The sequence below is a fragment of the Clostridium sp. CTA-7 genome (assembly GCF_054768095.1).
On sequence record NZ_BAAAAV010000002.1, the window covers coordinates 461,372 to 519,042 of the forward strand.

The following is a 57,671-nucleotide window of genomic DNA, read 5'->3' on the forward strand; positions in this document are numbered from 1 at the left end:
TGTAAATAATGCACAAACTACAGCGAATAACGCTAATAGTTTAGCAGATAGTAAAGCTAAAGCATTTACTTCTACTCCAACAACTCCATATAAAGTAGGGGATATTTGGACAAGTGGACCATCCGGAGATATTATGAAATGTAAAGTTGCAAGGGTTAGTGGATCTTATGTTACTAGCGACTGGGAAAAAGCATCTAAATATACAGATGATACTAAAGCTAATACGGTGGAAGGAAATTTAAATACTCTTAGTGGAAAAGTAACAACTGTAGAAAGTAAACAAGCTTCTTTATCACAGGATTTAAGTGGATTTAAAACTACTGTAAATTCAACTTATAGTACTAAATCAGAATTAAATACAGTAGATGGAAAAGTAACCAATTTAACTACTAGAGTTGCTAATGCAGAACAGAAGATAACAGATAGTGCGATTATAGCAACTGTAAGTTCTACAATAAACACTGCAAAAGAACAAGCCATAAATAGTGCTAATAGTGCTACAGATACAAAATTACAAAGTTATTCTACGAAAGCAAGTATGGAACTTACAGCAAGTCAATTAAGACTAGAATTTAAAAGTACTGGTGGGAATAACATTATTAAGAACTCTCAATTTAAAAATAGGATAGCTTTTTGGAATATACACAGTGGTACAGGTGGAGCGTTTGTTGTGGCAGAAGATTATATTACTAGGGGTTATCAGTACGGATTTAGAAGTAGTGATACAAAGGAAATACTTTTCTATCAAGATGTAGCTGTTAAAGGTAATGTTACTTATTCTATTTCTGCTGAGGTTATGGCACAACAGAATACTTTAGGAGCTACATTAATAGTTCAGTTCCTAGCTTCAAACGGGTCAATAATATCTACGACAAATTTAGAAACAGTCGTACAAAATACAAATAAAAAAGTTGTGTCTACAGTAGTTACTCCAGCTAATTGTACAAGTATAAGACTACACATAAGACACAATGGATATACAAATTTAGCATATTCTTTCATATTTATCTCTAACATAATGATAAATCAAGGGTATCCTGTGCCATGGCAGCCTAATTCCGATGAGATAATTGATGGTAATACTGTTGTAGATGGGAATGGCATTGAAGTAACTTTCGATAATGGACAAGGCAAAGCTAGAATGGGCAGAGAAGGGTTCTATTGGAAAAAGGATGGATTGTCTAAAGCATATCATTGCTTGTTCTACAAAGGGGAAGTGTTTACAGACGCTAATGTCCAAAATGGAGTGTTAATACAATTACCGGCTGAGTTCAGAGGTAAAGATTTTGAAGTAATTGTTGCACCAAAGAATATTAAAAAAGAAGGTGGATTTTTAATGTATTGGTTAAACTGTTACTACTCGGAAAGAAATATATCAAATGGTACTTTTAAAGTCCATGGAGTAGTAGATTGGAGAGCGGTAGATAACCATAACATGATATCATCAACTGGTATTAATGTAACTTATGTGGTGTTAGCATAAAAGGAGGAAATATGTTAAATATAGATGTTATTAATAATTATACATTAGAACAGCATGAAGCCAGTATGACTTTGTTTTATATGAAGCGTACAGGAGAAATACAAAGATATTCAACAGGAATACAGGGCATGAAGTATTTTGGAGGCCATGAAGAGGACTATAAACTTATTATAGACTTTATTGTATTAGAGAAAGATCAATATGTATTAGATAATATAGAGAAATTTAAAATTGTAGATAAGAAGCTGATTCTTAAAGGAGAATACAGAGTTAATTTAGATAAGTATCAATAGAATTTATATATTACAGGTTCCTTTTTTATTAAAAACTAGGTGGAATAAGAAATATGTATGTGTTAATGCAATCCATCTAGCAAGATAATTAACTACTTGATATAGATAATAAATTAAAGATAAGTTCAACGTCAATTAGAGGTTTATAAATTATAAAAGAGCTTATATTTTAAGCTCTTTTTAATTTGAAAATAAAGTACAAATACTAGTTGAATTATGGTTATAAAAAGTAAGTTTTTATAGTATTAGATAGTATAAATATATTTATAAGGACTTAGCAAAAGATAAAATATTTAAAATAAGAGTATTAGTAAATAATCGTTTATTTATTAATAAAGAAAGTAGGTGTAAGATGGATGAATTAATGCAAGCAGCAGTAGGGCAAGGATTAGGATATGCATTATTTGTTTTTCTATTACTTTATGTACTTAAAACAACAGGAGAAAGAGAAAAGAGATATCAGGATTTATTAGATACACTTGCAGATAAGTTTAATGTTGTAGAAGACATTAAGGAAGATGTTAAAGAAATAAAGAATAAGATTGAGGGGTAGAGATGTAAAATGGAAAATTTAATTATGTTAATCTTGATTTCTTTGCTAGCAGAAAGTGTTTGGGAAACTTTAAAAATGGTATGGCAAAATGGAAAATTATCTATAGACAGAATAGGGGCATTAGCGATTGCTTTATTAATAGCTATTGGTACAAAATTAGATTTACTATCATTATTAGGTATAGAAACTAGTATTCCATATTTAGGGGTTATATTAACAGGTATATTAATAAGTAGAGGATCAAATTTTATACACGACTTATTAGCTAAAGTAGAAGTAATAAAGCTTAATAAGTAGAGAATAAGTTTTATTATAAAATTATTATTTAAGGTGGAAATTATATGTTGAAACAAATGTTAATAGATAAACATAAATATAAGGAAAAATGTCCATATTATATGGAACCAAAAGGAATATGTATTCATAATACAGCTAACGATTCTAGTGCTGAAAATGAAAGAAATAATATAAATAGAGTAGATAATAATTCAGAGGTATCATTTCATATAGTTATAGATGATAAAGAAGCTATTCAATTAATACCATTTAACCGCAATGCTTGGCATGCTGGAGATGGATCAGCTGGTGATGGTAATAGAAATTATATAGCAGTTGAAATTTGTTATTCTAAATCTGGCGGAGACAGGTTTATAAAAGCAGAGCAAAGAGCAGCTAAAGAAGTTGCATCATTATTAAAACAATATGGATGGGGAATTTCTAAAATTAGAAAACATCAGGACTTTAGTGGCAAATATTGTCCTCATAGAACATTAGATATGGGATGGCAAAGGTTTTTAAATATGGTACAAGCTGAACTAGGTGGATTAAGTAGCAACAATATACCGCCTATTCAACCTGAATCAAAACCACAACCATCTGAAATAGAACAATATTTATTTTTAAAACCACACATGAATAAATGGAATGTATATGCTACAAATGTTGAGCCTACAATAGGAAATGAGTGTGGGACTCTAGCACCTTCAAATTACGGAGGATTAGAATATAAAATATTTGGAAATCCTCAAAAAGATGTTTATACAATTAAAACTAAATCTTTTGGTATAGTAAATATATACGTACCTAAAGATGGTGACAGTGAATTTTATAGTAAGGGAGCATCTAATCTGCAACAGGAGAAACCACAGCAAAGTAATAAGCAATATATAAATCTTAATCATAAAGTAAACAGTTGGAGAGTATATCCTACAAATGTTGCTCCTATAACAGGAAATGAAGTAGGATTTTTAGCACCCTCAAGATATGGTGGCTTATCATATGAAATATTAGGTAATCCACAAAATGATGTTTATACTATAAAAACTGAAACTTTTGGAATTATTAATATTTACGCTTCAGATGATGAGGATAACTTAATAACTTCATATTCAATGTATTAATTTTAAAGGTAGCATTTAGAAGTAATATTCTAGATGCTACCTTTTTTAATTTTTTTATTAATGACTTAAAAAATGAAATTATTTTAAATTGAAAATTTGTAATTATTTATATATCAATGAAAAATAATTACAAATTAAATCTTACATAAATAACACCAGGTAGAAAAGCAGTATGTATTAAAATTCTACCTGGCAAAATAATTAACTACTTATACAGATAATAAATCAAAGACAAGTTTTATGTCAATTAAAAAATTAAGTTAAAACAGAATATATTAATATTTTATTTTTAAAAAATTTTGTTTATTTTTTAAATATTTTTTGGATTTAAGAGAATACTATATGTAACCAATGAAATGTTACAAAGGAGGAATTCTTATGGGACAAAATGACAATGTAAAAGAAAATAAAAATGGTAGTATTTTAGGCTGGATAGGAAGATTAATAATTGTAGCAATTGTTTTAGGATTAACCTCTTTCTTCACTCCAGGATTTAGTATTAATGGATTATGGTCATATCTATTAGCAGCAGTAGTAATAACTGTATTAGATTATTTGGTAGAATCATTTATGGGAGTTGATGCTTCTCCTTTTGGAAAAGGATTAAAAGGATTTGTTATTGCTGCTATAATATTATATGTAGCACAATTCCTTGTACCTAATATGAGGGTATCTATATTCGGAGCAATAATAGCAGCTTTAGTTATAGGAGTACTAGATGCAATATTCCCAAAGAGAGTTATGTAATACAATTTAGTAAAACATAAACGATGCTAATAGATAACTATAAAAAAGCATTAAAGGGTTAAGATAGCTTTATCTTAACCCTTTAATATTCTAATAAGGGTTTTTGGAGATTTCATAGAATAGCTTAAAATATAAAAATCAATTATATATACTAACTTAAAAGTGCCTACTTGTTTTATTAGTTTATTTTTTCTATACTAAAGATAAATTAGCTATTAATGAAAGGAGACATTTAGATGAAAGATTTATTTACACCATATAAATTAAAGGGACTTGAATTAAAAAATAGAATAGTTTTTCCACCTATGTGCCAATATTCAGTAGAAAAAAAGGATGGAGTAGCTACTGAATGGCATTATATGCATTATGTAAGTAGGGCTATAGGAGGCACAGGGTTAATAATTATTGAAATGACAGATGTTGAGCCAGATGGACGTATTAGTGATTATGACTTAGGATTGTGGTGTGATGAGCAAATAGAACCATTAAAAAGAATAGTGGATGAATGTCATAAATATGGAGCAAAAGTGGCAATTCAAATTGCTCATGCAGGTAGAAAGGCAACTGATGCCGAAGTTCCAGTTGCACCATCACCAATTCCTTTTGATGATAAATGTAAAACTCCAAGAGAATTATCTACAAATGAGGTTAAGGAAATTATTGAAAAGTTTAGATTAGCAGTTAAACGTGCTGTTAAGGCTGGATTTGATGCCATAGAAATTCACGGAGCTCATGGATACTTAATACATCAATTCCATTCACCATTGACTAATAAAAGAAATGATGAATATGGAAAAGATTTAACTAAGTTTGGAGTAGATGTAATTAAAGCAGCAAAAAGTGAAATGCCAGAGAATATGCCATTAATTATGCGTGTTTCAGGAAAAGAATACGTTGAAGGTGGATATGAAATTGAAACAGGTATAGAGATTTCTAAAGAATATCAAAAATCAGGAGCAGATATTTTTCATATTAGCGCAGGTGGTGAAGGGCCAATAGCTTCTGCTGGAAAGCCTGGTACTCATGCCGCATATCAAGTTCCTTTAGCAAGAGCTATTAAGGAAGCATTAAATACAGAAGTTATTGCAGTTGGAAAGTTAGATGAACCTGAAATTGCTAATGCTGTAATTGGAAATGAAGAAGCAGATCTTGTAGCTATAGGAAGAGCAATGTTTAGAAATCCTTATTGGACACTACAAGCTGCAGTTAAATTAAATAAGGAAAGTAACATACCTAAACAATATTTATTAGGATTTCCAAGAAGTATACAAAATAAATAAGGAGAATAAAATGAGAGAGTTGCAATGTCCAGCAATTTATAAGCATTTTAAAAGTAACTATTATGCCGTTATTGGAGTTAGTAAGCTAATAGAAAATGAAGATCATATTAAAGAAGCAATAAAGCTGCAGGCTTTTCATACAGAACTAAACTCAATAATAACTATATATAAGATGGATGACTTATATTTTCACTTAACTGATGATTCTAAAGAGTTAGTGTTATATAAAGCTCTTTATGATGACAAGGGGATATATGCAAGACCTATTGATATGTTTTTAAGTGAAGTTGATAAAGAAAAATATCCTGAGGTTAGTCAAAAATATAGATTTGAATTATTTAAATATTAATAAAAATAAACTAGAAAATATAAAATAAACAAATAGAAAACCAATAATATATAATTAGATTATTGGTTTTCTATTTGTTTATTAAACTTTTAAATATTTATGTATATTCTTATCTGTTTCTAATATATGAAATTTTATCCAATTAGAAACAATATCTAAAAGGTCATTAATAGACTTTTTTTGATCGCTATCTATAGAATATAAATCAAATCCATTAATCTGTTCTATAAATGCATCATGAGCAAATTTGTGAGATAGAAACTTAGAGTATCCATTTTTCTTCATAAATTCTTCTTCTGTCTTAAAATGATAAATTGTATAATTTTTCAACTCTTCAAGTATAGTAATGATTTTATCATACTTATCATCATCTTTATTTTTTAATAATAGTTCATAGCAATTATCAAGGATATTAAATAATTCTTTATGTTGCTCATCAATAATTTCTATGTTTACAGAGTATTTATCAGACCAAGATCCCATTTTATAGCTCCCCCTTCTACAATAATGAAATATAAAACTATTATAACTTTGGTACAGGAAATAAACAATAATAAACTAGGAAATAGTGGAATAATTAATCTTTAATTAACTATAAGAATAATAAAAATTTAATTATTTAATATACATGATATTGAAATAGTCATTAATAAGAATATATAGATTTTGTGTATAAATTGTGTCAGAGAAAGAAATGGTAAATTTAAAGTAAAAAATAAGAAAAAATTAGTAAAAATTTAATTGATTACATTGACTATTGAGTTTTATGAGTATATATTATGAATATAAGTAATAAAATGGTTCGAATACATAAGGGCTTTTATCAGGTTTAATTTATATATTAAACCTTGATAGTAACAAATTTAATACATTTTGATAATATATTTAAAATAAATATAAGTTTTAGGAGTGAAACTATGGAGATTTTAAGGGTGCTAGTTGGTAGGTTTAGCGACAAAGATGTAATAAGCTACAATTTAAGAAATTCAAGTGGTTTTGGAATAAATGTTTTAAATTACGGTGGAATAGTAACAGATATATTAGTACCAGATAAAGATGAAAAAGTTGAAAATGTAGTTATGAAATACAAAGATATTAATTTATATGAAGAGAACCTATCATATTATGGAGCCTTAATAGGAAGAACTTCGGGTAGAATAGCTGAAGGTCATATTGATTTAAATGATAAGGTTTTAATGTTTAATAAAAATTATGGAGTAAACCAAGGTCATGGAGGAAAAGAAGGGTTTAATAAAAAAATTTTAGACGCTAGAATTAATAAGAATGAAAAAGAAGCTTATGTTGAATTTTCCTATTTAAGTCCTTCGGGGGAAGAAGGTTATCCAGGTAATTTAAATGTTATAGTAAGATATACAATTACAGAAAACAATGAGTTAAAAATATCTTATAATGCAATAAGTGATGAAGATACATTAGTTAATTTAACTAATCATAGCTATTTTAATTTAAGTGGAAATTGTAAGGAAGATATTTTAAGCCATTATTTATATATAGATAGTGATTTTTTAATTGAACTTAATGAAAATCAAGTTCCAACTGGAGAACTTATCAATATAGAAGGCACTCCATTTGATTTTACAAGTCCTAAAACAATAGGTAGAGATATAGAAGAAGAAGATTATCAACTTAAAATAGGACAAGGATATGATCACCCATGGATATTAAATGGTGGAGATGATGTAAAACTTAGACTATATCATAAAGGATCAGGAAGAATTATGGATGTTTATACAAATCAAAATAGTGTTGTATTATATTCTCTTAATTTTCCAGATAATGAGTTTTTAGAATGTGGAAAAAAGGTAGGAAAAAGAGATGCTTTAGCTATAGAAACTCAAAGTCCACCTATTGGAAAAGATAATATTTTTGCGAAATATTCAATATTAAAAAAAGGTGAGGAATACAATAAAGAAACAGTTTATAAGTTTTCAGTAATATAAAAATATTTTAGATAATAGAAGGAGATGTAATGAAATAATTTTTGATACATCTCCTTTTAAGTTATATTTTTAATAAATATCATTTTTTCTAAAGTTACTATATAAAATATAAGTAGATAACTATAGGAGAGGTTTTTATATGCATAAAAGATTATTTTATGATGTTTTTATTGGCTTACTATCACTAATGTCTGCAATAATGATAATATTAGAGCTTATGTATAAACTACCTACTATTGTGATAGAAACCTTTTATTATATAAACTTAGTTGTTTGTTGTATATTTTTTATTGATTATATAGTAAGATTAACATTAACTAAAAGGAAAATTATATTTGTTATTAATAACATTGTAGATTTAATATCTATAATTCCTATTATAGGAATAGGAAAATTAATTTATATATTAAATCTAGGTGAAGGAATAGACTTAAAAATATTATTTAAAATAATTAAAGTCATTATTCTTATAATATTAATAGTAAAATTTAAAAATAGAATAAGGGAATCAGTAAGATTAAATAAGTTTAACTATATGTTAATTTTGACTACTATTATAATTGTATTAGGAGCTGTATTTATTGCATTACTAGAAGACATTAGTTTTGGAGATGCTATATGGTGGAGTTTTGTTACATTTACTACAGTTGGATATGGTGATGTTTTGCTTACTACAAATTTAGGAAGAATAGTAGCTATTTTATTAATGATTTTTGGAATAGGATTTATAGGTGTAACAACTAGTACAATTGCAGCCTATATAATAAATAATGATGGAAAAAAGAAAAGAAAAAAAGATTTTAAGGATGAAACAATAGATTTCATTAAATATAAAATAGATAATTTAGATTCACTATCTGATTCAGAATTAGATAAAATTTATGAAACCTTAAAAATATTGAAATCAAACAAGAAAAATTAAAGGGAAAGGAAAGAAGAAACTATATGAAAAAGAAGTATAAAATAGGAATTATAATATTAGTATTCCTAATTCTTATTTTTTATTTAAGCTACATATATTTATTTAAATATATAAAGAAAATAGAAATAAACTCTGTTATATCTAATGAAGAAATAACTAATGAAGAGGAAATATTAAAAGACTTTATAAATGAAAAGCTAATGAATGATTTAAGTGGTATATATACTAATTACGTTAATATTTCAACAGAAGGAGATTTAACGAAAGGGCATGATATTTTATCAGAATCTCAAGGAATGATTTTAAATTATTATTTATATAGAAATGAAAAAGATAACTTTGATAGGTCCTTCAATTATTTAAAAGAAAATATGATTTTAGATAATGGATTAGTTAGTTGGAGAATAGAAAATGGAAAAAGTTCAGAAGTATCTGCTACTATAGATGATTTAAGAATATCTGAATCTTTAATAGTTGCAGCAGAAGAATTTGACAAATTAAAGTATAGATATTATGGATTAAAAATATCAAATGGAATATATAAAAACTTAACACAAGAAAATAGGTTAATAGATTTTCATGATGGATATGGTAAAAGTAATGTAACAACTTTATGCTATTTAGATCTGTCTGCAATTAAGACTTTATCTCTTTTAGACGATAAGTGGAATGATGTTTATAGTAAATCAATGGAAGTTATAAATAATGGATTTATAAGTAGTGAATTGCCTTTATATAGAAAGTATTATGATGGTAATATTAGTGAATATGATAATGAAGAGAATATAGATACTTTGCTGTCTGTTTTAGTTATTTTGAATAAAGCTGAAGCAAAGGAAGATGTAAATGAAAGCATAAAATGGATAAAGGATAGGCTTAAAACCTTCGGATATATATCTACTTCTTATAACACTAATAAAATAGATGAAAGCAAAATTGAATCAACATCAATTTATGCTAACATAGCTCAAATTGCAAAAGTTATAAATGATGAGGAGCTATATACAATGGCTATAAATAAAATGAAGAATTTTCAAGTGAAAAATGAAAATAGTAATATATATGGATCATTTGGAAATGAAAAAACAGAGGAAGTTTATTCTTATGATAATTTAAATGCCTTATTAGCTTTTAGAAGAAAATTTAATAAATAAGTTTAATTAAGAAAAAAATGTACCAAAATCATTATTTGATTTTGGTACATTTTTTTATAATCTTTTAGCATATGTAGAAAATGTAAATTTATCAGGTCTATGTCTAGATTCTGTGTATTCAAATAAAGATCCATCATCTAAGTAAACATAATTTTTTATTATTGCAACTAAATTATAGTTCTTTAAATTTAAAAATGTACTATCTAATTTAGAAACAGGCTCTATAGAAACTATTTTTTGAGCACCTGCAATTTTTAATGAAAGTATATTTTCTATGTAATCATAAATTGAATTGCTTGCAATATCCTCGTTTAAATCTTTAACTATGTCTTTTAAAAAATAATTAATATCTAGTATAGTTTCTTCTCCATCTATTTTTCTAGATCTAGCTATGTAAATTACCTTTGAACCTAGTGAAAAACCAGTCTTTTTCGAAAGTTTTTCATCTACTATTAATTCTTGAAAAGTATGTACATTAGTTGAATAAAGCATTTTATTTGTTACTGAGGCTTCTTTAAAACTCTGAAGTCCTCCAACTAAAAATTTAAGTTGTTGTTTTTCTAAAACAAAAACTCCTTTTCCATGAACACTTGTAACAAGACCTTCAAAGGATAGTTGATTAATAGCACGTCTAACTGTATTTCTACTTACATTAAATAATGTCGTTAATTCACTTTCAGATGGAAGTTTTTCACCAGCCTTAAATTCATCATTTAAAATTTTATTTTTTAAATATTCATATATTTCCGTGTACTTCACTTGTTTCATATAGCTTAAAATCTCCTTTAGAGCATATTATATAATATATTATAGCATCATGAATTAAAAATAAAATACAAAAAGGAAATAATCTTGTTTAAACAAGTGTTGACATACTTGTTTAAACAAGATATAATGTAATCGTAATCAAAATAAATTGTAAGGAGAGTGTGCTATGGGAAAGTTTAAACAAGAAGCATTAGACTTGTTAGAACTTATTGGAGGGAAAAATAACATTGCAAGTGCAAGTCATTGTGTAACTAGATTAAGATTTGTATTAAAAGATGAAAAGGTTGCAAAGGAAAAGGCAAAGGAAATCGAAAAGTTACCATCAGTTAAAGGTACATTTATAAATGCAGGTCAATTCCAAGTAATAATAGGAAATAGTGTACAAGCTTTTTATGATGATTTAATTGAAGTATCAGGATTAAAAGTGCAATCAAAAGAAGAAGTTAAAAAAGCAGCTCAAAATAATATGTCATTGATTCAAAGAGTTATAGCAGGTCTAGCTGAAATATTCATTCCAATTTTGCCAGCTATAATCACAGGTGGTTTAATTTTAGGATTTAGGAATGTAATTGGTGATTTAGCTATTTTTGGAGATGGAACTCAAACTCTTACACAATTACACCCGATATTAGCAGAAATCCATAGTTTTTTATGGATTTTAGGAGAAGCTATATTCCATTTCTTACCTGTAGCAGTAACTTGGTCAACAGTTAAAAAGTTTGGCGGTTCAGAGATATTGGGAATTGTATTAGGTATTACTTTAGTATCACCTCAACTTCTAAATGCTTATGGATATGCAGAAGCAGTACAAAATGGAACAGTTCCTTTTTGGAATTTTGGATGGTTCACTATAGATAAGGTTGGATATCAAGCACAGGTAATACCGGCAATTTTATCAGGTATAGTTTTATCTAAGATTGAACTTACATTACGTAAATATATACCAGATGTATTAAAGCTTATAGTAATACCATTTGTAACACTTTTAATTACAGTTTTATTATCATATATACTAATTGGACCAATTTCAAGAGAACTTGGTAATTATATAGCAATTATATTTAATTATTTATTAACAGGACCATTTAAAATAGTAGGTGCAATAATATTTGGATTAACTTATGCACCATTAGTTATAACAGGTTTACATCATACATTTATAGCAGTAGATCTACAATTGATTGCTAATGGTGGAACAATGATTTGGCCACTTATAGCCTTAAGCAATATAGCTCAAGGAGCATCAGCTGTGGCAATGTTAATTATATATAAGAAGAATGCAAGGATTAAATCAATTGCAGCATCAGCAGGAATATCTGCATGGCTTGGAGTTACAGAGCCAGCTATGTTTGGAATTAACCTTAAATATAAGTATCCATTTGTAGCAGCATTAATTGGTTCAGCTTTAGCAGCTGTTGTATCTATAATGTCAGGAGTATTAGCTAACTCAATAGGAATTGGAGGATTACCAGGATTCCTAGCAATTCAACCTCAATATTGGGTACCATTTATAATAGCAATGGGTGTAGCAGTAGTAGTTCCTATAATACTAACTTTTATATTTAATAAAAAATTTGGAACAGATATTGAAAATTTAGAATAATTAATTGTGGTTGTAGTAATATTGCTACAACCATAGTTGTTAAGAGGTGGAGTAAATGAAAGAGCAAAATTGGTGGAAATCTTCAGTAGTATATCAAATTTATCCTAAAAGCTTTAGGGATAGTAATGGAGATGGAATTGGAGATATAGTTGGAATAATAGAAGAATTAGATTACTTAAAGGATTTAGGGGTGGAGGTACTATGGCTTACACCTATATATGTGTCACCTCAAAATGACAATGGCTATGATATAGCAGATTATTATAATATAGATAAGATGTTTGGAACACTTGAAGATTTTAAAAGATTATTAGAAGAAACTCATAAAAGAGGAATGAAGTTAATTTTAGATATGGTAGTAAACCATACTTCAACAGAGCATATTTGGTTTAAGGAAGCTCTTAAGGGAAAAGATAATCCATATCATGATTTTTATATATGGAGAGAAAAGGCAAATAATTGGAACTCTAAATTTGGAGGATCAGCATGGCAATATGTAGAAAGTTTAAATGAATACTACCTTCATCTCTTTGACATAACTCAAGCTGATTTAAATTGGGAAAATCCAAAGCTTAGAGAAGAAATATTCAAGATGATGAGATACTGGCTTGATATGGGAGTAGATGGATTTAGATTAGACGTTATAAATCTAATATCAAAGGATACAAGATTCTTAGATGATGATTTTACATCAGCTACTAGAGATGGTAGAAGATTTTATACAGATGGTCCTAAAATTCATGAGTATCTAAAATTAATGAACAAAGAAGTTTTTTCAAAATATGATAAGATAATGACAGTTGGAGAAATGTCTTCAACAACTATAGATAACTGTATAAAATATACTAATCCTAATAATGAAGAATTAAGTATGACATTTAATTTTCATCATTTAAAAGTAGACTATCCTAATGGTGAAAAATGGAGATTAGCTCCATTCAATTTTGCAATGTTAAAGGATATTTTCTTTAGATGGCAAGTTGAGATGGAAGAAGGAAATGGTTGGAATGCTTTGTTTTGGTGCAATCATGATCAACCTAGAATAGTATCTAGATTTGGAAATGATAGAATATATAGAGAGAAATCAGCAAAGATGCTTGCTACAGTAATACATTTAATGAGAGGAACTCCATATATATATCAAGGTGAAGAAATAGGTATGACAGATCCAAACTTCAATAATATTAAGGATTATAGAGATATAGAATCATTAAATGCATATAATACATTATTAAATGAGAGAATTGATGAAGAAGAGGTTTTAAATATATTAAAAAATAGATCAAGAGATAATTCAAGAACACCAATGCAGTGGAATGCTGAAATAAGTTCTGGATTTACTACAGGCTTACCTTGGATAAAGGTTTGTGATAATTATAAGAACGTAAATGTAGAGCTAGAAAAAGATAACTCTAATTCTATATTAAATTACTATAAGAAATTAATAGAATTAAGAAAGAATAATGAAATAATTTGTGAAGGAAGTTTTATACCTGTTTTAGAAGAGCATCCAAAAATATTAGCTTATATTAGAGAGTACAAAGGTAAAAAAATATTAGTAGCATGTAATTTTTATGGTGAAAAAACTATGGCTTCTCTGAAGGAGTTAATTAATATAGATACTAGTATTATTTTAAATAATTCAGATGAAAATAAAATTGAAGAAGCAAATATATTTTTAGGACCATATGGAAGTATAGTAATTTCTTTTTAATAATAAAAATTGCTTTTGATAAAATACATTTGTAATGATTTATTAATAAAAACCATGTATAGAAAAGAGTTTAGGATCTAGCTATGCATGGTTTTTTAGAGTTATATAGTACTTTTGTTCATCTTACAATAGGTTAATTTATATAATACTTTTAATAAATATTGAAAAGTTATAGTATATAAATTAAAATAGAATTATAAAAACATATTATGCAGATGTGGCGGAATGGCAGACGCATCATCTTGAGGGGGTGACGAGGAATCCTCGTGTGGGTTCAAGTCCCGCCATCTGCACCAAAAGAGAGTATATAAATGATATTTTTATCATTTATATACTCTCTTTTATATTAATAAATATTTATCAACAATAATTATGGCAATAATTAACATAACTTACTATTTAATCTTAATTCTGATAAACTAAAATAGGGTGATTATATGAAGATTAATAGATTATTTGAAATACTATATATTTTATTAGATAAAAAGAATATCACAGCAAAAGAGCTTTCAGAACATTTTGAGGTATCTCAAAGAACTATTTATAGAGATATAGAAAAATTATCACAATCAGGAATTCCTATTTACATGAGTAAAGGAAAAGGGGGCGGAATAAGTCTTCTATCAAATTTTGTATTAAATAAAGCTATATTATCGGAAGAAGAAAAGCGAGAGATAATAGCAGCTATGCAGGGGCTTAGTGCTATTAATGAAAATGAGTTTAATGGAGCATTATCTAAATTAAGTACTTTCTTAGGTGGAAATAATGAAAATTGGATTGAAGTTGATTTTTCAAATTGGGATAAAAATAATGATTTAGGAGAAAAGTTTGCAACTATAAAGAGTTCAATAATAAATAAGAATTTATTAAGTTTTAAGTACTTTGGTGCAAATGGAGAATCACTGAATCGTATTGTTGAGCCATTAAAATTAGTATTTAAAGGGCAAGGATGGTATTTATATGGTTATTGTAGGGAAAGAAAGGATAATAGATTTTTTAAACTTACGAGAATAAATAATTTAAATATTCTTTCAGAAAATTTTATAAGAGCTACACCAAATAAAGTTTTAATAGGGGAGGATAAAGAGTATGTTAGTGCATTAATAAATTTAAAGTTAAAGATAAATAAAAAAGTAGCATTTAGAGTTTATGATGAATTCACAAATTACTCTTTTGATGAAAATGGTGATTTTATAGTTAATTTAAAGCTTTCTAAAGGAGAATTATCATTTGGATATATTATGTCTTTTGGAGAAAATGTAGAAGTAATTGAACCAGAATATGTAAGAGCAGAATTAAAAAATCGATTAAAATGTGCATTAGGCCAATATTAATATGACAGTATGTTGTCATATTAATTATCGTAATATTTATCTATAAATATTAATAAGGAGAGATATTATGGATAAGTTAGATTATAAAAAGGAATTTAAAGAGTTATATTTACCTAAGGAAAGACCAGTGGAAATATTTGTGCCTAATATGAAATTTATAATGATTGATGGATGTGGTAATCCAAATGATGAGGATGGAGAGTATAAAAAGGCAGTTGAGATATTATATGCTTTGTCTTATACAATTAAAATGAATAAGGAAATAAAAAATAAAAATGAATACTTTGAATATGTTATGCCGCCTCTTGAAGGCTTATGGTGGCTAAAAGAAGATGGAGATATGAATTTTACTGAAAAAGAAAAATTTTTTTGGACTTCTATGATACGTCAGCCTGACTTCGTTACAAAAGAGATATTTGAATTTGCTTGCAATGAAGTTAAAAAGAAAAGACCTTATATTGATACATCTATAGCAAGTTTAGAAGAATTTAAGGAAGGGTTATGCGTACAATCCATGCATATTGGAGCATTTGAAAGTGAAGATATAACTATTAAAAAAATTGATGAATATATTAAAGAAAATAACTTGATTATAGATATTAATGGAATTAATGAAGATGGGAAAATTAGAAGGCATCATGAAATATATCTATCAGATCCAAGAAAAATAGATAAAGAAAGGATGAGAACAGTACTTAGACATCCTGTCAGGAGGAATCTATAGTGGATATAATTACATTAAACCATAGTAATATTGATAACGAACATATATGTTGTTCATTATCTGATAAAAAAGGTGAGTGTGGAGTTTATTTAAAAAAGGAATGGCTAAAAGAAAGATTTAATGATGGATTAATATTTAATAAAATAAATGTAAGGGGTAAAGTGTTTATTGAATATATACCAGTAGAAAATGCATGGGTACCTATTGAAGGTAATAATTATATGTTTATAAATTGTTTTTGGGTATCTGGAAAGTTTAAGGGGAAAGGATATGCTAATAGATTATTAAATGAATGTATTGATAATTGCAAGAGAAAAGGAAAGAATGGTATTATAGCTCTTTCATCAAAAAAGAAAATGCCTTTTTTATCAGATCCAGATTATTTAAAATATAAAGGCTTTGAAGTATGTGATAGTGCAAACCCATATTATGAATTGTTATATTTTCCTTTTTCTAAGGAGTATGATATACCTAAATTCAATGAATGTTCAAAGAATGGTGCTATTAATGAAAAAGGATTAGTTTTGTATTATTCTGCTCAATGTCCTCATACAGATAAATATGTTAATTTGATAAAGAAAATTTCGGAAGAAAATGGAGTTGAGTTAAAGTTGATTAAGTTTGAGACTAAGGAGCAAGCACAAAATGCACCTTGTCCTTTCACAACGTACAGTTTATTTTATGATGGAAACTTTATAACTAATGAAATTTTATCTGAAAGTAAAATTAATAAGCTTTTTAGAGAAAAAGGTCTAGTTTAGAATTAGGAGAGTTGAGTATGGATTATATACCTGCAAAAAGTATAATTTCAGGATATAGAGAAAATAATAACTGGTTTGGATTTAATTATAATATGAATATTTATAAAGGATGTAGTCATGGTTGCATTTACTGTGACAGTAGAAGTGAATGTTATGGTATTGATAACTTCGACATTGTTAGAATAAAAGAAAATGCACTTGATACTATACGAAAAGAATTAAAATCAAAAAGAAAAAAAGGAGTAGTTGCAACTGGGGCAATGAGCGATCCATATAATCCATTTGAAAATAAATTTCTTTTAACACGCAATGCCTTAGAAATTATAAATGGCAATGGGTTTGGAGTAGCTATTGCAACAAAGAGTGATTTAATTACAAGAGATATTGATATTTTACAAAGCATTAAAAAGCATTCACCTATACTTTGTAAGATAACTATTACTACAGCTGATGATGAATTGTGTAAAAGAATTGAACCTAATGTTGTTGTTACGTCTAAGAGATTTGAAGCCATTAGAAAGTTATCTAATGCTGGGATTTATACAGGAATATTATTAATGCCTATTTTACCATTTATTAATGATACAGAAGAAAATATAATTAATATCGTAAGAATGGCAAAAGAAAATGGAGCAAAATTTATTTATCCTGCTTTTGGAGTTACACTAAGAGCAAATCAAAGAAATTATTTTTTTGATAGGCTAGATGAGTCTTTTCCAAACATTAAAGAAAAGTATATAAAAAATTTTGGAAATGAATATATGTGTGCAAGTTTAAAAGCTAAGAAGTTGTATAAAATTTTTGTAAATGAGTGTAATAAGTTAGGATTACTTTATAAAATGAGTGATATAATCTATAGTTATAAAAAGGAATATAATAATGAGCAGTTAAGTTTATTTTAAATTAGTCACAAATATATTTAATATTTTTATGGATGCCTTAATTAATTTTAGGTATCTTTTTATTTTTAAATAAACAACATAAAGCTAATTTTTTGTACAAGCATATTTTATATGTTATTATAATTATAAATAATCATAATATTAGGAGGATAAGATGATAAAAGCAGTATTATTTGATTTAGATGGAACATTAATAGATACAAATGAGCTTATTTATGATTCTTTTTATAAAACTTTTAAAAATAAGTTAGGAATAGAATTAAAGAGAGAAGAAATCGTAGACTTCTTTGGAAGACCTCTAGGAGAACCTTTTAAAAAACATGCTAAAGAAGAAGATGTAGCAGATTTAGTTGCTTATTATAGAGAATACAATGAAAGTATTCACGACAACATGTGTTTTGCTTTTGAAGGAGTTAAAGAGCTTTTAACTACTCTTAAAGAAAAGGGAATTAAAATAGGAATAGTAACATCAAAAAGAGCTGAGCTTGCAATAAGAGGTATGAAGATAGCTGGAATATATGATTTTATGGATATAATTATAACACCAGAATCAACAGATCTTCATAAACCAAATCCAGATCCAGCACTTAAAGCATGTAGTGATTTAGGAATTGAACCCAAAGAAGCGATTATGGTTGGAGATAGTCACTATGATATATTCTGTGGTAAATCAGCAGGATGTAAGACTTGTGCAGTGAATTATACATTTATAGAAATAGATAAATTAAAGAAATCAGAACCAGATTATTTTATAGATAGACCAGAAGAGATTTTAAATTTAATATAACTATAAATTAGGAGGATAAAATGAAGGATATAGTAATTTTAGATGGAAAGACTTTAGGGAATTTAGATTTTACTAAGCTAGAGGAATTTGGAGAAGTAACTTATTATGATACTACAAAGCCAGAAGAAGTAGTAGAAAGAATAAAAGATGCTAATATAATTTTAACTAATAAAGTAGTTTTAAATGAAAATAATCTAAAAGAATCTAAAAATTTAGAACTTATCTGTGAAACAGCTACAGGTTTTAATAATATAGACATTGTATATGCTAAAGAAAATAAAATAGCAGTTACTAATGTAGCAGGATATTCAACTAATACAGTTGCTCAACATACTTTTGCAACAGTTTTATCCTTATATGATAAAATTTCATACTATGATAGTTATGTTAAATCAGGGAAGTATGCAAAATCAGGTTTATTTACTGATTTAACTAAACCTTTTTATGAGTTAGAAGGAAAGACTTGGGGGATTATAGGATTTGGAGCTATAGGAAAAAGAGTAGCTAAAATAGGAGAAGCTTTTGGAGTGAATATTGTATATTACTCAACATCAGGAAAAAATTCAAATTCAGATTATAAGAGAGTTACCTTTGAAGAATTGTTAGAAGCATCAGATATAATTTCTATTCATGCACCATTAAATAAAGATACTCAAGGATTAATAAATTATGATGCTCTTAGCAAAATGAAAAGATCAGCTCTTTTAGTTAATATGGGTAGAGGTCCTATAGTAGTTGAAGAAGATTTAGCAAAGGCTATAGATGAAGAATTAATTGCAGGGGCTGCCTTAGATGTATTTGAAGTAGAACCAATAAAAGGAGATAATCCGTTAGTTTCTCTAAAGAACAAAGATAATCTAATATTAACACCTCATATTGCTTGGGCTAGTGTTGAAGCAAGAAATAGATTATTTGAAGAAATTATAAAAAATATCAAAGCTTTTTATAATGGAGAAATAAGAGGAAGAGTAGAAATTTAAATAGAGAAACATTATAAGAAAGTATATATTTATTTAAGGTTAATTTAAAGATTTAATTATAATGCGTAAGTCACTCAAATATGAGATGATTTACGCATTATTTTAATTTCTATGAAAGTATAAAAGTTTAAAGTTTTAAAAATGTGATTATATATGTCCATTTTTTTATAACTGCTTCTACTATTAATTATAAATGTTATAATTAACATATAATGTAAAAAGTAATTGATATAATTTATTGTATTAACCAAAAAGGAGCGGTTAAGGTGAAGAAATTTTTAGTTTTAATTTTAAGCTTATTTCTAATATTTTTATTGGTTCGCTATGGAAAACAACCTGCAAAGGTGGTTGCTGAATATAATGATAAAATTGGAGGGGAGGTTATGCTTAGCAATCCTGAGGCATATGGAATTGGTGCAGATAAAAATGGAAGACCTATTTTTAAAGATACTGATAAAGCTTTAAAACAAGCAAAAATTGATTTTGCTGATGGATTAAAACTTATAAAAGATCAATTCAATCTTATGTCTGTAAGTAAATATTATTATGAACCTTATAAAACTTATGGATGGCAAGTAAACACTGATGATCCAAAATTAAGAAAAAAATGTGGTGAAATATCATTATTTTTTGACATTTATGAAAATAGCTTTGGAAAAGAATAAGTATGGTATTACAACAATTGTAAAATTATTGAAAGCATATATTATATTAAGATTAATGTGATAATAGGTTGAGATTTTTTAAAAAATTATATATAATGTCTTTATAACTTAATAACGTTCGGTTGAAGGTAGCGGGAGAGTGATTTTTTTAATCCACCGAAGAAGTAAATCTTTCAGGTATTAGGACCGTTACTGGACGAACCTCTGGAGAGACTCAGATGAGCACCGAAGGAGCAAGGTAATTTAATTAATTTAAGTTACTGAAACTCTCAGGTAAAAGGACAGGGGATAAGATAGGGCTATAAATATATTTATTATAGCTTGTTTACCTATCTATTCTCCTCCGTAAATTTTAATTTAAGGGGGATTTTTTTATGTTAAATCAAATTCAATCAATTTTAAGTGGGCTAAATAATATTATATGGGGTCCACCACTACTTATACTTTTAGTTGGAACAGGGATATATTTAACCTTTAAACTAAAATTATTACAAATATTTAAACTTCCTTTAGCTTTAAAGTATATTTTTTCAAAGGATGAAGAAGGAGACGATGAAGCTAGAGGAGATGTTTCAAGTTTTGGAGCACTTTGTACTGCATTATCAGCAACTATAGGAACAGGAAATATAGTTGGAGTTGCAACTGCTATTAAAGCTGGAGGACCAGGAGCATTATTTTGGATGTGGATAGCAGCTTTTTTTGGAATGGCAACAAAATATGCAGAAGGCGTATTAGCTATAAAATATAGAGAAGTAGATGCAAATGGACAGATGTCTGGAGGACCTATGTATTATATTAAAAATGGTTTAGGTCTAAACTGGTTAGCTAAACTATTTGCTATATTTGGAGTAGGAGTTGCCTTACTTGGTATAGGTACATTTGGACAAGTTAAGTCTATTGCAGATGCTGCACAAATAGGATTTAATATTCCTTTAATTGTTACAGCAGTAGTAGTAACCATACTAGTTGCATTAGTCACATTAGGTGGAATAAAAAGAATTTCTAGTGTTTCAGAAAAGATAGTGCCATTTATGGCTGTATTATATATATTAGGTGTTATGTTAGTTTTAGTATTTAATTATAACAAAATACCAGAATCAATTAGTTTAATAATTAGAAGTGCATTTAATCCTGAAGCAGCCTTAGGTGGAGCTGCTGGAATAACTATTTCAATTGCAATGCAAAGGGGAATAGGTAGAGGGGTATTTTCTAATGAAGCAGGTCTTGGAAGTGCACCTATAGCAGCAGCTGCTGCTAGAACTAAATCACCTGTTAGACAAGGGTTAATCTCTATGACTGGAACATTTATTGATACAATTATTATATGCACAATGACAGGACTTGTAATAGTTATTACAGGAAGTTTCAATGGAAACTTAGAAGGTGCAGCATTAACAACTGCTGCATTTGAAAATGGTTTGCCAATAGCTACATTAGGAAAGTATATAGTAAATATAGGATTAATATTTTTTGCCTTTACAACTATATTAGGATGGAATTACTATGGTGAAAGATGTATAGAATATTTATTTGGAGTAAAAGGTATAAAGCCTTATAAAATTATTTTTATAATTTTAGTTGCAGTAGGTCCATTTTTACCTCTAGAAATGATATTTATTATAGCAGATATAGTTAATGGTCTTATGGCTATACCAAACTTAATTGGATTAATAGGATTAAGAAATGTGATAGTAGATGAAACAGAAAAGTTTTTTATAAATAATAAAGTAGTTGATTGTGTTAAATTTGAAAATTAAATAGCTTTATTAAAGTTAGGAGTTTTAAATTAAGTTTTAAGGCTCCTAATTTATTTCTTAAATATTCATTAATTATTCATTAAGTTTTTAGATAAATATTTAAGTGATGTAAATTTAAAGTATAATATATATGTTCTAATTAATATTCTACATTATCTATATTTAAATTAAAATAAATAGTTAAAAGTGGAAATGTAAGTTTAATAGCAAATTAGAATCATATATATATTAAAATACTTCTAAATAAATAAAATAATATTATAAATTAGTTGATTTTGGAGGTGATAAATTGAATTATAGAGGAACTTATAATGGGGTTAATGGATACAGAAAAAAAAAGAGTAAAGGTAAAATAAGAAGATTTTTTTTAAAATCAATATTTTTTATAATATGTATATTTAGCATATTTTTTATAGTATTCACATTTATAAATAAAAACGGCAAAAATATTTCGTTATCTCATGAAGTAGTGTTAAGTTACATAAATGTTGCTGATGAATTAAGCAAAGAAGGATATCAATTAAATTGGCAGGAGATAGCGGCAATAAATGGAGCTGTTAATGAAGGCGAATTTAATATTAATAATAAAGATCAATTAAATAGTATAGGCAAGGCTTTTTTTAAAAAGAACTCTTCTAATGATAGTATTGGGTTAAGAAATTTTGACTCAGCAATTAAGGAGTTAAAATTAGATGAGAAAGAAGAAAAATTAGCAGAAGATTATTTAATAGAATTAAAGAAAAATTATCTTCATAGCGAATTAGATAAAGAAAAAATACAGTTTATAGAAAAAGTATCAGATGGTGCATATAAGAATTATAAAAACTATGGAATATTGCCATCAATAACTATTGGTCAAGCTATATTAGAATCAGGGTGGGGAGAGTCAGAGTTATCTTCGAGACATAATAATATTTTTGGAATAAAAGCTGATGCAAGTTGGAGTGAAGAAAAAGTTAATATGAAAACTAAAGAAAATTATAAGGATGTTATTGTAGGCGATTTTAGAGCTTATAACAACATAAGCTCATCGATAGAGGATCATGGAAAATTCTTATGGGAAAATGAAAGATATGCTAAAAATGGGCTTTTTGAAGCAAAAAATTACAGAGCACAAGCGCAGGTACTAGAAGATGCAGGATATAGTACTGCAAAGGATGAAAATGGAAATTTAATTTATGGAGATAAATTAATTAGAGTAATTCAAGAAAATAACTTAATGATATATGATACAAAGGTACAGAGAGGAGAATAGAGAATCTAGATTAAATGCTCTATTTTATTTTAAATTTATGTTCATTTAAAACTAAATCAATTTCTTTTTTAGAAATTGAATCTACTCTTATAAAAAAGTTTCCTTTACTTATTATACTAATAAATTTATTAACTATGATTTTATCTCCTTGTACTTCCATTTCAACCATACCATTATCCATATTATGTACCCAACCAGTTAAATTAAGAGAAGTGGCATTCATTTGACAAAAGTATCTAAAGCCGACTCCTTGAACTCTACCTTCAACAATAATATAGTATCTAGTCATATTATCACTCCTTAACAACTAATTATAAAAATTATATCATAAATGTCAGATTATTTTGAATATAATTATGTAAGCTTATTAAAAAAATGGTATAATTTGAATGAGAATTATATATGGGAGGGCATTTATATGGAAAGATCACTAGTATTAATAAAACCAGATGCTATAGAGAAAAATATAATAGGGGAAATAATAAGTAAATATGAGGAAAATGGGCTTAAAGTAGTTGCATTGAAAATGGAAAGAATATCAAAGGATTTTGCCTGCATGCATTATGAAGAGCATATTGGTAAAGAGTTTTTCGAATCTTTAATAAAATTTATAACTAGAGGACTATTATGTGCATTAATTTTAGAAGGAGAGAATGCAATACAGAAGATTAGAGAAATTAATGGAAGTACTAATCCTGAAAAAGCAGCAGAAGGAACTATAAGAAGACTATATGCAGCAAGTAGTATGGAAAACTGTGTTCATGCTTCTGATAGTATTGAAAGTGCTAAGAGAGAAATAAAGTTATGGTTTAGAAATTAAAAAGGGGCTACATAAAGTACCCCTTTTAGTCTATTTTTACTTTTAACCATGCATCATCATAAAGCTTAATTTTATTTCCTAAATCTTTAAATATTTCACACTTATCAAGGACTTCTTCAGGAGGATAAACTGTTTCATCTTCTTGAGTTTCTTCGTCTAATAGTTCATAGGCAGCCTTATTAGGAGTAGCATATCCTATATACTCAACATTTTCCTTTGCATTTTCAGGATAAGATAGAAAGTTTATAAATTCCTCAGCTTCAGATTTATGTGGAGCTCCTTTTGGAATAACCATAACATCAAACCATTTATTGGAACCTTCTTTTGGCACTACATATTGTAAATTTAAGTCTGGAGCTTCTTCTTGAATAAATATAGCATCACCAGAGTAAACTGTAGCAAAAGTAGCTTCGCCATTTATCATTTTATCTTTAACTTCGTCCATAACATAAGATTGAACTAAAGGTTTTTGTTTTATTAATTCTTTTACAGCGTCATCAAGCTCATTTTTATCTACTGAATTTAATGAATAACCAAGTCTAGCTAATGAAATAGCAAGTGTATCTCTTATGGAATCAAACATAAATATTTCACCTGTATATTTAGGATTCCATAAAATATCCCAACTATCTACTGGTTCATCAACCTTATCAGCATCATATATTATTCCTATTGTACCCCACATATAAGGAACTGAATATTCGTTATTAGGATCATAAGGAAGATTTTTAAAGTCTTCACCTATATTTTTAAAGTTTGGAATATTATTAAAATCAATTTTTTCTAACATATCTTCACTTATCATTTTTTCAACTATATAATCAGAAGGAAAAATTAAGTCATAGGTGCCAGGACTATTTTTTATTTTTTGATACATAATTTCATTTGATTCATAGGTATCGTATATTACATCAATTCCAGTTTCTTCTTCAAACTTAGCTATTAAATCTTCATTTATATAGTCACCATAATTAAATACATTAAGAGTTCTTTTGTTCTTTGAACTATTTTCTTCATTACTGCAGCCTACAAAAGAAGTAGAAATTAAAAATAATGAAGATAAAATAGCAATTGACTTCTTAAGCTTTTTCAATTTTATCACCTCTAGATGTAAATTCTTTTCTATTAGCAATTAATAGAAGAGTTAATACAGTTACAAACATTAAAGTCGAAAGGGCATTAATTTCAGGTTTGATACCTCTTCTTGCCATAGAATATATCTCAATTGAAAGATTTGTAACTCCTGGACCAGCTGTGAAGAAACTAATAACAAAATCATCAATAGACATTGTAAAAGCCATTAACATACCAGCGAAAATTCCAGGTTTAATTTGAGGTAATATTATTTTTCTTAATGTATAAGATGGAGTTGCACCTAAATCTAGTGCAGCTTCTTCAATATTTTCAGGTAGCTGTCTAAGCTTAGGTAATACAGCTAATATAACATAGGGAATGTTAAATGTAATATGAGCAAGTAGCATAGTAGTAAATCCAAAATCTAATTTTGTAAGTGGTCTAATAAAAATGAATAAGCTCATTAAAGAAATACCAGTTACTATATCTGGATTTAATACAGGTAAATAATTTATATTTAATAAAAGAGCTTTCTTAGGGCCTCTCATTTTATTTATTCCAATTGCAGCCAGTGTACCAATTATTGTAGCTACTATAGATGAAATAATTGCAATAACAACTGTAAAGAATAAAGCTTGCATGATTCTTTCGTTATTAAAAAGCTCCCCATACCATTTTAATGTAAAGCCAGACCATTTTCCCATAGTCTTAGAATCATTGAAGGAGAATACTATTAAGGCAACTATTGGTGTATATAAAAATATAAATATAAGTAATAAATAAAACTTTTTTATAAAGTTTTCAAATTTTTTTACCATAATTGACCTCCTCCTTCTTTAGCATCTGAATTATCAAACTTGCTCATTATAGCCATAGAAATTAATATTATTATCATCATAAATATAGAGATAGATGAACCAAAGTTCCAATCTCCCATCATAGTAAATTGTTGCTCTATTAAGTTACCTAAAAGCATGTATTGTCCACCACCAAGTAATCTTGAAATTACAAAGGTAGAAACAGCAGGCATAAATACCATTGTTATTCCTGAGACTACTCCTGGCATACTTAGTGGAAGAACTATTTTTCTAAAAACTTCTTTTCGATTAGCACCTAAATCAGCAGCAGCATTTAATAAGTCTTTATCCATTTTTGTTAGTACAGTATATATTGGAAGAACCATAAATGGTAGAAAGTTATATATCATACCAAGAATTACAGCCCCATCATTATATAAGAAGGTAAATGGACCTACGCCCAAATAACCAAGAATATTATTTATAAATCCGTTTTTACCTAAGATAGGTAACCAAGCATAAGTTCTAAGCAAAAAGTTCATCCACATTGGAACTATAAATAGTAGCATTAAAATATTACCTTTAGAAGGTTTCATTTTAGATATAATATACGCTACAGGGTATCCAAAAATTAAGCACCATACCGTAGATAGTAAAGCAAGCCACAAACTTCTTGTAAAAACTTTTATATATTGAGGTTGAAGTAGTCTTGTAAAGTTTTCTAAGGAAAATGCATAATTCCCATCAGGTGTAGTTATAGTAAAGCCGAAGAATAAAACTATTAATAATGGGATTACAATAAATAATGCACTCCAAACTATAAAAGGAGATGCAGCAAAATTTTCATTAGTTTTCTTTGCTTTACTCATTATTTGAAACCTTTCTCATAATATGAATATCTTCTGGGTAGATATCTAATCCTATAACTGAATTTACTTCGGCAAACTTAGTGTTATGAATTATCCATTTATTATTTTCTTCTTCAACTTCTATTTCATAGTGAACACCTTTGAAAATTATAGATTTTACAGTACCCTCTAACATTCCATTATCCGAAGATACAATTTTTATATCCTCTGGTCTTATAACTACATCTATTAATTCATTTTTTTCAAAGCCTTTGTCGACGCATTCGAATGTTTTATCACAGAATTCAACTTTAAAATCCTCTAGCATAGTACCCGTTAATATATTACTTTCACCAATAAAGTCAGCAACAAAGGCATTAGCAGGTTCATTATATATATCTTCAGGAGAACCCATTTGTTGTATTTTGCCCTTATTCATAACTATTATAGTATCTGACATTGTTAATGCTTCTTCTTGGTCATGAGTTACAAATATGAATGTTATACCAAGCCTTTGTTGTATTCTTTTAAGTTCAATTTGCATTTCTTTTCTAAGTTTTAAATCTAAAGCACCAAGAGGTTCATCTAAAAGAAGAACTTTAGGTTCATTAACTAAGGCTCTTGCAATAGCCACTCTTTGTTGTTGACCACCACTTAAAGATTCTACACTTCTTTTTTCAAAGCCGTCTAGAGAAACTAGTTTAAGCATTTCTTTAACTTTTTTATCTATTTCATTTTTAGAAGTTTTTTTAATTTTTAATCCAAATGCAACATTTTCATATACATTCATATGAGGAAATAATGCATACTTTTGGAATACGGTGTTTACTTGCCTTTTATATGGAGGTAAAGTAGAGATATCAGTTCCATTAAATAAAACTTCACCTTTATCAGCATCTTCAAAGCCAGCAATAATTTTTAATGTTGTTGTTTTTCCACATCCACTTGGACCAAGTAATGTTAAAAATTCATTCTTTTTGATGTTTAATGTAAGGTTATCTAAAACGCAGTTATCCTCAAAAGATTTAGAAACACCCTTAATTTCAATTATATTTTGTTCCAAAATAAACACCTCTTTCTATAGATTTAAAATGATGGTGGAGTACTTATCCAAATTACTTTAGCTTGTGTTTTTCCTCCATTTGAAATATAGTGATTAGATCTAGGTTTAAAGTAGAAGCTTTCGCCTTTTTTTACTTTAAATTTCTTTTTACCTAAATGTAATATTATAGTTCCAGATAAAACAAAGCCAAACTCTTCACCTTCATGAGGTTCCTCTTCTACATATTGACCACCAGGTTCTAAAGTTATCATAATTGGCTCCATTTCATTTTTTTGAGCATTAGGTATAAGCCACATAAGCTTGTACTTTAAATCTTCATTTTCAGTTTCAAACATATCTTCATATGTATAAGTAACCTTTTCCTCACTAGCATCACTAAAAAATTCTGTAAGATTAGTTCCAAGAATTTCTAGAATATCTATTAAAGTTGCTATTGATGGAGAGGTTAAGTCGTTCTCAACTTGGGATATAAATCCTTTTGAGAGCTCACATCTATTAGCAAGTTCTTCTTGAGTTAATTGTTTTTCAATACGCAATCTTCGTATCTTTTCACCTATTTCCACAATTACACCTTCTACCTTTTTAAATTTTATAATACTAAACCTTAAGTTTAAAATTACTAAACAAACAATAGATATTATATATATTTATTGTGTATAAATCAATATTTTTTTATAAAAATTATATAGAAAATTTTAAAAATTTTTTTCGCTCAAAGTATTGGTTCTATTTAAGTACAGTAGATTATAATAAATTTGAGTTTAATAAAACAACACTTGAAGTTTACTAATACTAAGTAAATAATTTGATTGAAAATTAAAAGGTTCTTTATTTTAAATTTTATTTAGTAACATTTGGATATAAATTAATATTATTAATAAAATATTAATTTTAAATTACTTCATTATTGCATTAGGGGTAGATTACTTGATAAAAGAATAAATTTATGAGATAGTAGACTATATATTATCTGGAAGAATAAAGTAAATATCAATGGGTGATAAAATGAGTAAAAACTTTAATTTGTATAGAAGAAATGGTAAAAAGATTTATATAAGACAACCTAAGTTTCATGAGCTATCTTTTGTGGAAAATCTATGGAGTGATAAAGAAAATATGGTTGAGGCTGGAGGAACTTATTCATTTCCAAGAGAAAAGTGGGAGATGTTTTATAATAAAATGGTGCAGCCTTCGGATGGGAAAAATTTTTATTGTCTTATTTATACTTCAGATGATAAGACTATAGGAGAAGTTAGTTTTCATGGATATAATTCCGCAACTAAGGTGGCTAGGGTTAATGTAAAAATCCACCATAGATATAGAAAGAATGGTTATGGTGAAGAGGCATTAAGGTTAATCTTAGAATATTATTTTTTAGATTTTGGTGGAGAAGCTATAATAGATACAGTAATAACAAATGAATCTAAGAAATTATTAAAGAAAATAGGATTCGAGGAAATAAGTAGCTTTAAAAATAAATCAACATATAAGTTAACTAAAAAGAATTTTTTAAGCTTTAAGATAAGTAATAAGAAATCAGTAGCTGTTTTAGCATATGATAACATTGATATGTTAGAATACTCAATACCCTTTAATATTTTTAGTAAGGTAAATGAAATATTAAAGGAAGATTACTTTCAAATATACTCTATATCAGATAAGAAAAATATAAATATAAATAATATGTCTATAATTATTGATAAAAATTTTAATGAAGATATAGACAAGCCTAATATACTAGTAATACCAGGAGGAAATGAATTAGATAATTATATAAATGCTAACAATCTGAGTAGATATGTAGTATCAGCATATAATAATTGTGACTATATAACGACATTTTCTAATGGATTATATTTTTTAAGAGACTTTCAAGGGATGGATGGAGTGCTAATACCAGAATCTAATTTGGAAATAAAGGGGACAGTCCAAGTAAATAGATCTTTTGTTGATAATGGAAAGCTAATGTTTGCTTCTAATATTATGGGAAGTATAGAATTATGTGTAGATATTGTTAAAAAGCTTGCAGGAGAAGAAGTAAGTAAAGAATTGTGCAAAAAGATAGGAATCTTTTAATAATAGACAATTTATTATATACAAATTATAATGAATAAGACAAAATAAGTTTTATTGGCAATTGTCCAAAATAGAGGAGAAGATAAATATGCTAAAAGGTAGGATTCATTCAGTTGAAAGTATGGGACTTGTTGACGGACCAGGGATAAGAGTAGTAGTGTTTTTTCAAGGGTGTGCATTAAGATGTCTTTATTGTCATAATCCAGATACATGGAATGAAAAGGGTGGAATAGAGTATACTGCTGAAGAATTGGTAAAAAAAATAAAAAGATTTAAAAGCTATTTTACAACTTCTGGTGGTGGGGTCACATTTTCAGGTGGAGATCCACTTAGACAACCAGAATTTTTATTAGAAGTACTTAAGTTATGTAAAGCAGAAGGAATACATACATGTTTAGACACTTCAGGTGTTGGTTTTGGAAGTTATGAAGAAATATTAAAATATACGGATCTAGTATTATATGATGTTAAGTATTTATCTGAAGAAGGTTACAAAGATATGACTGGTTACAAAATAGATGAAACAAATAAATTTTTAGATGATTGCAAAAAAGCTAAAACTAAGCTTTGGATAAGACAGGTTGTTGTACCAGGAAAAACAGATAGTGATGAATATATGTTAGAACTTAAGGAATTTGTTAATTCACTAGAAAATGTTGAAAAAGTAGAATTGTTACCTTATCACTTATTAGGTGTAAATAAATATGAATCATTAGGAATAAAATATAGATTAGAAGAAACTCCAGCAATGGATAAAGAAAAGTGTAAAATCTTAAAAGAAAAGTTTTTTAAGGAATTCTAATATTAATTTATTTAGTTTAGCTTAGTGAAAAGCCCTCTATTTTAAATAGAGGGCTTTTCACTATATTTATATAAATATTATTTTTTTATCAAGTTAGAAAAATATCCAGCTGGAATTAGCCCTTTCCTCATTCCTTGTATAACAGTTAAATAAGTTGCAGCTGTATCAAATCGTGCATCATGATAATTTCCACTACCTTCAAAAAGTTCATTTGATTTATTACTTATTTGTTCTTCATTGATTTGAAGAAAATCTATAACTTCTGAAAGTTTAGGATTTTTTATATTACCAGATGGACTAGGTAGATTACATAATGATTTGTAGTATGCCATAGTGCAAAATGTATTTTTAGGCTCCCATGTAGCATCTATAAGTCCAGCTTCCCAAAGTTGTTGTAATTCATGCTTTAGAAATTTTATATCAAATTGAACATTATGTCCAATTATAAAATCTGCATCAAAAAAATCAGGCATAAATTCATGAACACAATCTAAGAATTCTTTACCTTCTGAAAGATCATATAATTTTTCAAGTGAAAATCCATGAATTGCTTCAGCACCTTCGTCCATACTATCAACAGTAAAGAAAAAATTCTTTCCAGTAGTTTTTTGTGGTTTTGTTGAAGCATCTATAACTATATAACTTAGTTGGCAAATATTACCTGGCTTTATACTTGTTGTTTCAGTATCAAAAAATAATAGTTTCATTTTATCCTCCAAAGATTAGTTTTACTTATTATATAATAACACAAAATAAAAAAAAAGTCGTAAGTTATAAAGTGTATAACCTCAGTTAATTAAGAAATTGAAATAATAAAAAATAGCCAATAGAGAACTATTAGCTATTTTAAAATTTATTTACCTTCAAAAGCGTTAGATATAACTTTCAATAATTCAAGACATGTTTCTAATGTTCTTTTATTATCATCTAAGTCTGGATTAAATTCTACAAAATCCATTGCTCTTACTAATGAAGTATTAATAATAGTTTCGATTACTTGCTTTCCTTCAGAGAAGGATAATCCATCATCAACAGGAGTTCCAGTTCCAGGAACACATGAAGGATCTAAACTATCAATATCGAAGCTAAAATGAATATTTTTTATATTTTTCTTGTTTATAGTTTGTAAAAGTTCCTTTAAGACCAATTCTATGCCCTTGATTTTAATATCTTCCATGGTCCATACATTAAGATTATATTCCTTGATTAATTCAAGTTCACCTAAATCTAAGTCTCTGCAACCTAATAAAAATACATTTTCAGGTTTAACCTTTCCACTAGTAAAATAAAGGTTAGTCAAAATTTCATGACCGAATCCCATGGAACTAGCTAAAGGCATTCCGTGAATGTTTCCAGATGGGGAAGTCTCGTGTGTATTTATATCACCATGAGCATCCACCCAAATTACTGCAAGATCTTCAGCAAAAAATTTACTTGAGCCAGCAATACTTCCAAGAGCTAATGAGTGATCTCCTCCAATAACTAAAGGAAGGTACGAATTTGTTAAAGACTCATAAACTTTATCAGCTAGTCCAACATTTGATCTCACAACTTCATCTAAATACTTCATTTTGTCATTAGCTGCGTATTTATCATTTGAAGAAACATTTTTTACATGAACTTCGCCCATATCACAGACTTGGTGGCTTTTATTAAAGATATCTAGAAGGTTGTTCTCTCTTAAAACTTTTGGCCCATTTTCAACTCCAGGATTATCACATCCATAGAATATAGGCATATCAATAATACTAATATTCATAAAACAAACCTCCGATTTGGAATAAATTTTTTAGGGCAATAAATATATATTAATAGCTTAAAACCAATATGTAAATAAAAAAATATAAAAAAATTATTACAATTATATAATTTTTAAGTATATGAAGAAAATATTAAATAAATATATATTATATTTATACTTTTTTGTCTTAAAATGTGAAAAAAAATCAAAATAGAAAGAAAAAATTATAATTTCTATCTTAATTTTAAATTATTTATAACCTCTTAAATAAATCTAATATATAGTTTATTTATTCCCTTAATAAATTTTGTTATTCTTTATTAAAGATAGTAAAAAGGAGCTAATGCTCCTTTTTATTTATTGAGTATTTATTTATGATATCATTTCACTTAATTTTTGAAGTGCTTCTTCTCTTTTATCAAAAGAAAATTTATTTTCTTTTATATAGTTTTGATCTATTTCAGGTAAATTTGATATAGGTTTAGAATCTGAATAAACTTTCTTTTGAGATTCAATTATGTTACCAGTTTCATCTGTTTTAAATAAACTAATATACCCATTTTCTTCGCCTAAATAATATTTATTTGGTTCTAGAGTAACATTAGCAACGCTATCACGTTTGTAAATTAATTTATTACTATCCCATTCGGATAGTATATATCCTTGTTTTGAGAGTTCTTGTGACAAGTCATCTTTAGTAAGATTTTCATTTAAAGTTAACGTATCTTTTAAGTTAAGTAAGGTTTCTGAAATATCTATATTATCACCGGTTTTAAGGGTAATGTAGATATTATCACTTAAATATTTAGCATTTTCACTATATACATTTTCATTTAAAAAACTATTGTTTGATCCTTTATTAGGATTAGTAAAATAATCAGTAATAAAATAACTTATGCAAAAGCAGATTGCTAATAGGGAAACAACCGAAACTAATATAGCAGCTTTTTGTTTTTTATTATAATTTCTTTTTTGTTTTTGAGATTTTGATGTTGAGTTTTCTTTATTTAAATTATCCATATTTATCACCTCTTATTCCTATTATTAACAAATAAATGTTAAATTAAACCATAGAGTTTAAAAAATTATATATATTATGTAAGAAGTATATAATATGAGTTTATTTTATGTTTATAAAGCAAATAATTTATAATATATTAGGAAGATTATTGGTTGTTATTAATTTGTAACAAATATTACAAATTAATTTGGTATAATAGAATGAATATTGTTGTAAGAATATAAGCCTTGGTTATATAATAGTAAGGTAAAGGGAGGAATTAAGATGAGCGAAAATGATTCATTAGAGAAAAAAAGCCAGAATAAAAAGAAAAAGAATAAAAAAAAGAATAAAAAGAAAATTATATTAGTATCTATATTGAGTGTACTGGCAATAATTATAGCAGTAGTATGGGGGTATTATAATCATATTAGAAATAAAATTTATGTTGAATATAAACCCGAAAGTAAAAATGAAGCTAGTTATAAAGAAGTAGATGGAATTACAAATGTATTATTAATAGGAACTGATGGAAGAACATTAGATGAACCAGCTAGATCAGATTCTATTATTATAGCAACTTTGGATAATAATAATAAAAAAGTTAAGTTAACTACAATAATGAGGGATACGTTAGTTAACATACCAGAGTATGGAGAAAATAAGATAAATGCAGCCTTTGCTTTTGGTAGTTCTGAGCAAGATGAAAAGGGAAATCTTCGTGGAGCAGAAGGTGGAGCAGCTTTATTAATGGAAACTATACAAGAAAATTTTAACTTAAAGTTAGATAAATATATTATAGTAAATTTTTGGGGATTTGAATCTATAATAGATCAAATCGGTGGAATAGAAGTAGATATAAAAGATTATGAAATAGAAGAAGTAAATAAATATATAGGAGAATCCACAGGAGTACATTCACCACCAATAACAGAAACTGGGCTTCAAAAAGTAAATGGACAGCAAGCTTTATCATATGCAAGAATAAGATATGTTGGAAATGGAAACTTTGAAAGAGGAGAAAGACAAACTAAAGTCTTATATCAAGTTGCTTCTAAGTTAAAAGAGGTTAATCCATTAAAATATGTAGGTGTAGCAAATGCTTTAGCTAATGAAGTTAAAACTAATATAGATATTCCAGAAGCATTAAACTTAGCATATACAATTTATAAGTTACCAGATTTAAACTTTGAACAATTACAAATACCACAAGCTGATCTTATTGCAAGAGATAACTTGTATAAAGATAAGGGATGGTGCTTATTAATAGACTTTGAACAAAACATAAAGGTTTTACATGATTTTATATTTAATAATAAGCTACCAAATCCAGATGAATTTGACTTATTAGCAGTTCAAAATGTAGCAGCAAGATATAATGCGGAAGAGGCTAGATATAATTCTATATATAACATAAAACCAGAAGATTTTAATGATAAAAATACTGATAAAACGCCATCAGTAACAGAGCCAAATAAACCAGTAGATCCAAATAAACCAGTAGAGCCAAATAAACCAGTAGAGCCGAATAATCCGGTAGACCAAAATAAGCCAGTAGATCCAAATAAACCAGTAGAGCCAAATAAGCCGGTAGATCCGGGTCAACCTGTAGACCCGAATAAACCAGTAGATCCAAATAAGCCAGTAGATCCAAATAAACCACAATAATATTAGGTAGAAATTTATATAATATTTAGTAAAATGATTTGAAAAGAGCTTTACACTCAGTAAAGCTCTTTTTATTAAAAAAATCTAAACAACAAGTATTTAATTTAATAAATATGATATAATCATAAGATAAATAATAGGGAGGTGAAATATGTCAAATTATTTATTAACTAAAATATTAAGTATTCCTGCAATATTAATAGCTTTTACTGCACAAGGTTATGCAAAGGCAAAAATGGCGGATAAATTAGGAGATAAAACACCTAGGTTTCAAGGGAGACTAACTTTAAATCCAGCAGCTCACGTAGATCTAATGGGGTTTGTTATGATAATATTAGTTGGATTTGGTTGGACTAAGCCTGTTGATACTAATCCAAGTGCATATAAAAGAGGTCATAAGGATGCAATAAAGGTAACTTTAGCAGCACCACTCGCAAATTTATTAGTAGGATTTTTAGGGGTATTTATATTTGCTATATGGATTAATATAGGTTATAAATTTACGTCTTCATCAACATTTAATATTGTTGCTATAGCATTACAATATATATCATTAATAAATATAAATTTATTTGTATTTAATTTAATTCCAATACCTGGACTTGCAGGCTTTGAATTATTTAGAGAGATAAGTCCTAAAAATTTCTATAAAGTTGCAGATAAGCTTTATCAATATCAAATGTTTATACTTTTAGGAATAGTTCTAGCAGGACAATATATATTAAGAATACCATCGGGTTTAATATATAAATTGTTTAGTAATATAGCATATTTAATTATAGGAATAATATTTTAATATAAAAAGTGGATTCATATGAATCCACTTTTTATATTAATAAGGATATTTTGAAAGTTTAAATTGCCTCTATTATAAGTTCTTTACCATAGATTTCTTTAAATTTCTCACTAGCTCTTAAAGCTTGACGAATTTCAAAATCTACATCTATATCTGAAGAAACCTTAAGTGTTACAGTTTCTTGGTCAAAATTAATATTAAGATTTTTAACTGCACCGACAAGGCTTCTATCTAAACCTTCTGCTATTTTAATAAGAACTCCGATTAGTTTAACAGACCTTAAATCTAATTGATTCATTACTGAAGAAAATGGAGCTAAAGGAGTTTGATAACTATTAAATCTGTGAGATGCAGCAATAGCAGCACTCATAAGTACTTCTTTTTGTGTTAGTCCATTTATATAAGAATTTAATATTATATAAAATGAATGTTTATGATGACCATAATAATTTATACTTATTCCACAATCATGAAGCATAGAAGATGTCTTTATTATATGTAAAAATTCATCTCCTAGATGATGCAAAGGCTTTAATGCATTAAATAAGTTGAAAGTCAGATTAAATACATTAGAAGCATGATTTTTATCACTGTTTAGAGTGTCTAATATACCATTAATACTGTAATCTAAGATATCATTTGGTATAGAGTATTTACTATGTAGATATTCATACATCAAACCTTCTCTAAGTCCACGACCAGATATTATTATTTTACTACATTGAACTAGGTTTGCAATTTTCTTAAAAATTGCTGTACCACCAACTATAATATCAGCAAGCTCAGGTTCAATTCCTTCTAATTTTTGTCTTTGTTTAAAATCCTTACATTTTAATAAGTTGAATATTTCTTGAACATCTAAGTCAGAAAGTTCATAGTTATGAGGTATATCAAAAGGATATCTTTTTCTTACTCTGTCTATTTTACCTATATTTCGAACTGTTGATGCAATTCCAATTATAGAATCAAACTTAGTTTCTGTAAGCCAACTTATATCATTTAGTTGAGATGATATAAAGCTAAATGCATCATTTAAATCTTGTGTAGATATTCTATCTTTTAAATTAAATTTATAAGTTAAATTAACACTTCCTAAAGGTAAAGTAATTTTTTTTATTACTTTATCACCTTGAACCCATGCTAAGTGGGTATCTGTCCCTGCAACTTCGACCATTAAAGAATTTTCAATATAAATACTTCTTTTTATACCAAGGAAATTATAAGAAATTTCTTCATCACAACTTAAAACCCTTATATCTATATCTAACTCTTTTTTTATAAGAGGAAGAAGTACATCTTTATTTTTAGCTTCTCTTAGAGATTCTGTAGCTACAGCAAATATTTTATTTGCTCCAGAAACAGTACAAAGAGATTTGTATGCACGCAATGTAGAAAGTATAGTTTTAAAATTTTCATTACAAATGCCATAATCAGTAACTAAATCGTGACATAATCTAATAGAAGTTTTTAACTCGTCTATTATTTTAAAATATCCATTTTCATTAACTTCAGTTAACATAAGTCTAAGAGAACTCGGACCTATATCAATAATACCAACCCTATCCATATAAACTCCTTTAATAAATACTATGAAAATTATTTTATTTATAGATATTATATCACTTTAATTAATAAAGTATATAAGTTGCAATAAATATTTTACATTTAACTAAATTATCTTTGAAATTGATAGTATTTAAGCAAAGTCAGTATTTCAGCAACTTATATAAAAAAATTTAAAAATATATATGCTTTCAATTTTGCCATTTTACTTAAATAAGACTATTAACTTTTAATCTTATAACACCATAATGATGTAGATCATTAAGTGAAACATATATATGTTAACTAAATATATTTATATATAAACCTCTTTTAGGTTGACAATAAAAGTTTCATTTATGTATAATGTTTATATTAAATTGTAATAAGTTTATTATCTATGAAGAGAAGAGTACTATATTTGATTCTTTAAGCGAGTAAGGAATTGGTGTAAGCCTTATAAGATAAAATATTAGGAAGAGAGCCTTGGAGATAGCTACTGAAAATTATAAGTAGGATAGTTCGTATAGCTGCGTTAAAGCATTGAGTGGCATTTTATGCAATCAGAGTGGTACCGCGGAATTTAATCCGTCTCTTAATTATTAAGAGACGGTTTTTTATTTTATAAATTAGCATAAATTAAGGAGGATAAAAATGGATTATAAAAAGAAAGTTGCAGAAGCGATAAGTAAACATATTGATATGGATATTGAGAGTATAGAAAAACTTATAGAAATTCCACCTAAAAGTGAAATGGGAGATTATGCATTTCCATGTTTCCAATTAGCTAAAGCTTTTAGAAAAGCACCTAATATGATATCAGAAGAATTAGCAGAAAAAATAAATAAAAATGGGTTTGAAAAAATAATAAATGTAGGACCTTATGTTAACTTTTTCGCAGATAAAAGTGTCTTTACAAAGAACACAATTGAAAAAGTTTTAACTGAAGGTGAAAATTATGGTTCTTCTAATGTAGGAGATGGAAAAACTGTTTGCGTGGAATACTCATCACCTAACATAGCAAAGCCATTCCACGTTGGACATTTATTTACAACTGCAATAGGTAATTCTTTATATAAATTATTTAAAAAAGAAGGATATAATGTTGAAGGAATAAACCATTTAGGCGATTGGGGAACACAATTTGGAAAGCTTATATCTGCTTATAAAAGATGGGGAAATGAAGAAGCATTAGAGAAAAATGCAATAGATGAGCTTTTAAGAATATATGTTAAATTCCATGATGAAGCTGAGAAAGAACCTTCCCTTGAAGATGAAGGAAGAGCTTATTTTAAAGCATTAGAGGATGGAGATAAAGAAGTAGAGGAATTATGGAAAAGATTCAGAGATTTAAGCTTAAAAGAATTTGAAAGAATTTATGAGATATTTAACGTCAAGTTTGATTCATATGCTGGAGAAGCCTTTTACAACGATAAAATGGATGTAGTAGTTAATGAATTAAGAGAAAAGGGATTACTAGTAGAAAGTAATGGAGCTCAAGTTGTAATGCTAGATGAGTACAACATGCCCCCTTGTATAGTTCTTAAAGGTGATGGGGCGTCAATATATGCAACTAGAGATTTAGCAGCAGCAATGTATAGAAAGAAAAACTATGATTTCCATAAGTGTATATACGTTGTAGGAACTCCTCAAGCTCTACATTTTAAGCAAGTGTTTAAGGTTTTAGAGCTTGCAGGACATGAATGGGCAAAGGATTGTATTCATGTTGGCTTTGGTCTTGTAAAATTCGCAGATAGAAAGCTTTCAACTAGAAAGGGAGAAGTAATTTTATTAGACGATTTAATAAAAGAATCTATAGATAAAACTATAGAAACTATAAATGAAAAAAATCCGAATTTAGAAAATAAAGAGGAAGTTGCTAAAAAGATTGGTGTTGGAGCAGTAGTATTTACTTACTTAAAAAATTCAAGAGAAAAAGATATAGTATTTGACTGGAAGGAAATGCTTTCTTTTGAAGGAGAAACAGGTCCTTATGTACAATATTCATATGCAAGAGCAAATAGTATTTTAACAAGAGCAGGAGAATTAAAAGGAAGTCCTGATTATTCTAAACTTATATCTAAGGAAGAATTTGAGTTAGTAAAAGTAATGGAAGGATTTTCAAAGCAAATACATTTAGCTATAGAAAAATTAGAACCTTCAATCGTTACAAGATATGCAATTGAAGTAGCTAAATCCTTTAATAAATTCTATAATGCTCATTCAGTATTAAATTTAGAGGATGAAGAATTAAAAGAAGCTAGACTAAATTTAGTTAAAGCTACATGTCAAGTTATAAAAAATTCTTTAGAATTATTAGGAATAGAAGTAGTAGATAAAATGTAGATAATTTCAAGGGGATACGTAAAGTCGTATCCCTTAATGTATTTTCGATGAAAGTATAAAAGAGAATAATATTGTTGAAGACTTTAAAGTACTATTATGATATAATCAATGAAAATTGAAGAGAGGAGTAGATACTATTTTTAAAAATATAAAAAATAAAGATTTATTAATAACTATTGTCTTAGCATTACTGATAGGTTTAGTAGGATTTAAGATAATAGAAAATTATTCGTATTTCTTCAATATATTAAATAAATTATGGTCATTGCTTTTACCAGTCATATACGGATTAATATTTGCATATGTCTTAAATCCTTTAGTAAAGTTAATAAAAAGAAAGTTTAATTTAACAGAAGGATTAGCAATACTTAGTGCATATTTATTACTATTAGCTTTAGTAGCATTAACTTCTATATACTTTATTCCTAATATAGTAAATAGTGCAATAGATATAACTAAGAATATGCCAAGTTACATCCAAGAAGCTCAAGGATGGCTAAATAAAATTTTAAATAATGAATCAATAAAAGAAATTATATCTGCTACAGGAACTATGGATAATATTAATCAAATTATAACTCAAGTTGGAGCAATGGCAGTAGCTTTATTAGAAGGCTCATTAAATTATATAGTTACAATTTCGAGTCAATTAGTAAAAATATTTTTAGGGTTATTAATTTCAATTTATGTTTTAGTTGATAAAGACAGACTAATAAGAGAAACTAAAAAAGTATTGTTTTTAATATTAAAAGAGAAAAAAGCTATAAAATTAATTGAGGCTACTAGAATATATCATAATATGGTAGGTACTTATATAGGTATTAAAGCTATAGATTCATCAATTATTGCGGCTATGGCATTGGTTTTGTTAACTATAGTGAAATCAGAGTATGCATTTCTATTAGCTGTTATCGTCGGAGTAACTAATATGATTCCATATTTTGGACCTTTTATTGGGGAAATAGTAGGATTTTTATTTAATGTATTTGTATCACCAACAAAAGGATTAATTGTATTTTTAGTTTTACTAGTATTACAATTATTTGATGGATGGTATCTAGATCCTAAATTAATTGGTGATAAAGTAGGTGTTAGACCATTTTTCATAATTTTAGCTGTATTAGTAGGTGGGGGATTCTATGGAGCTTTAGGAATGCTTCTTGCATCACCAACAATTGCAACTATAAAAATATATTATGAAAGATTAATGAAGAAAAATGAAGAATTAGTAAAGCTTGCAGATAAAATTTAGTTTAATGTTAAAAAGGCTTAAGGGAACAAAAAATAAATTCCCTTAAGCCTTTTACTATTTTTTCTTTTCAAGTTTAATTCCATTTTCCTTATCTTCATACATTGGGCAATGATTAGAGCAACTACCACAATTACAGCCACCCTTAGAAGATTTCCTTACAGTTTTATATATTGTAAAACCAGCGAAAGCTACAATAATTAAAGTAATTAATATTTCCACAGAAACACCTTCTTTTATATAAATAATTTAGCTATGTTAAATGCTATAAATGAAACTACCCAAGCTAGAACTAGTTGATAAGAACTTGCAAATAAAGTGAATTTTGCTCCATATTCTTTCTTCATCGCACCTATAACTGATATACAAGGAGTATATAGTAAAACAAATACTAAGAAAGATATTGCAGATGCAGCTGTAAAATATGCTGGAAGCATTAAGGTTAAATCACCAGCAAATATAATTCCCATAGATGCAACAACAGTTTCCTTAGCTAATAATCCTGTTAGTAGTGATACTGAACTTTGCCAGTTACCGAAACCTAAAGGTTTAAATACTGGAGCTATTATGTTTCCAATTGAAGCTAAAATACTATCATTAACATCAACCATGCCAGAAAAATTAAAGTTTGATAAGAACCAAATGATTACACTCATTGCAAAGATTATAGTTCCCGCTTTAATTAAAAAGCTTTTAGCCTTTTCATAAACTTGCTTACCTACACTTTTTAATGAAGGAGCTTTATATTCAGGTAGCTCAATTATAAATGGTTCTTCATCCTTTTTAAATAAAGTATTTTTAAATAGTATTCCTAAAATAAATGCTAATATAACACCTAGTAAATATAAAAGAGCAACTACTAATCCCACATAATTAGGGAAAAACACTGATGCAAATATAGCATAAACTGGTAACCTAGCATTACAACTCATTAACGGAACTAATAATGCGGTAAGCTTTCTATCCTTTTCACTTTCTAAAGTTCTAGCAGACATTATCGCAGGAACTGTGCAACCAAAACCAACAATCATAGGTATAAAAGCTTTACCTGAAAGGCCCATTTTTCTCATTAGCTTATCCATTATAAATGCAACTCTAGCCATATAACCACTGTCTTCAAGTACAGAAATACAAGCAAATAGTGCAAGAATTATAGGAAGTAATACAACTATTCCTCCAACACCAGCCACGATACCATCAACAATAAGTGATTGGAACCATGGAGACGTATTAGATAATAAATCTGATAGATAAGGTAAAAGTGAATCATTTAATAATCCATCTAGCAGATCAGATAAAGGTTGTCCTATCCATGCAAATGTAATTTGAAACATTAATGCCATTATTATTATAAATATTGGATATGCAAGGAAGGGATTTAGTAAGAAATTATCTAACTTGTCTTTAAAAGTAGTTTTAGATTTATCTACAGTTTTGTTACATTTACTAAGTATATCTTCAATAAATGCATAAGTTTCTTTTTCATTTTTGAATTGATAATCATTATCATCTATATTTCTTAAAAAATTACCAGATTCTAATGCATTTTTTATAGCATCAATTCCTTGAGCTTTAGAAGCTACTATTGGAATTACTGTTACTTGCATAAGTTCTGATAGTTTATTGTAATCTAAATTAATACCTTTTTTTTCTGCTACGTCTATCATATTTATAGCTAATATGATAGGTTTTTTAAACTGCTTTAATTGTGTTGTTAAATAAAGATTTCTATCTATATTAGAAGCATCAATTATATTTAAAATAACATCGACTTCATCAGTTTCTAAAAATGCTTTAGAAATCTTCTCTTCATTAGAATAGGTATCCATGGCATATATACCAGGTAAATCTACCATTTTAATATTACTAAAAAAACCTTCTTTTTTATCAACTGTAACTCCAGCCCAGTTCCCAATTCTTTGGTTAGAACCAGTTAAATAATTAAAAAGTGTAGTTTTCCCTACATTTGGATTTCCAAGTAGTGCTACTGTTGTCATTCGTATTCCCCCTATACAGCTAAAAATATATTTTTAGCATCACTTTTTCTAATTGCTAAATCAAATCCTCTAAGGTTAACTATTATTGGGTCACCTAAAGGAGCAACTCTTTTAAGTTCAATTTCAGTTCCTTCGATGCAACCTAGTGCTAATAATCTTTTAGCAAGTTTATCATCACCACTTATAGATTTTATTATAGCTTTTTCTCCTAAATTTAAATCACATAGACTCATACCATCCACCTCGTATTGAAAATCATTATCATGATATTATAATATCAAAGTGTGAAAAGATAGTCAATACTTTTTGTTATTAATTGAAAAAAGTTATCAATAGAAAATTGTAAATTACTTAAATATAATTATCTTAAAAAGAACATATAATAACTTACATAATATTATATAAGTAGAAAGATTTTAAATTTTATTTGTTTTTACATTGTTATAAAAGGTGATATAATATTATAAGATAAACTAAGGAACTTAAAGGTGATAATGATAAGGAAGAAAGAGTGGTAACGTGATTATTAGAGAAAATATAATAGAGGTAGATTCTTTAGCAAGAGATTTCATGCTAAAAACTAATACAATTAACAGGCCTCCTGAAGAACTAATATTTTTTGATTTAGAACACTATGTTTATAAAAAACCAAAATGTATAGGTGTTTTTGGAGCTTGTATTTATGAAAAAAATAAATTATATGTTACTCAGTATATGATAGAAAATAAAGGGGAAGTAATACAAATATTAGATTTGGCTAAAAGATATTTTTTGAAAATGAAAAGAAAAGGAAAAAAAGCAATTGTTACTTTCTCAGGAAACAACGATTATACAGTAATAAATTATTTGTTTAAAAAATATAGAATAGAATTTAATTTTTCTAAGGAATTTGAAGATATAGATATTCAAAGAGAGTATGAAAAGGAAAAGGGACACTCTATAGGATTGAAAAATTTGGAAAAAGAATTTGGGATTCATAGAGAAGGAGATCTTATTAGTGGCTCTAATCTAGCAAAAACTTTCAATAAGGTGTTAAAAGATAGAGAATATATTTTAAGAATGCCTAAAGAAAAGATAGAAACAATCCTTTTATACAATGAGCAAGATGTTACGAATTTATATAGCATATATATGAAATGGAAAGAGTATGTAAATTCAGAAGAAGAACAAAGTGAAAAGCAGGAAGTTGAAAAAGTAGTTGATGTTAATAATACAGAGGATAATGTAAATAAACAAGAAGACTTAAATAAAGAAGAAGAAGAGAATATATTATTAAGTGAACAAAAGGATGCATTAGAAGAGTTAAAATAGATTTAAATATTAATTTAAGAATAAATTCTTAAATGATAGATGCTCCTAAAATTTTAGGAGCATCTATCATTTTATAGAGTTTCCATCAGAGGTAATTACTATAGTACCATCTTTATCAGTTCTATAAATAAAAGTTTCTTCAATAATAGATAATACTTTATTAGTAGGATGTCCGTAGCTGTTATCATTTCCAACAGAGATTACTGTAATAGAAGGATTTACTGCAGTAAAGAAATTTTTTGATGTGGAGCTAGAAGAACCATGATGCCCTATTTTTAACACATCAGATTTTAAATTAAAGCTAGCATTTAGAACCTCCTTTTCAGAAAACTCCTCTGCATCACCAGTGAATAAAAATGAAGTGCTACCATAAGATATTTTTATTATAGGAGAGTAGTTATTTAAGTCATCATAATTCTCTGAAAGTGGAGAAAAAACTTCTACTTTAGTATTTTCACCAAGGTCTATTGATTTTACATTAGCTTTTAAAACCTTAATTTTCAAATCTTTTCTAATTAGTGATTCGACCATGGTTTCAAAGGCTTTTGTTGAACTTTCTACTTTGGGAGCATAAAAGTTTAAAACCTTAAATTTATCAATTATATAGCTCATATTTCCTATATGGTCTTCATGTGGATGAGTTGCTACTATATAATCAAATTTATCTATATTCAAAGATTTTAAGTATTTTAATAACTTATCTTTTGAAGTGCTAGAACCGGAATCTATAAGCAGATTTTTAGAGTTTACTTGAACTAATATGGAATCACCTTGGCCAACATCTATATAATGAACTTTCATGTTTTTATTATCATTTATTGATACAGGTTTACTATTTTTAAAGCTGCATTGAAATAGGAATATTACTAGAAAAAGGTTAAAAATAAGATAAATTAATTTTTTCTTCAATTCTAATCTCCTTAAATTGAATTTAGTACAACTCTTATTTAAATAACTAAATTAAATGCATAATTTAGTTTGTAATTTATAACATATCTATATTATAAACATAATAAAATAAAAATATAATTGAAGAAAAAAATATATACATTTATAATAATATAAGAATTAAATTATGGTGGTGAATAAATAATGAGTTTTTTTAAAGTGTTTAATTATGGCTTATATATGATATATATGCAATTAAAAGGTATAAAGCTTTGGTATATAAAAAAAACTAAAGGGAAAAAAGCTGGAGTTGAGTACAGTGGACAAGTTGGTGAAAAGTGGGCAAAATATACAATACACAAGACACTAGGAATGAATGTGACAATAAAGGGAAAAGAGAATATTCCAAATGTTCCATGTTGCTATATAGGCAATCATACTAGTATTTTAGATATACCTATTCTTATAGATTCAGTAGGCAAATGTATGGGATTTGTTGCAAAACAAGAAATGGCTAAAGCACCTATTTTAGGATATTGGATGAAGCAATATAATTGTGTTCCATTAGATAGAGAAAATGCAAGAGAAGCTATTAAAGTAATAAGAAAAGGAGCAGAGAATATAAAAAATGGTTATAGCATGGCTATATTTCCAGAAGGAACGAGAAGTAAGGATGGAAAACTAAGAGAATTTAAAAAGGGTAGTTTGAAATTAGCTACTATGGCTAAAGCGCCAATAGTACCAGTTTCTATAGATGGAGCTTATAGAGCATTTGAGATAGATAGAAAATTTAAACCTATAGATATAACTATTACATTTGGAGAGCCTATTTATACAGAAAATTTAACTAGAGAAGAAGAAAAAGGTCTTATGGATAAAGTTAGAGAAGTAATAGCAAAAAACTTAGGACAAGAATAATAAATAAACCATAGTATTGATTTAAAACAATACTATGGTTTATTTTTATAAAAATTAACAGGATTTACATATTATTATTATATTATAGAGAATAAAATTCGTTTATATTGTAAATGTTAATGCTTGTATACATAAAATAATTCGAGAATTTAATAAATTTTTAAAAATATACTTAATAAAGAGGAGTGATTACGTTTTCCTTAATTAAATTTATTGAAAAGTCATAATAATTTTGGAGAATGAAAAAAGATTATTACTAAACTTGCATAATTTATGTTATAATATAAAAAATTAATGGAAAAATGAAGTTTTTAACCTATGTATATTTCAAAAAAGGGGGGCTATTTATGCGTAAAGAGTTTTCAATAAGTAATGATAAAGTATTAATTAATTTTACAGCTAAATATTGTAGCACTTTCGAAGAATTAGTTGAAAGTGAAGGATTCAGAAGGGTTATAGAGAACTATTTAAAGAAGTCAAAGAAAAAAGTAACATTAAGCTGGAGATATTTAAAAGAAGGGTTAAAAACGGAAGATATATCAGAAATTTCTAAGCATTTATCAAAGATATTTAAATATTGTACTGTCATGAATGTAGAAGAAATAGTAGAAGCCAATTCTTATTATAAGGATTTATTTGAAGATAAAGATAGATTTATAGCTTTTATAGAAGACTTATATTTATTCTGGAGAAGACTAGAAAGATATACAATAATTCATAGCAACAAACTTCAAGATGGTTTATCAGCAGTTAGCTTTACTCAAGCGAACACGGCATTATCGAATTTAATATTAAAATTATATAGAAAAATAGAAAAGAATGTATTAGGATACAAACCCAATGTATTCAGACAAATTCCGGTTGGTGGAAATGCTTCTATAATAATTAATAAAATTTTATGGCCATTACCAAAGGGCTATGAAGCTTTAGAAGATATAGAATTTATTGATAGTATTTTATTAGAAACACCATTTATAACATATCCTAAAAAGAATACAAGAAGTGGTATGTTTACAGAAATAAAGACTAATCCTTTATCATATGCAACTTTAAATAAAGATCATTGGTTTTGTTATCCAGCTAAAGTAGGAGAACTTATAGCATTTATATATTTCCATAGGGACTTTATGCAACATGGAATAACTTTATGCAACTTGTTTGAAATGGCTAGATGTGAAGAATATAGAGGTAAAAAGCCAGATTTAGTTTATGTATTTGGAGCAACAGATAATAAAAATGAAGATAAAACTGTGTTCTATGATGATAAAGAAAATAATATTATGATAGGTTATGTAAACCATTCTGTTAACATTGATTACTTTGGATATATGAAGAAAATGACTCTTACATTACACAATTTAGTAATGATTAAGAGAGGATACTTACCTATACATGGTGCTATGGTTAATATTGAACTTAAAGATGGAAACACAGCTAATGTTGTAATTATGGGGGATAGCGGTGCAGGAAAGTCAGAGAGTTTAGAAGCATTTAGAACTCTAAGTGAAGATTATATAAGTAATATGACTATAATATTTGATGATATGGGTACCTTTAAAGATTTTGATGGTAAAATTATTGGATATGGTACAGAAATTGGAGCATTTGTTAGATTAGATGACTTAGATCAAGGATATGCCTTTAAGGAAATTGATAGAAGTATATTTATGAATCCAGATAAAATAAATGCAAGACTAGTTATGCCAGTAGCTCCATATAAAGAGATAGTAAAAGGATATGAAGTAGATTTATTCTTATATGCTAATAACTATACAGAAGTTAAAGCAGGAGAAAATTCAATTGAGTACTTTAAAAGTCCTGAAGAAGCAATAAAGATATTTAAATCAGGAGCTAGAATGGCTAAAGGAACAACTTCTGAAAAGGGATTAGTTGAAAGTTATTTTGCAAATCCATTTGGACCAGCACAAAAACAAGAGGAGATGGATATTCTAATAGCTAAGTACTTTGATGATATGTTTAAAGGAAATATTAAAGTTGGCCAAATAAAAACTTGTTTAGCATTAGAAGGTCAAGAAAAAGAAGGACCGAAGAAAGCTGCAATAGAATTATTTGATATTATAAAAAATTTAGGATAAATTAAGATTAATAATTAGAAAGTCTACTTTCAAAGTAGGCTTTTTAGTTGTACAATATAAGTTGATGTATTAAGGCCTAATTAGAAATATTTAATAAATTATTAATTGTTAGTAATTGATTTGTAAAATTGTTTTTATGAGGAAAGGGTATATATGAAAAAAGTATATTTAATTTTTTTTAGTGTAATTATATTTATTGTAGGTCTAAATTTATTTGAAAAGTATCAATTAAGAACTAAATATTCAGATACCATAGGAGGTAAATTTGTAGAAAACTTAAATTTACAAAGTAAAAATGAAAATGATAAAGAACGGGTTAAAGATTTGCCATATGATTTATCTTTTTACTTTGGAAATAATAAAATAAAGTTTAATAAAAAGATATTATACAAAGATAATAGATCTTATATGCCTTTATCAGAATTTTTACGTTATTTTGGACAAAGTGAAGAAGTAGATTCAGATAATATTAAAATTTCTAATTTAGTAGATATAAATGTAGAGGAAAAAACTTATACGGAAAATGAGGCAACTACAAAATTAAGAGGAGCGTTATTTAAAGAAAATAACGAATATTATGTATCTTTCTTTGACTTATGTGAGATGTTAAATCTTAATACTTATTGGGATTATGACAATAAATCAATATACATATCTAAAAAAGAAATAAAGAATTTTAAAAATAAAGATAATAAACATAAAAAGAATAGAAAAGCATTTATTAGATTTGAAGATTTCACGGCTGGAGATTTATACATAACTAAATCGGCTCTAGAAAAAGTAAGAGCTGTAGCAGATTATATGGATGAAGAAGATGCAAGTTTTAGCGTAGCGTGGGTGCCTAAGTATGTAAATAATACAAATCATATATATAACGACGTTTCTCAAGATGAATCTATGATAAATTCAAACTTTATATTTACTCTTGATTATTTATTAAATAAGGGAGGAAATATAGGTTTACATGGATACACTCATCAATATGGGGATAGTAATAGTATTTCAGGATCTGAGTTTGGAGATAAAGGTTATAATAAAGAAAGTGAAATAAGATCACGAGTAGAAAGTGCACTGAAAATTGCAAATAAGCTTAATATTCCTATTAGTTATTGGGAAACACCTCACTATAGAACTAATGTTGAACAACAAAAAATATTTGAAGAATATTTTAAAATAATTTATGAGCCTTCTATAAAAGTGTACAACAAAAAAATAATTACTAGTAAAACAAATGGAGTTACAAAGTATATCCCAACTCCTTTAAGTTATATAGATGATGATAAAGCAAGCACTATGATTGATAGAATAAAAAACAAAAAAAATAATGAAGAATTAAGCTTCTTTTATCATTTAACTATAGAATTAAAAGATATAGATATACATTTAGATAAAAATGGACGTGTTATATGTAATTATAATGAAGATTCTATTTTAAAACAATTAGTTAAGTATATTAATGATTCAGAATACATGTTTGAAGATATTAATAATTTATAGAAATTAAAAGAGTGCGGAATTTTCCACACTCTTTTAATTTAAACTAAATACACTATATTATAGTAATTAATTAGAACTCATAAATCTATCTTTAGCAAAGAAAGATAAAGAGTACACTCCTGATATACCTACTAAAGAATAAATGATTCTGCTAAAAACAGTCATTGTTCCAAATAGTGTGTCAACTAAATTAAATTGGAAAAATCCAATTAATCCCCAGTTTACAGCACCAATTATAACTAATATAAGTGCTATTGAATCTAAAACTTTCATAAAAAACACTCCTTTTGAAATAGGTTTACAATATATAGTCTTACCTAAAGAAATGTTTTTATGTATTTTATTTTAAATAGTTATGTTTCTATCAATAGGTTGCTCTAGAGATATAATAGTATCTGTTCTTTGAATGCCACCAATTGAATTTATTTTATTAAGCAATATGTTTTGAAGATCAGAAATATTTCTACAAACTACTTTAGCAAAAATTGAATAGTTTCCTGTTGTTAGATGTAGTTCAACAACTTCCTTTATTCTAGACAATTCATCAAAAACAGAATCAAAAGATGATGTTTTGTCTACATATATTCCAACAAAACAACATACATCATAACCTAACTTAGGCAAATTTAAAAGTATTCTAGTTCCTTTTATTATTCCTAGCTCTTCCATTTTCTTCATTCTTACATGTATTGTGCCGCCACTTACATGACAAATTCTTGCTATTTCTAAGTAAGGAGTTCGGCAATCTTTTATTAGTAAATCTAATATTTGTAGATCTAATTCGTCTAATTGATAGGCTGGATTTAAACTCATAAAATCACCTCTTATTAACATTTTATAATTTCTTTTTATATTCTATCAAATAATTAATTAAAATAGAAGGGATTTATAATAAATTTAATAAATAAAATAAAAAAAATTAGTATTTTAGCAATAATAAATAACAGAATATAGAAAGTATATACTATTAAGAGTGATTAGTGTAATTTATTGCAAACATTTAAATCGTATAGCTCTTGAAAATAGATAACATTTATTTTAATATAGTAATAGAAGGTTTTAAAGGAGGAATAATACCGTGGGCATATTTTTGAGTATAGTATATTTTGCAGTACTTATTGGATTAATGATAGTGCTATTTACCTTAGGAAGGAAGTATGTATTTTCTAAAGTGAGAATAAATAAATGGATTCCTTTAGCGATATCACTAGTTTTATTTGCATTACAGTTTTTTATTAAGACAGCTAATATTAATATGTGGTTAAATATTTTACTTACTTTAGTAATAGTTTGGTTCTTTTTATGGTTTATGGATATTCAAACTACAGGTGGACCAAAGAAAAAAGAAAAGAAAATAGAAATTAGACCTAAGGCTAAACCAAACAGAGCAAAACATATGCAAAATCAAAATAAATAATTTTGATATGTTGAAGTTAAATATGGCATGCAATTTATGAGAGACATAATATTGTATGCCATATTTATTTTATACTTTTCTTACTTTAAGTTTGCATTGATTTGGAGTGGGGCGACGGAATAAGTAAACTTATATATGTCAACTTTTTTTATGGAGACATATTTGCTGTACTATCATTTATGAATATTGGTGAGCTAAAACCGATTTTATCATTTTCTTCAATAATTTTAATTATATACCATGTCTCATTATTTTCTCTTTTATGTTCATACATATATTTAATACTACTTAAATTAATGTTTTCTATAGTTCTAATAACATATCCTTTATTAGTTATTATTTGAATTTCTTTTATCTTATATTTGATATCCTCTGTAAAAATCATAAATCTAAGTTTATTAGAAGATATAGATATTTCTTCTCCCATAAAATAATCATTAATAGTAAAATAAAGTTTTAAATACCTAGACTCAGTAGAGTAAGTTCTCCTTTCTCTAAAGGCATCTATAATTTCTGATGAAGATAATTCATTACCTATATAGACAGTTAAATTTTCAGAGTCACCAAAATTTATTTTATGATTATCTTGACCATTTATAGCACCTAATTTCCAGCCATCATCTAAAAGGCTAAAGTAATATTTTTCATGTCTTGTATATTTACTAGCAGGATTTCCATTACCAACTTCAATAGAAGTTATTAATTTATTTAGTATAGGACTATAAGGTAAAGCTTTAATATTTTTATGAGGATGATTAATAGCAATAAAAGCATCAGGATTGTTTAACATCCATAATGTAAGCAAATTTAAATCTTTAACTACTCCTGTAAAAAAGGTAGAAGAATTTACTATATTTAAATCACCATAAAGATAAGTTTTACATTCAAATCCAACTAAAGGTAAAAATTCATCATATTTCTTTTTAGTCTTAGAAGCATAAACTTTAGTTCCTTGAAATTTAGAATATTTATCATCTTTAATAGATATTTCATCTGATAAGAAGGAATTATGATCTGTTATAAACATAAAATTTAATCCAGCTTTGTACCCATACTCATAGGCTTCACTAGGAGAGCCTCTTCCAGTAGAAAAGCTAGTATGACAATGTGGAATTCCATAATAAAACTTTAAATTATCTTGATCAAAAGCTTTTAAACTCGTATGTTTTTTTCTTCCCAAAATAAGCTCCTCAAAAATTATTACTTATTCTATATATAGTATTGAATAGTTATAAATAATGACAATAATATTCTCTAATGATAAAATAACTTTATAAAGTAAATTTGCTAGGACTAAGAGGAGGAAACTTAAAATGATAAAAGATTTTAATGGTAAAAAACCTTTAATAGATAAAACTTGCTATATATCAGAGAGTGTTGATATAATAGGAGAAGTTGTTATTGAGAAAAATGCAAATATATGGTTCGGAGCTAGATTAAGAGGAGACATGAATAGAATATATGTAGGAGAAAATACTAATATACAAGAGAATTCTGTTGTTCATGTTGATTTTCACTGTGAAACAAATATAGGAAAAAATGTAACCATAGGTCATGGAGCTATAATTCATGGCTGTACAATTTCTGAAAATGTTTTAGTTGGAATGGGATCAATAATATTAAATGGAGCAAAAATAAGTAGAAATACTATAATAGGAGCAGGTTCATTGATACCTCAAGGTAAAGAGTTTGAAGAAGGAGTTCTTATTCTTGGAAGTCCTGCAAAGGTTATAAGAAAATTAACAGATGAAGAAATTGAAAGTATACAAAAGTCGGTAAATAACTATGTAGAGTTAAGTAAAACATACTTATAAATTTAGGAGGAAAAATGATTAATATAGGACAATATAATGTTTTAGAAGTTAAGAGAGAAAAGGAGTTCGGATTTTACTTAGGTGATGAAGATAAGATTGATGTTCTTTTACCTAAGTCAGCTACAGAAAATAAAAATATACAAATAGGAGATAAGGTAGAAGTATTTGTATATAGAGATTCAAAAGATAGACCAATAGCAACATTTAAAAAGCCTTTAGTAATAGTTGGAGATGTTGCCTATTTAAAGGTAGTATTTCAAACAGAATTTGGTGCTTTCGTTGATTTTGGATTAGATAGAGATATTTTTGTTCCTATAAAAGAGCAAAGATTTAAATTACAAGTAGGAAGTAAGTATTTATTTTATGTTTACTTAGATAAAACAGGAAGATTAGCAGCAACTACAGAGGTAGAGGCGTACTTACAAAATGCAATGGAAGAAGAAAAAGAGTTTAAGGTTGGTGATGAAGTTGTAGCACAGGTTTATTCAAAGACACCAGCAGGAACTATTTACTTAGCAATAGACTCTAAATATAAAGGGTTAATACTTCCAAATGAATATTATACAGATGTTTATCCTGGAACAGAAATGAAATTAAGAGTTAAAAGAATATATGAGGATGGGGTTATAGGATTAACTCCAAGAAAAACAAGGTTAAGTGAAAGAGATCAAATACAAGAGGATATTCTTAAATATATGACTAAGAATGGTGGATTTATGCCTTTTAATGATAAGTCAAAGCCAGAAGATATTAAAGCTACATTTAATACAAGTAAAAATTATTTTAAAATGGCTTTAGGTGGACTTATGAAAAGTGGCAAAATAGTTCAAGAAGAAGAGGGAACTAGATTAAAATAAATACTAAACCAAAATAAATAGTTAAATAAATAAAGAAATTAAAATGAGACTTAAGTAAGTCTCATTTTTTTTGCATATAATTAGAAGTTGAGAGAAAAATAGATACAAAAGGTTTTTTAGTTGAGATATTACATAATAACTATTGAACAAAGCACAATATAAAAGTATTAAATTAAGGATGATATTTATGAAAAATATACTAAATAGAATAAATTACTCTATCCTAGCAGTAGGTCTATTTTTATTAATAAGTTTAGTTACCTTATTCCTATCGCCTGTAATAGGTATGGCAGATAACGGGGATTATTACAGAATTATAAGTCAAAATGATTTATATCATTTATCAAAGGATAATGAAGATATATTCTTTGGATATTTTAATAAAAATTATGGAATATATAAGTATAATAATGAAGCAGAAATAACTCTTATATCTACACAATCTCAATTTATTAAATTAGCACTATTTATAGATAAATTAGTAACAAAAGATTATATTTTCGATATAAGAATACTTGCGCTAATATACGTAATAATACAAGCAGCAGCTATATATTTAATGACTAAGGTATTGGTAGAAGGAGTAGGAAATAACATATATAAATTGATAATTGTAGGTTTAATTACTATTATATTTTCAGATACTGCTTATATAGCTTATTATAACTCTTTTTATGGAGAGGCTGTTAATATATGCTGTTTTTTATATAGTGCAAGCTTGCTTTTATATATGTGTAAATTTAATAAGTTTAATGTAGTGAACCTAGTATTATTTGGACTATCTACATTTTTGTTTTTCGGATCAAAGCAACAATTGGCTCCTATAGGGCTATTAGGAATAATAATGCTAGTAAGAATTTGTTTTTTTAAGAAAGATATAAAGATTAGAACAGTCTCAATATTAATAATGGCAGTATTTTTAATAAGCTCTATATATTTTTATAAATCTATACAAGGAGATTTTGATCATATAAACAGATATCATGCTATGACTAGAGGAGTATTATTAAATGAGCCAAACCCAGAAGAAATTTTAGAGAAATTTGGCATATATAATCAGTATTCTCTTTTGCAAAATGAAATATTCTTTGAAAAAATTCCAATGATAAATCCTGATGATGAAAAGCTTAAGAATGAGTTTTATAGCAAGTATTCAGTATTTACCATACTTACATACTATATAAAAAATCCTAAAAAATTAACTGAAATGACAGATTTAGCGTTTGAAAATTCTTACTCTGTAAGACCTAAAGTTATGGGAAACTATGAAAAGATAGAGGGTAAGCCCTTTGGAAAGCAATCAAATTTCTTCGTGCTTTGGAGTAGCTTTAAGGAAAATATACTACCAAAAGGATTAATAATGTCAGTTGTATATATATTAGTATATTTAATCTTCGCATATAAAAGATATAGAGATTCTATTATGAATAATGATAGAAACATTTTAATTCTTGAAGAAAGTTTAATATATGTATTTCTAGTAGGATTATCCCAAATATTTATATCTATAATAGGTGCAGGAGATGCAGATTTAGCAAAACATGTATTCCTTTATAACTTAAGTTTTGATTTGATGGTTTTATTTACAATAAGTAGTTTCTTAAAAGATAAAAGTAAAAAGGAGAGGTCTTAGTGGTGAAAGAAGATAGCCAAAGAAAAAAAGTAGATATTTATATAAATTTACTAATATCATATTTTTTAGTACTTTCTATAATAATGACATTTATAAATTTTAAAGATAATTTTGAAAATTATATTATGTTAACAATTCTTATGATAATTGCTTTAGTAAGCTACTATTTTAATGTAACTATAGCATTAGTATTAACATTAGCAATAGATTTCATATATGGAACTTATAGTTTATATAAAAATATATCAACTGGTTACACAATAAATAATACTGTATACATTTGGCTTATATTAATTCCGGTTACTTCATTAATTGTTTCACTAGTTTCAAAAAATATATTATTACTTCAAAATGAAGTGAAGAACTTAGAGGTCCTCAATGAAGAACTTGTAATGATAGATCCACTTACTGGAGATAGAAATATCAAGGCTTTTGATAATGAAATGCCAATCTACATAAGTATGAGTAAGAGATATGGAATACCTATTACAATTATGATTGTGAAATTTAAATATAGTGATAGATTAAAAACTATAGTTGGGAAAAATTATTTCAATAAAATATTAGTAAAATCCTCAGAGGTGTTAAGTAAGTCTTTAAGAGTTGAAGACAGAAAATATATTTTAAATGATAATACATTTGTTTACATATTAATTTCTGATAATAAAGGAGCAAAAGTAATAGAGAAGAGATTAAAAAAGAATATATCTAATATAGAAATGAAAAATAGCAAGTTTAAGAAAAATGTAAATATAGAAATTCAAGTTGGATTTTATACATATGATGGAGAAGTAGATGAACCTTTAGAGTTATTAAAAAATGCTGAGAAGGAATTAGAATATGATTTATAAGAGAAATAATATAAAAATATTAATTATATTTTTAGTGATATTTAATATATTTTTCACTAGGGATCATATATGCGCTAAAGAAAATGAAAAAATATACTTAATGCTAGACGAGGTTTATCCATTTGATGATTTAAATCTATTAGTAGAGAAAATAGATTATTTATATGATAAGGGTTATCCTTTTATAATATCTGCTATGCCTGTATTTAATAATACAAATTCAAATGCAATGAGAAGATATGCAGAAGCTTTACGATATGCCCAAGCAAAGGATGGAGCAATAATATTACATTTTCCATATATATATCAAAAGGATAGTGTCAATGCAGGTATAGATGATATATTGAGTAAAATGACAAAAGCTAATAAAAATTTTTTAGATTATTTAGTATATCCAAGTGCAATAGATGTACCAGAGGACTTGCTATATTATAATGAAGCACACAAATATTTAAACACTTCCAATACTATATTTTTAGATACTAAGAAAGAAATAAAAAAAATAGATGTAGATAGCTTTGAGAATATAGATAAAATAGATAACATTATAGAAAAAATACCTATAGAAGATTTTTACTATAAGAATAGTTACTTTAATAATAAAGCAATTACTCTAAAAGGAGATATGGATATAGGAGAATTTAAAAATAATATACAAATGTTAAATAATAAAGACGTTTACTTTGATAATTTTAAATATGTAAATACTTATATTCATTTAGGAGAGAATATTTTAGAGGGACATAATGGCAGTATTAGTTTAAATAATTCTAATGTAACTCCACAAAAATTTATATCAATAGAAGAATTTGAAAATATGGTGGGCAATAAGATAGAAACTAAACCTATAGAAAATAATAGGATAAATTTATCATATGCAAATAAGTGGATTATTTTATTAACTATATTAGTTAGTTTTATATTTATAATTATAGTAATTAGAAATAGTAACTTAGATAGAAAGAAATTCTTAAAATAGGGAGTATAGGTATGAATATATTTGATTATGTAATTTTATATTCTCTTATAGTTATTTGGTTAATAATTTTAATTAATGTGATTCTTGTTATAGGAGGATACTTTTATTATTTAGATATTATGAATACAAAGCTAGATGAAAGTTTAGATGAATACCCATTTGTTTCAGTACTAGTTCCTGCGCATAATGAAGGAAAAGT

59 protein-coding genes, 1 tRNA gene, 2 riboswitches and 1 other annotated feature (2 of these 63 running past the window's edge) are annotated in these 57,671 nt (G+C 26.9%); of the genes, 41 read left to right on the forward strand and 19 right to left on the reverse strand.

The annotated features are described in order from the left end of the window. The 8 genes from ACYUEX_RS05205 to ACYUEX_RS05240 form a co-directional block, all read left to right on the forward strand. A protein-coding gene (locus ACYUEX_RS05205) for a phage tail spike protein (RefSeq protein WP_460286854.1) crosses the window boundary here: on the forward strand, positions 1–1,483 show its final stretch. It extends 1,979 nt beyond the left edge of the window; only the last 1,483 of its 3,462 coding nucleotides appear in the window; the start codon falls outside the window, past its left edge; it ends in the stop codon at positions 1,481–1,483. Between the two features lie 11 nt (positions 1,484–1,494). Further along, a complete protein-coding gene (locus ACYUEX_RS05210; protein WP_460286855.1) occupies positions 1,495–1,776 on the forward strand; it encodes a hypothetical protein in 282 nt (93 codons plus the stop codon). 352 nt (positions 1,777–2,128) lie between these two features. Then, positions 2,129–2,329: a BhlA/UviB family holin-like peptide gene (locus ACYUEX_RS05215; protein ID WP_460286856.1), complete on the forward strand. Its 201-nt coding sequence runs from the start codon at positions 2,129–2,131 to the stop codon at positions 2,327–2,329. A 9-nt stretch (positions 2,330–2,338) separates the two neighbouring features. Then, positions 2,339–2,626, forward strand: coding sequence for a hypothetical protein (locus ACYUEX_RS05220; protein ID WP_460286857.1), 288 nt, complete (start codon positions 2,339–2,341; stop codon positions 2,624–2,626). Positions 2,627–2,670: 44 nt separating this feature from the next. Then, the gene (locus tag ACYUEX_RS05225) at positions 2,671–3,729 is read left to right on the forward strand and encodes a peptidoglycan recognition protein family protein (protein ID WP_460286858.1); all 1,059 of its coding nucleotides are present in this window, start codon (positions 2,671–2,673) and stop codon (positions 3,727–3,729) included. Between the two features lie 378 nt (positions 3,730–4,107). Beyond that, the gene (locus ACYUEX_RS05230) at positions 4,108–4,476 is read left to right on the forward strand and encodes a phage holin family protein (protein ID WP_460286859.1); all 369 of its coding nucleotides are present in this window, start codon (positions 4,108–4,110) and stop codon (positions 4,474–4,476) included. A gap of 236 nt (positions 4,477–4,712) precedes the next feature. Further along, the gene (locus ACYUEX_RS05235; protein ID WP_460286860.1) at positions 4,713–5,756 is read left to right on the forward strand and encodes an NADH:flavin oxidoreductase/NADH oxidase; all 1,044 of its coding nucleotides are present in this window, start codon (positions 4,713–4,715) and stop codon (positions 5,754–5,756) included. A 10-nt stretch (positions 5,757–5,766) separates the two neighbouring features. Continuing rightward, the gene (locus ACYUEX_RS05240; protein ID WP_460286861.1) at positions 5,767–6,105 is read left to right on the forward strand and encodes a DUF1653 domain-containing protein; all 339 of its coding nucleotides are present in this window, start codon (positions 5,767–5,769) and stop codon (positions 6,103–6,105) included. An 81-nt stretch (positions 6,106–6,186) separates the two neighbouring features. On the opposite strand, the gene ACYUEX_RS05245 is transcribed toward ACYUEX_RS05240, so the two are convergent. Then, on the reverse strand, positions 6,187–6,588 hold the full coding sequence (locus ACYUEX_RS05245) for a bacteriohemerythrin (protein ID WP_460286862.1): 402 nt from the start codon (positions 6,586–6,588) through the stop codon (positions 6,187–6,189). A 434-nt stretch (positions 6,589–7,022) separates the two neighbouring features. On the opposite strand from ACYUEX_RS05245, the gene ACYUEX_RS05250 reads away from it, so the two are divergent. The 3 genes from ACYUEX_RS05250 to ACYUEX_RS05260 all read left to right on the forward strand — a co-directional run bounded on the left by ACYUEX_RS05250 (position 7,023) and on the right by ACYUEX_RS05260 (position 10,142). Then, a complete protein-coding gene (locus ACYUEX_RS05250; RefSeq protein ID WP_460286863.1) occupies positions 7,023–8,066 on the forward strand; it encodes an aldose epimerase family protein in 1,044 nt (347 codons plus the stop codon). A 139-nt stretch (positions 8,067–8,205) separates the two neighbouring features. Then, entirely contained in the window at positions 8,206–8,988 is a 783-nt protein-coding gene (locus tag ACYUEX_RS05255; protein WP_460286864.1) for a potassium channel family protein, read from the forward strand. A gap of 23 nt (positions 8,989–9,011) precedes the next feature. Further along, the gene (locus ACYUEX_RS05260) at positions 9,012–10,142 is read left to right on the forward strand and encodes a glycosyl hydrolase family 8 (protein WP_460286865.1); all 1,131 of its coding nucleotides are present in this window, start codon (positions 9,012–9,014) and stop codon (positions 10,140–10,142) included. Positions 10,143–10,196: 54 nt separating this feature from the next. Here ACYUEX_RS05260 and treR read toward each other — a convergent pair whose 3' ends face one another. Further along, positions 10,197–10,910 (reverse strand): trehalose operon repressor, encoded by a 714-nt coding sequence (gene treR / locus ACYUEX_RS05265; protein WP_460286866.1) that lies wholly within the window; start codon positions 10,908–10,910, stop codon positions 10,197–10,199. A gap of 166 nt (positions 10,911–11,076) precedes the next feature. Here treR and treP point away from each other — a divergent pair, with 166 nt between their 5' ends. The 12 genes from treP to ACYUEX_RS05325 all read left to right on the forward strand — a co-directional run bounded on the left by treP (position 11,077) and on the right by ACYUEX_RS05325 (position 23,392). Next, positions 11,077–12,513, forward strand: coding sequence for a PTS system trehalose-specific EIIBC component (gene treP, locus ACYUEX_RS05270; protein ID WP_460286867.1), 1,437 nt, complete (start codon positions 11,077–11,079; stop codon positions 12,511–12,513). Positions 12,514–12,568: 55 nt separating this feature from the next. Next, entirely contained in the window at positions 12,569–14,227 is a 1,659-nt protein-coding gene (treC, locus tag ACYUEX_RS05275) for an alpha,alpha-phosphotrehalase (protein ID WP_460286868.1), read from the forward strand. A 211-nt stretch (positions 14,228–14,438) separates the two neighbouring features. Then, positions 14,439–14,523: transfer RNA gene (locus ACYUEX_RS05280), tRNA-Leu, on the forward strand. A gap of 141 nt (positions 14,524–14,664) precedes the next feature. Continuing rightward, a complete protein-coding gene (locus ACYUEX_RS05285) occupies positions 14,665–15,561 on the forward strand; it encodes a helix-turn-helix transcriptional regulator (protein WP_460286869.1) in 897 nt (298 codons plus the stop codon). A 67-nt stretch (positions 15,562–15,628) separates the two neighbouring features. Beyond that, complete coding sequence (locus ACYUEX_RS05290) at positions 15,629–16,285, forward strand: GyrI-like domain-containing protein (RefSeq protein ID WP_460286870.1); 657 nt, start codon at positions 15,629–15,631, stop codon at positions 16,283–16,285. Further along, complete coding sequence (locus ACYUEX_RS05295) at positions 16,285–17,046, forward strand: GNAT family N-acetyltransferase (RefSeq protein WP_460286871.1); 762 nt, start codon at positions 16,285–16,287, stop codon at positions 17,044–17,046. The genes ACYUEX_RS05290 and ACYUEX_RS05295 overlap by 1 nt, the downstream gene beginning before the upstream one ends. Before the next feature lie 17 nt (positions 17,047–17,063). After that, on the forward strand, positions 17,064–17,948 hold the full coding sequence (locus tag ACYUEX_RS05300) for an SPL family radical SAM protein (protein ID WP_460286872.1): 885 nt from the start codon (positions 17,064–17,066) through the stop codon (positions 17,946–17,948). Between the two features lie 154 nt (positions 17,949–18,102). Further along, positions 18,103–18,735: a pyrophosphatase PpaX gene (gene ppaX / locus ACYUEX_RS05305; RefSeq protein WP_460286873.1), complete on the forward strand. Its 633-nt coding sequence runs from the start codon at positions 18,103–18,105 to the stop codon at positions 18,733–18,735. A gap of 20 nt (positions 18,736–18,755) precedes the next feature. Further along, positions 18,756–19,715, forward strand: a complete 960-nt coding sequence (locus ACYUEX_RS05310; protein WP_460286874.1) for a D-2-hydroxyacid dehydrogenase — start codon at positions 18,756–18,758, stop codon at positions 19,713–19,715. Positions 19,716–19,981: 266 nt separating this feature from the next. Further along, positions 19,982–20,380 carry a hypothetical protein gene (locus ACYUEX_RS05315; RefSeq protein WP_460286875.1) on the forward strand — a complete coding sequence of 133 codons (399 nt, stop codon included), beginning with the start codon at positions 19,982–19,984 and terminating at the stop codon, positions 20,378–20,380. Between the two features lie 122 nt (positions 20,381–20,502). Next, positions 20,503–20,579: riboswitch (glycine riboswitch) on the forward strand. A gap of 2 nt (positions 20,580–20,581) precedes the next feature. After that, positions 20,582–20,668: riboswitch (glycine riboswitch) on the forward strand. An 86-nt stretch (positions 20,669–20,754) separates the two neighbouring features. After that, positions 20,755–22,137 (forward strand): alanine/glycine:cation symporter family protein, encoded by a 1,383-nt coding sequence (locus ACYUEX_RS05320; protein WP_460286876.1) that lies wholly within the window; start codon positions 20,755–20,757, stop codon positions 22,135–22,137. Positions 22,138–22,426: 289 nt separating this feature from the next. Further along, positions 22,427–23,392: a glycoside hydrolase family 73 protein gene (locus ACYUEX_RS05325; protein WP_460286877.1), complete on the forward strand. Its 966-nt coding sequence runs from the start codon at positions 22,427–22,429 to the stop codon at positions 23,390–23,392. Positions 23,393–23,411: 19 nt separating this feature from the next. Here the strand turns inward: ACYUEX_RS05325 and ACYUEX_RS05330 are convergent, their stop codons facing one another. Next, positions 23,412–23,681 carry an acylphosphatase gene (locus ACYUEX_RS05330; RefSeq protein ID WP_460286878.1) on the reverse strand — a complete coding sequence of 90 codons (270 nt, stop codon included), beginning with the start codon at positions 23,679–23,681 and terminating at the stop codon, positions 23,412–23,414. 129 nt (positions 23,682–23,810) lie between these two features. On the opposite strand from ACYUEX_RS05330, the gene ndk reads away from it, so the two are divergent. After that, complete coding sequence (gene ndk / locus ACYUEX_RS05335; protein WP_460286879.1) at positions 23,811–24,212, forward strand: nucleoside-diphosphate kinase; 402 nt, start codon at positions 23,811–23,813, stop codon at positions 24,210–24,212. 25 nt (positions 24,213–24,237) lie between these two features. Here ndk and ACYUEX_RS05340 read toward each other — a convergent pair whose 3' ends face one another. From ACYUEX_RS05340 to ACYUEX_RS05360, 5 genes are read right to left on the reverse strand one after another with little or no spacing between them, the layout of a single operon-like run. Beyond that, entirely contained in the window at positions 24,238–25,305 is a 1,068-nt protein-coding gene (locus ACYUEX_RS05340) for an ABC transporter substrate-binding protein (RefSeq protein ID WP_460286880.1), read from the reverse strand. Beyond that, positions 25,292–26,104 carry an ABC transporter permease gene (locus tag ACYUEX_RS05345; protein ID WP_411168588.1) on the reverse strand — a complete coding sequence of 271 codons (813 nt, stop codon included), beginning with the start codon at positions 26,102–26,104 and terminating at the stop codon, positions 25,292–25,294. Before ACYUEX_RS05345 ends, ACYUEX_RS05340 begins: the two co-directional genes overlap by 14 nt. Beyond that, a complete protein-coding gene (locus ACYUEX_RS05350) occupies positions 26,098–26,952 on the reverse strand; it encodes an ABC transporter permease (RefSeq protein ID WP_460286881.1) in 855 nt (284 codons plus the stop codon). The genes ACYUEX_RS05345 and ACYUEX_RS05350 overlap by 7 nt, the downstream gene beginning before the upstream one ends. Continuing rightward, on the reverse strand, positions 26,945–27,994 hold the full coding sequence (gene potA, locus ACYUEX_RS05355; protein ID WP_460286882.1) for a spermidine/putrescine ABC transporter ATP-binding protein: 1,050 nt from the start codon (positions 27,992–27,994) through the stop codon (positions 26,945–26,947). Before potA ends, ACYUEX_RS05350 begins: the two co-directional genes overlap by 8 nt. Before the next feature lie 23 nt (positions 27,995–28,017). Next, a complete protein-coding gene (locus ACYUEX_RS05360; protein ID WP_411168585.1) occupies positions 28,018–28,557 on the reverse strand; it encodes a helix-turn-helix domain-containing protein in 540 nt (179 codons plus the stop codon). A 430-nt stretch (positions 28,558–28,987) separates the two neighbouring features. Between ACYUEX_RS05360 and ACYUEX_RS05365 the strand changes: the two genes are divergently transcribed. Then, positions 28,988–30,070, forward strand: a complete 1,083-nt coding sequence (locus ACYUEX_RS05365) for a GNAT family N-acetyltransferase (protein WP_460286884.1) — start codon at positions 28,988–28,990, stop codon at positions 30,068–30,070. An 88-nt stretch (positions 30,071–30,158) separates the two neighbouring features. Continuing rightward, on the forward strand, positions 30,159–30,872 hold the full coding sequence (gene pflA, locus ACYUEX_RS05370) for a pyruvate formate-lyase-activating protein (protein WP_460286885.1): 714 nt from the start codon (positions 30,159–30,161) through the stop codon (positions 30,870–30,872). A gap of 77 nt (positions 30,873–30,949) precedes the next feature. Here pflA and ACYUEX_RS05375 read toward each other — a convergent pair whose 3' ends face one another. From ACYUEX_RS05375 to ACYUEX_RS05385, 3 genes are all read right to left on the reverse strand, one after another. Then, on the reverse strand, positions 30,950–31,579 hold the full coding sequence (locus tag ACYUEX_RS05375; RefSeq protein WP_460286886.1) for a 3'-5' exonuclease: 630 nt from the start codon (positions 31,577–31,579) through the stop codon (positions 30,950–30,952). A 146-nt stretch (positions 31,580–31,725) separates the two neighbouring features. Next, positions 31,726–32,631, reverse strand: coding sequence for an arginase (gene rocF / locus ACYUEX_RS05380; protein WP_460286887.1), 906 nt, complete (start codon positions 32,629–32,631; stop codon positions 31,726–31,728). Between the two features lie 354 nt (positions 32,632–32,985). Continuing rightward, on the reverse strand, positions 32,986–33,633 hold the full coding sequence (locus tag ACYUEX_RS05385; protein ID WP_460286888.1) for a hypothetical protein: 648 nt from the start codon (positions 33,631–33,633) through the stop codon (positions 32,986–32,988). Positions 33,634–33,898: 265 nt separating this feature from the next. On the opposite strand from ACYUEX_RS05385, the gene ACYUEX_RS05390 reads away from it, so the two are divergent. Together ACYUEX_RS05390 and ACYUEX_RS05395 are read left to right on the forward strand one after the other, a co-directional pair. After that, entirely contained in the window at positions 33,899–35,281 is a 1,383-nt protein-coding gene (locus ACYUEX_RS05390; protein WP_460286889.1) for an LCP family protein, read from the forward strand. Between the two features lie 151 nt (positions 35,282–35,432). After that, a complete protein-coding gene (locus ACYUEX_RS05395) occupies positions 35,433–36,077 on the forward strand; it encodes a site-2 protease family protein (protein ID WP_460286890.1) in 645 nt (214 codons plus the stop codon). Between the two features lie 58 nt (positions 36,078–36,135). Here ACYUEX_RS05395 and ACYUEX_RS05400 read toward each other — a convergent pair whose 3' ends face one another. Next, positions 36,136–37,644 carry a Ppx/GppA phosphatase family protein gene (locus ACYUEX_RS05400; RefSeq protein ID WP_460286891.1) on the reverse strand — a complete coding sequence of 503 codons (1,509 nt, stop codon included), beginning with the start codon at positions 37,642–37,644 and terminating at the stop codon, positions 36,136–36,138. Positions 37,645–38,010: 366 nt separating this feature from the next. Continuing rightward, positions 38,011–38,218, forward strand: a binding site (T-box leader). A 55-nt stretch (positions 38,219–38,273) separates the two neighbouring features. Here ACYUEX_RS05400 and argS point away from each other — a divergent pair. Together argS and ACYUEX_RS05410 are read left to right on the forward strand one after the other, a co-directional pair. Beyond that, positions 38,274–39,965 carry an arginine--tRNA ligase gene (gene argS, locus ACYUEX_RS05405; protein ID WP_460286892.1) on the forward strand — a complete coding sequence of 564 codons (1,692 nt, stop codon included), beginning with the start codon at positions 38,274–38,276 and terminating at the stop codon, positions 39,963–39,965. Positions 39,966–40,080: 115 nt separating this feature from the next. Next, positions 40,081–41,217 (forward strand): AI-2E family transporter, encoded by a 1,137-nt coding sequence (locus ACYUEX_RS05410; RefSeq protein WP_460286894.1) that lies wholly within the window; start codon positions 40,081–40,083, stop codon positions 41,215–41,217. Between the two features lie 54 nt (positions 41,218–41,271). Here the strand turns inward: ACYUEX_RS05410 and ACYUEX_RS05415 are convergent, their stop codons facing one another. The 3 genes from ACYUEX_RS05415 to ACYUEX_RS05425 are packed head-to-tail and all read right to left on the reverse strand — an operon-like array spanning position 41,272 to position 43,444. Continuing rightward, on the reverse strand, positions 41,272–41,436 hold the full coding sequence (locus tag ACYUEX_RS05415; RefSeq protein ID WP_322388401.1) for a FeoB-associated Cys-rich membrane protein: 165 nt from the start codon (positions 41,434–41,436) through the stop codon (positions 41,272–41,274). A 14-nt stretch (positions 41,437–41,450) separates the two neighbouring features. Next, complete coding sequence (gene feoB / locus ACYUEX_RS05420; RefSeq protein ID WP_460286895.1) at positions 41,451–43,211, reverse strand: ferrous iron transport protein B; 1,761 nt, start codon at positions 43,209–43,211, stop codon at positions 41,451–41,453. A gap of 11 nt (positions 43,212–43,222) precedes the next feature. Beyond that, positions 43,223–43,444: a FeoA family protein gene (locus ACYUEX_RS05425; RefSeq protein WP_411168573.1), complete on the reverse strand. Its 222-nt coding sequence runs from the start codon at positions 43,442–43,444 to the stop codon at positions 43,223–43,225. A 286-nt stretch (positions 43,445–43,730) separates the two neighbouring features. Between ACYUEX_RS05425 and ACYUEX_RS05430 the strand changes: the two genes are divergently transcribed. Continuing rightward, positions 43,731–44,522: a ribonuclease H-like domain-containing protein gene (locus ACYUEX_RS05430; protein ID WP_460286897.1), complete on the forward strand. Its 792-nt coding sequence runs from the start codon at positions 43,731–43,733 to the stop codon at positions 44,520–44,522. A 66-nt stretch (positions 44,523–44,588) separates the two neighbouring features. Here ACYUEX_RS05430 and ACYUEX_RS05435 read toward each other — a convergent pair whose 3' ends face one another. Beyond that, on the reverse strand, positions 44,589–45,431 hold the full coding sequence (locus ACYUEX_RS05435; RefSeq protein WP_460286898.1) for a ComEC/Rec2 family competence protein: 843 nt from the start codon (positions 45,429–45,431) through the stop codon (positions 44,589–44,591). Positions 45,432–45,614: 183 nt separating this feature from the next. Between ACYUEX_RS05435 and ACYUEX_RS05440 the strand changes: the two genes are divergently transcribed. The 3 genes from ACYUEX_RS05440 (at position 45,615) to ACYUEX_RS05450 (ending at position 49,921) form a co-directional block, all read left to right on the forward strand. Further along, positions 45,615–46,328, forward strand: coding sequence for a lysophospholipid acyltransferase family protein (locus ACYUEX_RS05440; RefSeq protein WP_460286899.1), 714 nt, complete (start codon positions 45,615–45,617; stop codon positions 46,326–46,328). A gap of 347 nt (positions 46,329–46,675) precedes the next feature. Further along, positions 46,676–48,424 carry a phosphoenolpyruvate carboxykinase gene (locus tag ACYUEX_RS05445; protein ID WP_460286900.1) on the forward strand — a complete coding sequence of 583 codons (1,749 nt, stop codon included), beginning with the start codon at positions 46,676–46,678 and terminating at the stop codon, positions 48,422–48,424. 153 nt (positions 48,425–48,577) lie between these two features. After that, positions 48,578–49,921 (forward strand): DUF2334 domain-containing protein, encoded by a 1,344-nt coding sequence (locus ACYUEX_RS05450; RefSeq protein ID WP_460286901.1) that lies wholly within the window; start codon positions 48,578–48,580, stop codon positions 49,919–49,921. Between the two features lie 66 nt (positions 49,922–49,987). On the opposite strand, the gene ACYUEX_RS05455 is transcribed toward ACYUEX_RS05450, so the two are convergent. Together ACYUEX_RS05455 and ACYUEX_RS05460 are read right to left on the reverse strand one after the other, a co-directional pair. Further along, complete coding sequence (locus ACYUEX_RS05455; RefSeq protein WP_411168567.1) at positions 49,988–50,194, reverse strand: DUF378 domain-containing protein; 207 nt, start codon at positions 50,192–50,194, stop codon at positions 49,988–49,990. A gap of 72 nt (positions 50,195–50,266) precedes the next feature. Further along, entirely contained in the window at positions 50,267–50,734 is a 468-nt protein-coding gene (locus ACYUEX_RS05460) for an Lrp/AsnC ligand binding domain-containing protein (protein WP_411168566.1), read from the reverse strand. A 265-nt stretch (positions 50,735–50,999) separates the two neighbouring features. On the opposite strand from ACYUEX_RS05460, the gene ACYUEX_RS05465 reads away from it, so the two are divergent. Then, positions 51,000–51,338 carry a hypothetical protein gene (locus tag ACYUEX_RS05465; RefSeq protein WP_460286902.1) on the forward strand — a complete coding sequence of 113 codons (339 nt, stop codon included), beginning with the start codon at positions 51,000–51,002 and terminating at the stop codon, positions 51,336–51,338. A gap of 148 nt (positions 51,339–51,486) precedes the next feature. Here ACYUEX_RS05465 and ACYUEX_RS05470 read toward each other — a convergent pair whose 3' ends face one another. Continuing rightward, positions 51,487–52,518 (reverse strand): CehA/McbA family metallohydrolase, encoded by a 1,032-nt coding sequence (locus tag ACYUEX_RS05470; RefSeq protein WP_460286903.1) that lies wholly within the window; start codon positions 52,516–52,518, stop codon positions 51,487–51,489. Between the two features lie 133 nt (positions 52,519–52,651). Here ACYUEX_RS05470 and ACYUEX_RS05475 point away from each other — a divergent pair, with 133 nt between their 5' ends. From ACYUEX_RS05475 to ACYUEX_RS05500, 6 genes are all read left to right on the forward strand, one after another. Continuing rightward, positions 52,652–53,152: a gamma carbonic anhydrase family protein gene (locus ACYUEX_RS05475; protein ID WP_460286904.1), complete on the forward strand. Its 501-nt coding sequence runs from the start codon at positions 52,652–52,654 to the stop codon at positions 53,150–53,152. 14 nt (positions 53,153–53,166) lie between these two features. After that, positions 53,167–54,009 (forward strand): CvfB family protein, encoded by an 843-nt coding sequence (locus ACYUEX_RS05480; RefSeq protein ID WP_460286905.1) that lies wholly within the window; start codon positions 53,167–53,169, stop codon positions 54,007–54,009. A 187-nt stretch (positions 54,010–54,196) separates the two neighbouring features. Beyond that, positions 54,197–55,642, forward strand: a complete 1,446-nt coding sequence (gene wsfD / locus ACYUEX_RS05485) for a glycan biosynthesis hexose transferase WsfD (protein WP_460286906.1) — start codon at positions 54,197–54,199, stop codon at positions 55,640–55,642. Next, positions 55,642–56,493, forward strand: a complete 852-nt coding sequence (locus tag ACYUEX_RS05490) for a GGDEF domain-containing protein (protein ID WP_460286907.1) — start codon at positions 55,642–55,644, stop codon at positions 56,491–56,493. The genes wsfD and ACYUEX_RS05490 overlap by 1 nt, the downstream gene beginning before the upstream one ends. Then, positions 56,483–57,472, forward strand: coding sequence for a DUF2334 domain-containing protein (locus ACYUEX_RS05495; RefSeq protein ID WP_460286908.1), 990 nt, complete (start codon positions 56,483–56,485; stop codon positions 57,470–57,472). The genes ACYUEX_RS05490 and ACYUEX_RS05495 overlap by 11 nt, the downstream gene beginning before the upstream one ends. 11 nt (positions 57,473–57,483) lie before the next feature. Further along, positions 57,484–57,671, forward strand: partial view of a glycosyltransferase family 2 protein gene (locus ACYUEX_RS05500; protein WP_460286909.1) — the 5' portion only. It continues 1,063 nt past the right edge of the window; only the first 188 of its 1,251 coding nucleotides appear in the window; the start codon lies at positions 57,484–57,486; its stop codon lies beyond the right edge, outside the window.

Excerpts from the sequence above, each read along its gene's own strand:
- ACYUEX_RS05400 (WP_460286891.1), bottom strand. The coding sequence starts at position 37,644 with ATGGATAGGGTTGGTATTATTGATATAGGTCCGAGTTCTCTTAGACTT.
- ACYUEX_RS05210 (WP_460286855.1), top strand. The coding sequence starts at position 1,495 with ATGTTAAATATAGATGTTATTAATAATTATACATTAGAACAGCATGAA.
- ACYUEX_RS05345 (WP_411168588.1), bottom strand. The coding sequence starts at position 26,104 with ATGGTAAAAAAATTTGAAAACTTTATAAAAAAGTTTTATTTATTACTT.
- argS (WP_460286892.1), top strand. The coding sequence starts at position 38,274 with ATGGATTATAAAAAGAAAGTTGCAGAAGCGATAAGTAAACATATTGAT.
- ACYUEX_RS05375 (WP_460286886.1), bottom strand. The coding sequence starts at position 31,579 with ATGAAACTATTATTTTTTGATACTGAAACAACAAGTATAAAGCCAGGT.
- ACYUEX_RS05390 (WP_460286889.1), top strand. The coding sequence starts at position 33,899 with ATGAGCGAAAATGATTCATTAGAGAAAAAAAGCCAGAATAAAAAGAAA.
- ACYUEX_RS05330 (WP_460286878.1), bottom strand. The coding sequence starts at position 23,681 with ATGACTAGATACTATATTATTGTTGAAGGTAGAGTTCAAGGAGTCGGC.
- ACYUEX_RS05215 (WP_460286856.1), top strand. The coding sequence starts at position 2,129 with ATGGATGAATTAATGCAAGCAGCAGTAGGGCAAGGATTAGGATATGCA.
- ACYUEX_RS05460 (WP_411168566.1), bottom strand. The coding sequence starts at position 50,734 with ATGAGTTTAAATCCAGCCTATCAATTAGACGAATTAGATCTACAAATA.
- feoB (WP_460286895.1), bottom strand. The coding sequence starts at position 43,211 with ATGACAACAGTAGCACTACTTGGAAATCCAAATGTAGGGAAAACTACA.
- ACYUEX_RS05230 (WP_460286859.1), top strand. The coding sequence starts at position 4,108 with ATGGGACAAAATGACAATGTAAAAGAAAATAAAAATGGTAGTATTTTA.
- treR (WP_460286866.1), bottom strand. The coding sequence starts at position 10,910 with ATGAAACAAGTGAAGTACACGGAAATATATGAATATTTAAAAAATAAA.
- ACYUEX_RS05425 (WP_411168573.1), bottom strand. The coding sequence starts at position 43,444 with ATGAGTCTATGTGATTTAAATTTAGGAGAAAAAGCTATAATAAAATCT.
- ACYUEX_RS05235 (WP_460286860.1), top strand. The coding sequence starts at position 4,713 with ATGAAAGATTTATTTACACCATATAAATTAAAGGGACTTGAATTAAAA.
- ACYUEX_RS05300 (WP_460286872.1), top strand. The coding sequence starts at position 17,064 with ATGGATTATATACCTGCAAAAAGTATAATTTCAGGATATAGAGAAAAT.
- ACYUEX_RS05220 (WP_460286857.1), top strand. The coding sequence starts at position 2,339 with ATGGAAAATTTAATTATGTTAATCTTGATTTCTTTGCTAGCAGAAAGT.
- ACYUEX_RS05455 (WP_411168567.1), bottom strand. The coding sequence starts at position 50,194 with ATGAAAGTTTTAGATTCAATAGCACTTATATTAGTTATAATTGGTGCT.
- ACYUEX_RS05440 (WP_460286899.1), top strand. The coding sequence starts at position 45,615 with ATGAGTTTTTTTAAAGTGTTTAATTATGGCTTATATATGATATATATG.
- treC (WP_460286868.1), top strand. The coding sequence starts at position 12,569 with ATGAAAGAGCAAAATTGGTGGAAATCTTCAGTAGTATATCAAATTTAT.
- ACYUEX_RS05450 (WP_460286901.1), top strand. The coding sequence starts at position 48,578 with ATGAAAAAAGTATATTTAATTTTTTTTAGTGTAATTATATTTATTGTA.
- rocF (WP_460286887.1), bottom strand. The coding sequence starts at position 32,631 with ATGAATATTAGTATTATTGATATGCCTATATTCTATGGATGTGATAAT.
- ndk (WP_460286879.1), top strand. The coding sequence starts at position 23,811 with ATGGAAAGATCACTAGTATTAATAAAACCAGATGCTATAGAGAAAAAT.
- ACYUEX_RS05245 (WP_460286862.1), bottom strand. The coding sequence starts at position 6,588 with ATGGGATCTTGGTCTGATAAATACTCTGTAAACATAGAAATTATTGAT.
- ACYUEX_RS05255 (WP_460286864.1), top strand. The coding sequence starts at position 8,206 with ATGCATAAAAGATTATTTTATGATGTTTTTATTGGCTTACTATCACTA.
- treP (WP_460286867.1), top strand. The coding sequence starts at position 11,077 with ATGGGAAAGTTTAAACAAGAAGCATTAGACTTGTTAGAACTTATTGGA.
- ACYUEX_RS05445 (WP_460286900.1), top strand. The coding sequence starts at position 46,676 with ATGCGTAAAGAGTTTTCAATAAGTAATGATAAAGTATTAATTAATTTT.
- ACYUEX_RS05350 (WP_460286881.1), bottom strand. The coding sequence starts at position 26,952 with ATGAGTAAAGCAAAGAAAACTAATGAAAATTTTGCTGCATCTCCTTTT.
- pflA (WP_460286885.1), top strand. The coding sequence starts at position 30,159 with ATGCTAAAAGGTAGGATTCATTCAGTTGAAAGTATGGGACTTGTTGAC.
- ACYUEX_RS05495 (WP_460286908.1), top strand. The coding sequence starts at position 56,483 with ATGATTTATAAGAGAAATAATATAAAAATATTAATTATATTTTTAGTG.
- ACYUEX_RS05290 (WP_460286870.1), top strand. The coding sequence starts at position 15,629 with ATGGATAAGTTAGATTATAAAAAGGAATTTAAAGAGTTATATTTACCT.
- ACYUEX_RS05225 (WP_460286858.1), top strand. The coding sequence starts at position 2,671 with ATGTTGAAACAAATGTTAATAGATAAACATAAATATAAGGAAAAATGT.
- ACYUEX_RS05250 (WP_460286863.1), top strand. The coding sequence starts at position 7,023 with ATGGAGATTTTAAGGGTGCTAGTTGGTAGGTTTAGCGACAAAGATGTA.
- ppaX (WP_460286873.1), top strand. The coding sequence starts at position 18,103 with ATGATAAAAGCAGTATTATTTGATTTAGATGGAACATTAATAGATACA.
- ACYUEX_RS05475 (WP_460286904.1), top strand. The coding sequence starts at position 52,652 with ATGATAAAAGATTTTAATGGTAAAAAACCTTTAATAGATAAAACTTGC.
- ACYUEX_RS05310 (WP_460286874.1), top strand. The coding sequence starts at position 18,756 with ATGAAGGATATAGTAATTTTAGATGGAAAGACTTTAGGGAATTTAGAT.
- ACYUEX_RS05385 (WP_460286888.1), bottom strand. The coding sequence starts at position 33,633 with ATGGATAATTTAAATAAAGAAAACTCAACATCAAAATCTCAAAAACAA.
- ACYUEX_RS05480 (WP_460286905.1), top strand. The coding sequence starts at position 53,167 with ATGATTAATATAGGACAATATAATGTTTTAGAAGTTAAGAGAGAAAAG.
- ACYUEX_RS05395 (WP_460286890.1), top strand. The coding sequence starts at position 35,433 with ATGTCAAATTATTTATTAACTAAAATATTAAGTATTCCTGCAATATTA.
- ACYUEX_RS05260 (WP_460286865.1), top strand. The coding sequence starts at position 9,012 with ATGAAAAAGAAGTATAAAATAGGAATTATAATATTAGTATTCCTAATT.
- ACYUEX_RS05365 (WP_460286884.1), top strand. The coding sequence starts at position 28,988 with ATGGGTGATAAAATGAGTAAAAACTTTAATTTGTATAGAAGAAATGGT.
- wsfD (WP_460286906.1), top strand. The coding sequence starts at position 54,197 with ATGAAAAATATACTAAATAGAATAAATTACTCTATCCTAGCAGTAGGT.
- ACYUEX_RS05240 (WP_460286861.1), top strand. The coding sequence starts at position 5,767 with ATGAGAGAGTTGCAATGTCCAGCAATTTATAAGCATTTTAAAAGTAAC.
- ACYUEX_RS05320 (WP_460286876.1), top strand. The coding sequence starts at position 20,755 with ATGTTAAATCAAATTCAATCAATTTTAAGTGGGCTAAATAATATTATA.
- ACYUEX_RS05285 (WP_460286869.1), top strand. The coding sequence starts at position 14,665 with ATGAAGATTAATAGATTATTTGAAATACTATATATTTTATTAGATAAA.